The 49406-nt window shown below is 55.3% G+C and carries 46 protein-coding genes; 27 read left to right on the forward strand and 19 right to left on the reverse strand.

Translation table 11 applies throughout. From position 1 onward, the window contains the following. Nucleotides 1-99 precede the first annotated feature (99 nt). From CMO10_RS14225 to CMO10_RS14255, 7 genes are all read left to right on the forward strand, one after another. On the forward strand, nucleotides 100-678 hold the full coding sequence (locus CMO10_RS14225; RefSeq protein WP_297023428.1) for an OmpH/Skp family outer membrane protein: 579 nt from the start codon (nucleotides 100-102) through the stop codon (nucleotides 676-678). Next, on the forward strand, nucleotides 678-1697 hold the full coding sequence (gene lpxD / locus CMO10_RS14230; protein ID WP_297023433.1) for a UDP-3-O-(3-hydroxymyristoyl)glucosamine N-acyltransferase: 1020 nt from the start codon (nucleotides 678-680) through the stop codon (nucleotides 1695-1697). Before CMO10_RS14225 ends, lpxD begins: the two co-directional genes overlap by 1 nt. Before the next feature lie 11 nt (nucleotides 1698-1708). Beyond that, nucleotides 1709-2158, forward strand: a complete 450-nt coding sequence (gene fabZ / locus CMO10_RS14235) for a 3-hydroxyacyl-ACP dehydratase FabZ (RefSeq protein WP_044826764.1) — start codon at nucleotides 1709-1711, stop codon at nucleotides 2156-2158. 2 nt (nucleotides 2159-2160) lie between these two features. After that, nucleotides 2161-2964, forward strand: a complete 804-nt coding sequence (gene lpxA / locus CMO10_RS14240) for an acyl-ACP--UDP-N-acetylglucosamine O-acyltransferase (protein ID WP_297023440.1) — start codon at nucleotides 2161-2163, stop codon at nucleotides 2962-2964. Beyond that, a complete protein-coding gene (locus tag CMO10_RS14245; RefSeq protein WP_297023443.1) occupies nucleotides 2945-3808 on the forward strand; it encodes an LpxI family protein in 864 nt (287 codons plus the stop codon). Before lpxA ends, CMO10_RS14245 begins: the two co-directional genes overlap by 20 nt. After that, nucleotides 3798-4964 carry a lipid-A-disaccharide synthase gene (gene lpxB, locus CMO10_RS14250; protein ID WP_297023445.1) on the forward strand — a complete coding sequence of 389 codons (1167 nt, stop codon included), beginning with the start codon at nucleotides 3798-3800 and terminating at the stop codon, nucleotides 4962-4964. The genes CMO10_RS14245 and lpxB overlap by 11 nt, the downstream gene beginning before the upstream one ends. Before the next feature lie 75 nt (nucleotides 4965-5039). Then, entirely contained in the window at nucleotides 5040-5480 is a 441-nt protein-coding gene (locus tag CMO10_RS14255) for a VOC family protein (protein ID WP_297023448.1), read from the forward strand. Between the two features lie 103 nt (nucleotides 5481-5583). On the opposite strand, the gene CMO10_RS14260 is transcribed toward CMO10_RS14255, so the two are convergent. Beyond that, nucleotides 5584-6891, reverse strand: a complete 1308-nt coding sequence (locus tag CMO10_RS14260; RefSeq protein WP_044826757.1) for a citrate synthase — start codon at nucleotides 6889-6891, stop codon at nucleotides 5584-5586. 110 nt (nucleotides 6892-7001) lie between these two features. Continuing rightward, nucleotides 7002-8408 carry a glutamate--tRNA ligase gene (gltX, locus tag CMO10_RS14265; RefSeq protein WP_297023453.1) on the reverse strand — a complete coding sequence of 469 codons (1407 nt, stop codon included), beginning with the start codon at nucleotides 8406-8408 and terminating at the stop codon, nucleotides 7002-7004. Nucleotides 8409-8687: 279 nt separating this feature from the next. On the opposite strand from gltX, the gene CMO10_RS14270 reads away from it, so the two are divergent. Beyond that, nucleotides 8688-10688, forward strand: coding sequence for a ComEC/Rec2 family competence protein (locus CMO10_RS14270; protein ID WP_297023456.1), 2001 nt, complete (start codon nucleotides 8688-8690; stop codon nucleotides 10686-10688). Between the two features lie 84 nt (nucleotides 10689-10772). Here CMO10_RS14270 and lexA read toward each other — a convergent pair whose 3' ends face one another. The 5 genes from lexA to CMO10_RS14295 all read right to left on the reverse strand — a co-directional run bounded on the left by lexA (nucleotide 10773) and on the right by CMO10_RS14295 (nucleotide 14587). Beyond that, nucleotides 10773-11480, reverse strand: coding sequence for a transcriptional repressor LexA (lexA, locus tag CMO10_RS14275; protein ID WP_297023459.1), 708 nt, complete (start codon nucleotides 11478-11480; stop codon nucleotides 10773-10775). Nucleotides 11481-11642: 162 nt separating this feature from the next. Beyond that, complete coding sequence (moaC, locus tag CMO10_RS14280; protein ID WP_472910362.1) at nucleotides 11643-12143, reverse strand: cyclic pyranopterin monophosphate synthase MoaC; 501 nt, start codon at nucleotides 12141-12143, stop codon at nucleotides 11643-11645. Continuing rightward, on the reverse strand, nucleotides 12140-12937 hold the full coding sequence (gene trpC / locus CMO10_RS14285; protein ID WP_297023463.1) for an indole-3-glycerol phosphate synthase TrpC: 798 nt from the start codon (nucleotides 12935-12937) through the stop codon (nucleotides 12140-12142). The genes moaC and trpC overlap by 4 nt, the downstream gene beginning before the upstream one ends. Next, entirely contained in the window at nucleotides 12934-13968 is a 1035-nt protein-coding gene (gene trpD / locus CMO10_RS14290) for an anthranilate phosphoribosyltransferase (RefSeq protein WP_297023465.1), read from the reverse strand. The genes trpC and trpD overlap by 4 nt, the downstream gene beginning before the upstream one ends. A gap of 46 nt (nucleotides 13969-14014) precedes the next feature. Further along, a complete protein-coding gene (locus CMO10_RS14295; protein WP_044826751.1) occupies nucleotides 14015-14587 on the reverse strand; it encodes an anthranilate synthase component II in 573 nt (190 codons plus the stop codon). Nucleotides 14588-14859: 272 nt separating this feature from the next. Between CMO10_RS14295 and CMO10_RS14300 the strand changes: the two genes are divergently transcribed. Continuing rightward, nucleotides 14860-16092: a divergent polysaccharide deacetylase family protein gene (locus CMO10_RS14300; protein WP_297023470.1), complete on the forward strand. Its 1233-nt coding sequence runs from the start codon at nucleotides 14860-14862 to the stop codon at nucleotides 16090-16092. A 70-nt stretch (nucleotides 16093-16162) separates the two neighbouring features. Here the strand turns inward: CMO10_RS14300 and trpE are convergent, their stop codons facing one another. Further along, nucleotides 16163-17662, reverse strand: coding sequence for an anthranilate synthase component I (gene trpE, locus CMO10_RS14305; RefSeq protein ID WP_297023472.1), 1500 nt, complete (start codon nucleotides 17660-17662; stop codon nucleotides 16163-16165). An 81-nt stretch (nucleotides 17663-17743) separates the two neighbouring features. After that, a complete protein-coding gene (locus CMO10_RS14310) occupies nucleotides 17744-19636 on the reverse strand; it encodes a SurA N-terminal domain-containing protein (RefSeq protein ID WP_297023475.1) in 1893 nt (630 codons plus the stop codon). Nucleotides 19637-19977: 341 nt separating this feature from the next. On the opposite strand from CMO10_RS14310, the gene tpiA reads away from it, so the two are divergent. From tpiA to eno, 5 genes are all read left to right on the forward strand, one after another. Further along, on the forward strand, nucleotides 19978-20733 hold the full coding sequence (tpiA, locus tag CMO10_RS14315) for a triose-phosphate isomerase (RefSeq protein ID WP_297023477.1): 756 nt from the start codon (nucleotides 19978-19980) through the stop codon (nucleotides 20731-20733). Between the two features lie 134 nt (nucleotides 20734-20867). Further along, a complete protein-coding gene (secG, locus tag CMO10_RS14320; protein WP_044826746.1) occupies nucleotides 20868-21206 on the forward strand; it encodes a preprotein translocase subunit SecG in 339 nt (112 codons plus the stop codon). Between the two features lie 121 nt (nucleotides 21207-21327). After that, nucleotides 21328-22956 (forward strand): CTP synthase, encoded by a 1629-nt coding sequence (locus CMO10_RS14325; protein WP_297023484.1) that lies wholly within the window; start codon nucleotides 21328-21330, stop codon nucleotides 22954-22956. Nucleotides 22957-23014: 58 nt separating this feature from the next. Continuing rightward, nucleotides 23015-23872: a 3-deoxy-8-phosphooctulonate synthase gene (kdsA, locus tag CMO10_RS14330; RefSeq protein WP_044826744.1), complete on the forward strand. Its 858-nt coding sequence runs from the start codon at nucleotides 23015-23017 to the stop codon at nucleotides 23870-23872. A 104-nt stretch (nucleotides 23873-23976) separates the two neighbouring features. After that, complete coding sequence (gene eno, locus CMO10_RS14335; protein ID WP_044826893.1) at nucleotides 23977-25248, forward strand: phosphopyruvate hydratase; 1272 nt, start codon at nucleotides 23977-23979, stop codon at nucleotides 25246-25248. A gap of 114 nt (nucleotides 25249-25362) precedes the next feature. Here eno and CMO10_RS14340 read toward each other — a convergent pair whose 3' ends face one another. The 3 genes from CMO10_RS14340 to CMO10_RS14350 form a co-directional block, all read right to left on the reverse strand. Beyond that, the gene (locus tag CMO10_RS14340; protein WP_297023489.1) at nucleotides 25363-26919 is read right to left on the reverse strand and encodes a hypothetical protein; all 1557 of its coding nucleotides are present in this window, start codon (nucleotides 26917-26919) and stop codon (nucleotides 25363-25365) included. Nucleotides 26920-27009: 90 nt separating this feature from the next. Then, nucleotides 27010-27483, reverse strand: coding sequence for a type III secretion system chaperone (locus CMO10_RS14345; RefSeq protein ID WP_297023492.1), 474 nt, complete (start codon nucleotides 27481-27483; stop codon nucleotides 27010-27012). 178 nt (nucleotides 27484-27661) lie between these two features. Continuing rightward, nucleotides 27662-28771: a hypothetical protein gene (locus CMO10_RS14350; protein ID WP_297023495.1), complete on the reverse strand. Its 1110-nt coding sequence runs from the start codon at nucleotides 28769-28771 to the stop codon at nucleotides 27662-27664. Between the two features lie 540 nt (nucleotides 28772-29311). Here CMO10_RS14350 and CMO10_RS14355 point away from each other — a divergent pair. The 7 genes from CMO10_RS14355 (at nucleotide 29312) to CMO10_RS14385 (ending at nucleotide 37258) form a co-directional block, all read left to right on the forward strand. Continuing rightward, nucleotides 29312-29674, forward strand: a complete 363-nt coding sequence (locus tag CMO10_RS14355; protein WP_297023498.1) for an FtsB family cell division protein — start codon at nucleotides 29312-29314, stop codon at nucleotides 29672-29674. A 559-nt stretch (nucleotides 29675-30233) separates the two neighbouring features. Then, nucleotides 30234-31247, forward strand: a complete 1014-nt coding sequence (gene pdhA / locus CMO10_RS14360) for a pyruvate dehydrogenase (acetyl-transferring) E1 component subunit alpha (RefSeq protein WP_044826743.1) — start codon at nucleotides 30234-30236, stop codon at nucleotides 31245-31247. A gap of 53 nt (nucleotides 31248-31300) precedes the next feature. After that, a complete protein-coding gene (locus CMO10_RS14365) occupies nucleotides 31301-32743 on the forward strand; it encodes a pyruvate dehydrogenase complex E1 component subunit beta (RefSeq protein WP_297023501.1) in 1443 nt (480 codons plus the stop codon). 64 nt (nucleotides 32744-32807) lie between these two features. Continuing rightward, nucleotides 32808-34127, forward strand: a complete 1320-nt coding sequence (locus CMO10_RS14370) for a pyruvate dehydrogenase complex dihydrolipoamide acetyltransferase (RefSeq protein ID WP_297023503.1) — start codon at nucleotides 32808-32810, stop codon at nucleotides 34125-34127. Nucleotides 34128-34222: 95 nt separating this feature from the next. Next, nucleotides 34223-35620: a dihydrolipoyl dehydrogenase gene (gene lpdA / locus CMO10_RS14375; RefSeq protein WP_297023505.1), complete on the forward strand. Its 1398-nt coding sequence runs from the start codon at nucleotides 34223-34225 to the stop codon at nucleotides 35618-35620. A gap of 125 nt (nucleotides 35621-35745) precedes the next feature. Then, entirely contained in the window at nucleotides 35746-36744 is a 999-nt protein-coding gene (lipA, locus tag CMO10_RS14380; protein ID WP_044826739.1) for a lipoyl synthase, read from the forward strand. 49 nt (nucleotides 36745-36793) lie between these two features. Next, nucleotides 36794-37258 (forward strand): type II toxin-antitoxin system RatA family toxin, encoded by a 465-nt coding sequence (locus CMO10_RS14385; RefSeq protein ID WP_044826738.1) that lies wholly within the window; start codon nucleotides 36794-36796, stop codon nucleotides 37256-37258. Here CMO10_RS14385 and CMO10_RS14390 read toward each other — a convergent pair whose 3' ends face one another. Both CMO10_RS14390 and CMO10_RS14395 read right to left on the reverse strand, forming a co-directional pair. Continuing rightward, nucleotides 37259-37753: a CinA family protein gene (locus CMO10_RS14390; RefSeq protein WP_472910361.1), complete on the reverse strand. Its 495-nt coding sequence runs from the start codon at nucleotides 37751-37753 to the stop codon at nucleotides 37259-37261. Between the two features lie 5 nt (nucleotides 37754-37758). Further along, nucleotides 37759-38241, reverse strand: coding sequence for a phosphatidylglycerophosphatase A family protein (locus CMO10_RS14395; protein WP_297023508.1), 483 nt, complete (start codon nucleotides 38239-38241; stop codon nucleotides 37759-37761). A 222-nt stretch (nucleotides 38242-38463) separates the two neighbouring features. On the opposite strand from CMO10_RS14395, the gene CMO10_RS14400 reads away from it, so the two are divergent. Continuing rightward, nucleotides 38464-39789, forward strand: a complete 1326-nt coding sequence (locus CMO10_RS14400) for a M23 family metallopeptidase (protein WP_297023515.1) — start codon at nucleotides 38464-38466, stop codon at nucleotides 39787-39789. Beyond that, complete coding sequence (locus tag CMO10_RS14405; RefSeq protein WP_297023518.1) at nucleotides 39749-40204, forward strand: bactofilin family protein; 456 nt, start codon at nucleotides 39749-39751, stop codon at nucleotides 40202-40204. Before CMO10_RS14400 ends, CMO10_RS14405 begins: the two co-directional genes overlap by 41 nt. 124 nt (nucleotides 40205-40328) lie before the next feature. On the opposite strand, the gene CMO10_RS14410 is transcribed toward CMO10_RS14405, so the two are convergent. After that, nucleotides 40329-41027: a haloacid dehalogenase type II gene (locus CMO10_RS14410; protein WP_297023520.1), complete on the reverse strand. Its 699-nt coding sequence runs from the start codon at nucleotides 41025-41027 to the stop codon at nucleotides 40329-40331. A gap of 98 nt (nucleotides 41028-41125) precedes the next feature. After that, the gene (locus CMO10_RS14415; RefSeq protein WP_297023523.1) at nucleotides 41126-43150 is read right to left on the reverse strand and encodes a lytic transglycosylase domain-containing protein; all 2025 of its coding nucleotides are present in this window, start codon (nucleotides 43148-43150) and stop codon (nucleotides 41126-41128) included. A 208-nt stretch (nucleotides 43151-43358) separates the two neighbouring features. On the opposite strand from CMO10_RS14415, the gene dapA reads away from it, so the two are divergent. The 4 genes from dapA (at nucleotide 43359) to CMO10_RS14435 (ending at nucleotide 46113) form a co-directional block, all read left to right on the forward strand. Further along, on the forward strand, nucleotides 43359-44240 hold the full coding sequence (gene dapA, locus CMO10_RS14420) for a 4-hydroxy-tetrahydrodipicolinate synthase (protein WP_297023525.1): 882 nt from the start codon (nucleotides 43359-43361) through the stop codon (nucleotides 44238-44240). A gap of 17 nt (nucleotides 44241-44257) precedes the next feature. Beyond that, nucleotides 44258-44734, forward strand: a complete 477-nt coding sequence (gene smpB / locus CMO10_RS14425) for an SsrA-binding protein SmpB (RefSeq protein WP_044826732.1) — start codon at nucleotides 44258-44260, stop codon at nucleotides 44732-44734. 139 nt (nucleotides 44735-44873) lie between these two features. Further along, nucleotides 44874-45539, forward strand: coding sequence for a sulfite oxidase-like oxidoreductase (locus CMO10_RS14430; RefSeq protein WP_297023528.1), 666 nt, complete (start codon nucleotides 44874-44876; stop codon nucleotides 45537-45539). A gap of 82 nt (nucleotides 45540-45621) precedes the next feature. Next, the gene (locus CMO10_RS14435) at nucleotides 45622-46113 is read left to right on the forward strand and encodes a glutathione peroxidase (RefSeq protein WP_297023530.1); all 492 of its coding nucleotides are present in this window, start codon (nucleotides 45622-45624) and stop codon (nucleotides 46111-46113) included. A gap of 39 nt (nucleotides 46114-46152) precedes the next feature. Here CMO10_RS14435 and recQ read toward each other — a convergent pair whose 3' ends face one another. From recQ to CMO10_RS14450, 3 genes are all read right to left on the reverse strand, one after another. After that, nucleotides 46153-47985 (reverse strand): DNA helicase RecQ, encoded by a 1833-nt coding sequence (recQ, locus tag CMO10_RS14440; RefSeq protein WP_297023532.1) that lies wholly within the window; start codon nucleotides 47983-47985, stop codon nucleotides 46153-46155. Nucleotides 47986-48016: 31 nt separating this feature from the next. Next, nucleotides 48017-48658, reverse strand: a complete 642-nt coding sequence (locus tag CMO10_RS14445; RefSeq protein WP_044826728.1) for a uracil-DNA glycosylase — start codon at nucleotides 48656-48658, stop codon at nucleotides 48017-48019. 84 nt (nucleotides 48659-48742) lie between these two features. Continuing rightward, the gene (locus CMO10_RS14450) at nucleotides 48743-49351 is read right to left on the reverse strand and encodes a LabA-like NYN domain-containing protein (protein ID WP_044826727.1); all 609 of its coding nucleotides are present in this window, start codon (nucleotides 49349-49351) and stop codon (nucleotides 48743-48745) included. Nucleotides 49352-49406 lie beyond the last annotated feature (55 nt).

A 49406-nucleotide genomic window follows, 5' to 3' on the forward strand; every position in this document is an offset into this window, starting at 1 on the left:
GCCGTTTGGCCCGATTGGTGTTGATATCTCTCAGGCCATCACAAAAGAAGATCACGACAAAGAGGAAATGTTCCGACTTAACTTCGGAACCAGATTCTAATGAAAATGATCAAATCACTACGTAACCTGCTGGTTCTTTCTGCCCTGATCGGTTTTGCAGCTAATGTGTCTGTGGCACAGGCGCAGGAACCGAACCCGGACAATTTTGCATCCGTGATGATTGTCGATGTTGCCGGGATCATGCGCGAAGCATCTGCCATGCAGGACGCCCGCAAACAGATCCGCGAACGTCAGGTCGCCTATCAGCAGGAAATCGAAACCCGCGAACAGGGCCTGCGCGACGAGGAAAAACAGCTCGCACAGCAGCGCACGTTGCTTGCCGCAGACGTGTTTCAGGAAAAACAGCGCGCTTTCCAGCAGAAAGTGGCGGACTTCCAGAAATTCGCCCAGGCCCGCAGCCGCGTTCTTGATCAGGCACTGGCAGAAGCCCAGTCCAAGTTCACCCAAGCCCTGAACGAGATTGTCGGTCGTGTTGCCGAAGAACGCGGTGCTAACCTTGTCCTGCATCGCGGGCAGGCCGTGCTGTTTGCAACCTCGATGGATGCGACCAAGGCGGTCTTTGATCGGGTAAATGCCGAAGTGCCGACCATTACGGTTGAATTCAAGGAAGGCTCCTGATGGCGGATGCGCGTTTCTTTAGCCGCAAGGGACCACTCAGTGTCGCCGAAATCGCGGCCCTGACGGAAACAACCCCGGTCAATGCACCCGATGAAACGCGGGTCTTTCAGGATGTCTCGCCACTGCAGAATGCCGATGGCGATATCCTGAGCTTCTTTGATAACCGCAAATACCTTGATGCCTTCACCAGCAGCAAGGCAGGCGCCTGCTTCGTGCGCCCTGAATTTGTTGAGCGCGCGCCTGACGGCATGGTGTTGTTCACTACCAAGGACCCGTACCGTGCCTATGCCAAGGCCGCGACTGCGTTCTATCCATTTGAAACTGGCAATGGCGTTGTCTCCGATCACGCCGTGATCGATCCAACCGCCAAGTTGGGTAAGGGTGTTCAGATCGATGCCGGTGCTGTCATTGGCGCCAATTGCGAAATCGGCGATGGCACCATTATCGCGTCCAACGCCGTCATCGGCGAGGGCGTTGTTATTGGTGCAGGCTGCAAGGTCGGCGCAAATGCCTCGATCAGCCACAGCCTGATTGGCAATCTTTGCCTGATCTATCCCGGTGCCCGCATCGGGCAGGACGGGTTTGGCTTTGCCATGGGCCCGCAAGGCCACGTCAAGGTCCCGCAGCTGGGCCGCGTCGTCATTGGCAACGATGTCGAAGTCGGCTCAAACAGCACGATTGATCGTGGGGCTGGGCCCGATACCGTGATCGGCAATGGCTGTCGTATCGACAATCTGGTGCAAATCGGCCATAACGTTGAACTTGGCATGGGTTGTGTCATTGTCTCGCAAGTCGGGATTTCCGGCTCGACCAAGCTTGGTAATTTTGTTGTGCTTGCCGGTCAGGCAGGTATTACAGGACATCTTGAAATCGGCGATGGCGCGAAAGTCGCAGCCCAAGCCGGCGTCATGAAAAATATCGGACCGGGCGAAACCGTGGGCGGCAGCCCCGCCGTTCCGGTCATGGAATATCATAAACAGACGGTCGCCTTGTCGCGTCTGATACGAAAAAAGAAATAAGGGCTACACACATGACCGAACTGGTAAGTGTCGATATCCAGCGCATTCTGGAAATGATTCCGCATCGCTATCCGTTCCTTCTGATCGACAAGGTCATCGACATCGAAACCGATGTCTGTGCGACCGGCATCAAGAACGTCACGATGAACGAGCCGCAATTTACCGGCCACTTCCCTCAGCAGCCGATCATGCCCGGGGTCCTGATCATCGAAAGCATGGCGCAGACCGCAGCAATTCTGGTTGTCCAGACGCTGGGCGCAGACGCAGAAGGCAAGCTCGTTTACTTCATGAGCATCGATAACGCCCGCTTCCGTAAACCGGTCACTCCGGGTGATGTCATGCACATCCATGTCACCAAGAAACAAAGCCGTGGCCCGGTCTGGAAATTCGAAAGCCAGGTCAAGGTCGATGGTCAGGTCGTTGCCGAGGCCACCATCGCCGCGATGATCCGGGATAACTGATAATGTCAAAAGTGCATCCAACCGCCGTTGTCGAAGATGGCGCGCAGATTGGTCAGGATGTCGAAATCGGGCCCTATAGCGTGGTCGGCCCGAATGTTGTCTTGGGTGATGGTGTCAAACTGCACAGCCACGTCGCTGTCGCAGGTCACACCACCCTTGGCGATCAGTGCGAAGTCTATCCGTTTGCCTCTGTCGGTCATGCGCCGCAGGACCTGAAGTTCAAGGGCGAACAAAGCCGTCTGGTCGTTGGCAAGCGCACCAAAATCCGCGAGGGCGCAACCCTTAATCCAGGCACCGAAGGTGGTGGTATGGAAACCACCATTGGTGATGATTGCCTGCTGATGACGGGTGCGCATGTCGGTCACGATTGCCATGTCGGCAATCACTGCATTCTGGTCAATAACGGCACGCTTGCTGGCCACGTCTTGGTCGAAGACTTCGCCATTGTTGGCGGCCTGTCGGCGGTGCACCAGTTTGTCCGTATCGGCAAGCACGCGATGATCGGTGGCATGACCGGTGTTGAAAGCGACGTCATTCCTTATGGCTCCGTGATTGGCAACCGTGCCTATCTGTCGGGCCTGAACATTGTTGGCCTCAAGCGCCGTGGCTTTGATCGTGAAACCATCCATTCGCTACGCAAGGCCTATCGCCTGCTGTTTGCACAGGAAGGCACACTGGCAGAGCGCGTCGAAGAAGTCGCCAAGGATTTTGAGGGCGTCGGTCCGGTGATGGAAATCATCAATTTCCTCAAAGCGGAAAGCATGCGTTCCGTATGCACGCCGAAATATGACAGCTCCGCAGGATAATCCGCAGCCAAAATTGGGGATTATCGCCGGGGGCGGGGCACTTCCCGCCCGTCTGGCAGGGGCTGCGATTTCCGCTGGCCGCGATGTTTGTATCGTCAAACTCGATGGCTATGCCGATGATCCCGACCTTGATCAATATCCGACTGTAACCACGCGCCTTGGCGCTGCGGCCAAAATCCTTGATGCGATGCGCGATGCAAACTGTCAGGACGTCGTTCTGGCAGGCAAGGTCGCACGTCCAAGCTTTTCATCCATTCGTCCTGATTGGCGCGCGGCCAAACTTCTGATGAAGGTCGGTTCCAAGGCGCTTGGCGATGATGGTTTGCTTCGGCTTGTTGGTAAGGAGCTCGAACGCGAAGGTTTCCGACTGCTCGGTGCCCATGAAATTCTCGGCGATCTCGCTGTCGAGGAAGGGGTGCTTGGCAAATTAAAACCGGACGAGCAGGCAATTTCTGATGCCCGCCATGGCCTAGCCGTTGCCCGTACACTGGGACAAGCCGATGTCGGGCAGGGCTGCGTCGTCCAGCAGGGGCTGGTGCTGGCACTCGAAGCCATCGAGGGCACCGATGAAATGGTCCGCCGGTCGGCGACTTATAAGCGCGACGGCGTTGGTGGCGTGCTGGTAAAGTCCGCCAAGCCGCAGCAAGACAAACGTCTTGATCTGCCGGCCATCGGCATGACAACGATCGAAGAGGCCCACAAGGCCGGGTTACGCGGCGTTGCGTTGCTTGCGGGTGGAACCATGATCATTGACCGGGCAGCTGTAATTGCCCGTGCCGATGCGCTGGGCCTGTTTGTGATCGGTCTGGCTCTCCCGGATGAGGAAGCCCCCCATGGCGGATGAAACCGCGCCACTTGGCCCGAAAATCATGCTGGTTGCCGGTGAAGCATCCGGGGATCAACTGGGCGGTCGCCTGATGGCAGCGCTAAAGGCCAAGCAGGACCATATCCGTTTTATTGGTGTCGGTGGCCCGCGTATGGAACGTGAAGGCCTCAAAAGCTTGTTTCCAATGAATGAAATGTCGGTCATGGGCCTGACAGAGGTCGTGCCTCATATCCCGCATTTGCTTAAACGCATTTCCCAGACGGCCGATTTCGCCAAATCCGAAAAACCCGACGTCGTCATTACCATCGACGCCCCGGATTTCAGCTTTCGCGTTGGCAAGAAGCTAAAAGGCAAGGGCATTCCGCTGGTGCATTACGTCGCACCATCAGTCTGGGCATGGCGCGAAGGTCGGGCAAAGAAAATAGCCGGCTTTCTTGATCACTTGCTCGCACTGCTGCCGTTTGAGCCGCCTTACTTCGAGAAAGAAGGCCTGCCAACCACCTTTATCGGCCACTCAGCGGTCGAAGAGCGTCATGATGGGAATGGTGACAGGTTCCGCACCCAACATGGCCTGAGCCCCGATCAAAAGCTTCTGGCTGTCCTGCCCGGAAGCCGCAATTCCGAGGTTAAACGCCTGCTGCCTGTGTTTAAGCAGGTCATTGATGACATCGCGACCAAATATCCCGATGCCCGCATCGTCGTCCCGACTGTCAGCAAGGTCGCCGACACGGTTACCGCAGAAATGCAATCATGGCCGCTTGATCCGATCATCGTTACCACCGATCAGGACCGCCATGATACGTTTGCTGCCGCCAATTCGGCCTTGGCCGCATCGGGAACGGTGTCGCTTGAACTGGCCATTGCCGGTGTACCGCATGTCATTGCCTATCAGGTCAACGCGATTACCGGCTGGATCGCAAAGCGCCTGATCAAGATCGATACCGTCACCATCGTCAATCTGGTTCTGGGGCAAAAACTGATCCCCGAATTCCTTCAGGATAAATGCAAGGCAAAACGCATTACCCCGCGCCTTGAAGCCCTGATGGCAGATGGGCCGGAAAGAGCCATCCAGATCGAGGGCTTTGACAAAGCCTGTACCTTGCTCGGATTTGGCGACAGGCCGCCCAGCGAAAAGGCCGCCGAACAGATTTTGAAAATCATTGCTAAAAAATAACCTGTTACGGGTGGCGTCAAATCCGCATTGCAATTAGGTTCTTCGCAGTGATCAATTCATAACGGAGACAGTGTTATGCGCTACCTGCACACGATGGTACGTGTCGAAAATGTCGATGAGTCGATGAAGTTCTATTGCGACCTTCTGGGCATGCAAGAGACCCGCCGCATCGAAAGCGAGCAGGGCCGTTTCACCCTGATCTATCTTGCACCGCCGGCAGATGTCGAAAGTGCCAAGACCACCAAGGCGCCTGAGCTTGAACTGACCTATAACTGGGATCCGGAAAGCTATTCGGGTGGCCGCAACTTCGGGCATCTGGCCTATGAAGTCGATGATATCTATGAGACCTGCCAGAAACTGATGGATGCCGGTGTCACCATCAACCGTCCGCCGCGTGATGGCCGTATGGCGTTTGTCCGTTCCCCGGACGGCATTTCCATCGAATTCCTGCAAAAGGGTGGCAACCTTGCCCCGGCAGAACCGTGGGCCAGCATGGAAAATATTGGTAGCTGGTAAGCTTAAGATTATGCTGGGCAGGCGACCTTTGGCCCTTGCCCCGAAATACAAAAAGGCCCGGAAAATCCGGGCCTTTTCTTTTTCAGATCGTTGTCTTCGCGATTTAGCGCTTGTTGACCGGAACGAACGGACGTTCTGCAACACCGGTGAACATCTGACGCGGACGACCGATTTTCTGCGACGGATCTTCGATCATCTCTTTCCACTGGGAAATCCAGCCGACGGTACGAGCAACGGCGAACAGCACGGTGAACATGCTGACCGGGATGCCCATCGCCTTGAAGATGATGCCCGAATAGAAGTCGACGTTCGGATAGAGTTTCTTCTCGATGAAGTACTCGTCTTCACGTGCGATGCGTTCCAGTTCCTGGGCAACGTCAAGCAGCGGATCGCTGATGTTGAGTTCCTTGAGAACTTCGTGGCAGGTTTCCTGCATGACTTTGGCGCGCGGATCGTAGTTTTTGTAAACGCGGTGACCAAAGCCCATCAGACGGAACGGATCGTTCTTGTCTTTTGCTTTTGCAACGAATTCCGGGATGTTTTTCACATCGCCGATTTCGTTCAGCATGACCAGAACGGCTTCGTTTGCGCCACCATGTGCCGGACCCCAAAGGGATGCGATACCAGCCGCAATACATGCGAACGGGTTGGCGCCCGAAGAACCGGCCAGACGAACGGTCGAGGTCGATGCGTTCTGTTCGTGGTCGGCATGCAGGATCAGGATACGATCCATTGCCTTGGCCAGAACCGGATTGACTTCATAGTCTTCGCACGGGTTGCCGAACATCATCTGCAGGAAGTTTTCTGCATAGCCGAGTTTGTTGTTCGGGTAACGGAACGGCTGACCGATCGAATATTTGTATGCCATCGCAGCAATGGTCGGCATTTTCGCAATAAGGCGATAAGCCGAAATCAAGCGCTGCTGCGGGTCATTGATGTCGGTGCTGTCATGATAGAAAGCAGACATTGCACCAACAACGCCGCACATGATGGCCATCGGATGCGCGTCACGGCGGAAGCCGTTATAGAAATTGCGCATCTGTTCGTGGACCATGGTGTGCATGGTGATATCGTTTTCGAACTGGCTTTTCTCGGTGGCATTCGGCAGCTCACCATAAAGCAGCAGATGGCAGACTTCGAGGAAGTCGGCATTTTCTGCGAGTTCATCAATTGCATAACCGCGGTGACGGAGGATACCAACGTCGCCATCAATGTAGGTCAGTTCGGACTGGCAGGAGCCGGTCGAAGTGAAGCCCGGGTCATAGGTGAAATATCCGGTTTCAGCATAGAGCTTGCGAATGTCGATGACAGACGGGCCTACGCTACCCTCAAGCACCGGCATCTCGAACGACTTGCCAGTGGCATTGTCGGTCAGGGTCACGGTGTGGGAAGTCTTGGAATTAGATGCCATGACTATTTTTCCTTCCCTGTTTGAACGAACACGGTTTCAAGTTGGGTGCAGCATAATGCTGCGGCGCACCAAGCGCAAACGGGTTATTAGTTTTTCTTAATTCGCTGTTGTTATGCATCGAAATGGCGAATGCGTTTCAGCGTTTGTGTCTTTCCAAGCACAATCATTACTTCGAAGATGCCTGGTGAAGAGTTGGAGCCTGTAAGCACCGCCCGCAAGGGCTGCGCAACTTTGCCAAGCTTTAACTCGAATTTCTCGGCGATAGCGCGAACACTTGCGTCAACGTCCTCTTCAGTCCAGCTATCAAGCGCTTCAAGACTGTTGGCCAGTTCCTTGAACAGACCTTCAGGTGCACCATCAATCAGGGACTGGGCTTTCTCGTTAACGGAATTGACGCCGTCAGTAACGTAAAAGGCCGAAGAGTCGGCGAGCTCAATAAGAGTCTTGGCCCTTTCTTTAAGGCCTGCCATGCCGTTGATCAAGATTTCTTTTTGCGATGCATCAAGACCGTCCACGCCAATTTGCTTGGCAATCAGCGGTGCGATCTCGTCTACAAGGCGCTTGTCATCGGCCTGACGCAGGTAGATACCATTCAGGTTGGTCAGCTTCGCAAAGTCAAAGCGTGCTGCCCCTTTGCCGACATCGGTGATGTCAAACCACTCAATGGCCTGTTCGGCCGAAATGACTTCATCATCACCATGGCCCCAGCCAAGACGCAGCAGATAGTTGTTCAGCGCCTCGGGCAGGAAACCCATTTCATCGCGATAGGCATCAACACCCAGCGCACCATGGCGTTTCGACAGTTTCGCACCGTCCGGACCATGAATAAGCGGGATATGGGCAAAGGTCGGTACTTCCCAACCCATGGCGTCATAAATTACTTTCTGACGGAACGCGTTGGTCAGGTGATCATCACCACGGATAACGTTGGTCACACCCATGTCATGGTCATCAACCACAACAGACAGCATATAGGTCGGCGTGCCATCACCGCGCAGGATCACGTAATCATCCAGCTGCTCGTTACCGACACGAACTTCGCCCTGAACCTGATCATTGATCACCCCGTCGCCTTCCAGCGGCGCTTTGACGCGCACAACCGGCTTGACGCCTTCGGGGGCCTCTGATGCATCACGATCACGCCAGGTGCCGTCATATTTCATCGGGCGGCCTTCTGCCCGGGCTTTCTCGCGCATGGCGGTCAGCTCTTCGGGCGAGCAATAGCAATAATACGCCTTGCCGGCGTCCAGCAGCTGTTGGGCGACTTCTGCATGGCGGTCGCGACGAGCAAACTGGAAAGTCGGCTCTTCGTCTGCGGTCAGGCCAAGCCAGTTCAAACCGTCAAAAATGGCATCGACAGCCTCGGGCGTTGAACGTTCACGGTCGGTATCTTCAATCCGGAGCAGGAACTTGCCACCGGTATGTTTGGCATACAGCCAGTTATAAAGTGCGGTGCGTGCGCCGCCGATATGTAGAAACCCGGTCGGAGACGGGGCAAAACGGGTAACAACCGTCATTCACTCTATCCGTTATTTGGATGTTGTCGCTTGTCCTGGGGACTTTTGGCGTGCAGGCTATAGCACAAATGACACGCTGTTGCACCACAGCGGATGTTAGATAGAAACAATGCGGCAGGCGGGCTATTGGACATTCGTCGTAGGGCGGCAGGTAAAATTCAATTAATTCAAATATTTGCGAATGTTCTCTCGCAAATTAATTTTGTTGTTACAAGCCAAAGAAATAAGTGGTTTCTGACTTCCGTTATATTCTTTGGGTTGGTCTGTGCCGGGTATTTCTTGCTCCCTGCGCGTATTGATCCTGCCGAGATCGGTCTTGCTGTGATTCTTTTGGCCTGCGCATTCTGGGTGTCGCGGCGCATTGCTTTTCTCGCCTTTGTGTTTCAACTGCTTGCCAGCATGGCTTTCGGGGCTTTGACGAGTGCGGTTCATACCGAACTGGGCCCAACTGATATTCCGACAAAAACGCTTTATGCGACTGAAGTCACCGGCACCATCATCGGGCTGGAACCCCGTAACGGGCGGATCCGGGCAACGGTTCAACCCAGCAAAATTGATGGTATCCCCGAAGACCAACTGAACTGGAATGTCAGGCTCAGTTTTTTGGGCGACAGTCGGCTTTCGATCGGTGATCAGGTCCGCGCAAACGCGCGCCTCTTTCCGCTGCGGCCGCCATCCGTACCCGGTGATCCCGATTTTTCACGCAATCTCTATTTCAGCAATATTGGCGCATCCGGATTTGTTTTTGGACGACAGTTCGAAGTTTCTGGATTGGAAAAAACACACGATAACAATGCATTGATGGTTTATGTTGAAAGTGCGCGTCAGCATATCTCGGCTGCTATCAGCAATGAAATGACCGGACCTGAAACCGGAATTGCCAAGGCGCTGATCATTGGCGAGCGGGGCGAAGTCACTCCCGAAATTGCTGATAATCTCCGCAAGTCGGGCTTGGCCCACCTGTTGGCGATTTCGGGACTGCATATGGGTTTGCTCTGCGGGACGGTGTTTTTCCTGATCCGCTTCGGACTGGCCGCCATTCCGGCAATTGCCTTGCGCTATCCGATCAAGAAATGGGCCGCAATGGCCGCGATGCTGGCCGGACTTGTGTATCTAGGCTTGTCGGGGGCCACCATCCCGACCCAGCGTGCCTTTGTCATGTTACTGGTTGTCTGGTTGGCATTGCTGTTGGATCGACGGGCCATATCGCTGCGGTTGGTGGGTGTGGCCGCCATTGTTGTTCTGGTCCTGCGGCCTGATGCCGTGCTGGGGGCAAGCTTCCAGTTATCCTTTGCCGCCGTTGGCGCACTTGTCGCCTTTTATGATGGGCCGGGGCGTCGTTGGCTGGACCGGCAAGGCATGCTGTCCTGGTATGAGCGCGGCGGTCTTTATCTTGCCGGTTTGCTATTGACCAGCCTGATTGTCACTGCCGTGACTGCCCCGATCATTGGCTATCATTTTGGGCGCATTTCGATGCTCGGCGTGTTTGCCAATCTGATCGCCATTCCGGTCATGGCCTTCTGGGTAATGCCGTGGATTGTCGTGACACTGGCACTTGTCCCGTTCGGGCTTGCCGGGCTTTCCTTGGCGGCAGTGAAGCCCGGGCTGACTGCTTTGCTGGAAACCGCCGATCTGGTCGCCGCCCAAAACTGGGGGCTTTGGTATGTCTCGGGCCTTGATATGTGGGCGGTCGCTTTGGGTTTGCTGGCCCTGGCATGGATCGTCATCTGGCGGGACAAGGTAATGATCATCCCGGTGATCCCTGTGATCATCGCAGCCTTCATTTTTCAGCTAACCCATCAAGAACCGGAAATCCTGATCTCCGGCGACCGCGAAAGCTGGGCGATCTATGACCCCGATGCCGGCACCCTGCATACATCATCCCGACTGAATGACTTCCAGAAAGACATCTGGATGAACCGCTTTGGCATTCGCCCGGAACAGGAAAAAAGCCGCGTAAAACCCTGCCAAAACGACCCGTGTTATGTAGCTGTTAGCGCTAACAACGTACCATCACGCATCATTGTCGCAAGCCACATCACCAACCCCTTTTACGCCTGTCGCAACGCCGATATTATCGTTAGCCAACAAACAGATCTGCCAACCACCTGTCAGGCATCCGGCGCACGTACGATCATTGATGATGATGTTCTGTGGTGGCAGGGCGGTGTGGCCATCAAGCTGCCCGAAACTTCAACGGCATCACCCATCATCAACACTGTCCGCGCAGAAACCGGTAACTGGCCGTGGATCATCATCGGCGGCAGAGCAGGGCGATAGGATGCGAGCCTGCGCGACACCTCACAAAACAAAACGCCCGGGCAATAGCACCGGGCGTTTGATGTTCAGAATGCAGGCGAACGATCAGTATTGGCGCAGGAGCCCGACCAGGCGGCCCTGAATGCGCACGCGATCCGGCGACAGGGCGCGGGTTTCATAGCGCGCATTGGCAGGCTCCAAAAGGACCTCGCCACGGCCACGCTTGAGGCGTTTGAGGGTGGCTTCGCTGTCATCGACAAGGGCCACAACGATGGTGCCGTCATGGGCCTGTTCGCAGCGCTGTATCAGGACGGTGTCGCCGTCAAGAATGCCGGCCTCAACCATCGAATCACCCGATACTTCCAGAGCGTAGTGATCACCGGTGCCAAGGAGGGCGGCCGGGACCTGCACCATGGTGCTCTGATCACGAAGGGCCTCGATCGGGGTACCCGCAGCAATCCGGCCATACAGCGGCAAACCAATGGATTCCCCGGCTTCGGAGAACGCGGTTGGCACGGTCGCGGGCCGGTGCGGCGCCTTTCGCGCACTGGCGATGGATGTGACGTTGTTTGGCTTTTCGGGCGCGTCATCGTCGCTGTTTTCGGGCAGGCGCACCACTTCAAGCGCGCGTGCACGATGGGCGAGGCGGCGGATGAAACCGCGTTCCTCAAGCCCTGTGATCAGGCGATGAATGCCGGATTTGGATTTAAGGTTCAGGGCCTCTTTCATTTCGTCGAAAGAGGGCGAAATCCCGTGATCGCGAAGGTAATTGTCTATATAGACCAGCAACTCATATTGCTTGCGCGTCAGCATGATATTTCCCGAACCTGTAAAAAGAACAAAAAGGATACATAAATGTTCTACTTTAGTTCTTTTCGTGGGTCAAGCGCGTCTGTGCGATTAAACGGAAAAACCGAATAATCGCGGCAATTTTTCAAAAAATGTGAATATTGAGCCGTTTTTCAGCACAGGATGCTAGTCCGCAGTAAAGGTCCCCGACTTGCCACCTTCTTTTCGGGTGACCCGCAGATCGGTAATCCTCATACTTTTATCAACCGCCTTGCACATGTCAAAAACCGTCAGGGCCGAAACCGACGCCGCGGTGAGGGCCTCCATCTCGACACCGGTCTTGCCGGTTGTCTTGCAGGTGGCGGTGATATCGACGGCATCAGCGTCGCTGGCAAGCTCCAGATCGACCGTGACGGAGGTTAGGGGCAGGGGATGACAGAGCGGGATCAGATCGGGGGTCTTTTTCGCGCCCATGATCCCGGCAAGCTGCGCGATGCCAAGAACATCCCCCTTTTTATGGCCGCGTTCCGCAATCAGCTTGGCCGTTTCGGAAGACATCAGAACCCGTGCCTTGGCAATTGCAATGCGCGCGGTTTCCGCCTTGGCCGAGATATCGACCATCACCGCATTGCCACCGGCATCAATATGGGAAAGCTTGTCTGCCATTTTGGGTCCAGTATGGGTCAGGCCGCAAGGCCGAGCAGGTTGCGGGTGGCGGTTGCGACGTCGTCCTGACGCATCAGGCTTTCACCGATCAGGAAGCATTGCGCGCCAACCTTTGCCATGCGGGCAAGGTCATCGGGGGTAAACAGGCCGCTTTCGGCGACCAGCAAACGGTCATCACCAACCATGCTTGCCAGTTCCTCGGTCGTGGTGAGGCTGGTTTCCATGGTCTTGAGGTTACGGTTATTGATGCCAAGCAGTCGCGATTTCAGCTTCAGCGCCCGTTCGAGTTCCGGGGCATTGTGCACCTCGATCAGCACATCCATGCCAAGGCTGTGCGCGGCATCTTCAAGTTCGGCCGCCAGGCTGTCTTCAAGGGCCGCCATGATCAGAAGAATGCAATCCGCACCAAGCGCGCGGGCCTCGGTGATCTGATAGGGATCGACCATGAAATCCTTGCGAAGGGCCGGAAGGTCGACGGCGGCACGGGCAGCGACCAGATAGCTGTCATCGCCCTGGAAATAGGGGATGTCGGTCAGAACCGACAGGCAGCTTGCCCCGCCAGCCTTATAGGCCTTGGCCAGTTCCGGCGGATTGAAGTCCGGGCGGATCAGGCCCTTGGACGGGGAGGCCTTCTTGATTTCGGCAATCAGGCCATAACGGCCATCGGCAACACTGGTTTCAAGCGCCTTGATAAAGCCACGCGGTGCGGATTGTTCTTTTGCCTCGGCCTCAAGCGTGCCAATAGACGTACGCGCCTTGCAGGCTGCGACATGTTCGCGCTTGTCGTTGCAGATTTTGGTCAGTACGTCGCTCACGCCGCGTTTCCTTCGTTGGTGATGTCTACAAGGCCCTGAAGGGTTTTGGCGGCCTTGCCGCTATCAATGGCCTCTGCGGCCTTTTTGATGCCATCGGCCAGATCGCTGGCAATGCCGGTCACCACGAGGGCCGCGCCGGCATTCATCAGAACGATATCACGGTACGGGCCTTTTTTGGCGGCGAGCAGATCTGTGATCGCCTTGGCATTGACATCGGCATCGCCGCCCTTGAGGTCGTCAAGCGTTGCGGTTTCAAGGCCGAAATCGCCCGGATTGATTTCAAAGGTGGTGACGGTGCCATCCTTGACCTCGGCGACAAAGGTCGGGCCGGTGGTCGAGATTTCATCAAGGCCACTATGACCATGGACAACCCAGGCATGGACGGAGCCCAGACGGTTCAGCACATGGGCAATCGGTTCGACCCACTGTTTGCCAAAGACGCCGAGAACCTGACGTTTGGTTTTGGCCGGGTTGGCGAGTGGCCCGAGCAGGTTAAAGATCGTGCGCGTGCCCATTTCAACACGGGTCGGCATGACATGGCGCATCGCCGAATGGTGACGGGTCGCCATCATGAAGCAGAGATTGATTTCACGAAGCGCCTTCTCAAGGAGCTTCATATCGGCATCAAGATTGACACCCAGCGCCATCAGAACATCAGCCGAACCCGATTTCGACGAAGCCGCACGGTTGCCGTGCTTGGCAACGGTTGCGCCAGCGGCAGCGGCAACGATGGCCGCCCCGGTCGAAATGTTATAGGTGCCGCTGCCATCACCGCCGGTGCCGCAGGTATCAACCGCGTTTTCCGGGGCAATGATGCCGGTGGCCTTTTCGCGCATGACACGGGCCGCACCGGTAATTTCATCGATGGTTTCACCGCGCAGGCGCAGCCCCATCAGGAAAGCCCCCATCTGCGATGGCGTCGCCTGACCGGACATCAGCACGTTAAAGGCGCCTTCGGCCATGCTTTCGGTCAGTTTTTCGCCATCTGCGACTTTGGCCAGAATTGGCTTCAGATCATGATCAGTCGACATCGGGTCTTCCTTGGTTTGCGGTCCAGTGCACGCAACGCACTATCGGTCAGGCACTGGTATAGTCGATAAAATTCTTCAATAGGGCGTGGCCATGTTCCGAAGCAATGCTTTCGGGATGGAACTGAACGCCGTGAATCTGATGGGTTTTGTGACGCACGCCCATAATCAGACCATCTCCGCTTTCTGCGGTGATTTCAAGGCTGTCGGGCAAAGTTTCGCGCTCAATCACCAATGAATGATAACGGGTGGCTTCAAACGGGCTGGGAAGGCCTGCAAAGACGCTTTGTCCGGAATGGGTCATCGCATCGGTTTTGCCATGCATGCATTCAGGCGCGCGGATAACCTTGCCGCCAAAGGCCTGACCAATCGATTGATGGCCAAGACATACGCCAAGCAGCTTGACCTTGCCCGCCGCCGCCTTGATCAGATCAAGGCAGATGCCGGCACGTTCCGGGTCGCAAGGACCCGGCGAGATCACAATGCCTTCGGGGTTAAGTGCGAGCGCTTCTTGCACGCTCACCTCATCATTGCGGCGCACTTCGACCTCGGGGCCGAGTTCGCGCAGATAGTGCCACAGATTGAATGTGAAACTGTCGTAATTATCAATGAGGAGATACATAAAAAAGCAGGCTCACGCACATTAAGGTCGGCAGAGAATAAACGCCATTGTCGCTACGTCAAGCAGAAGCAGAGCAAGGCTTTTTTGGTATCAGCTGCATCTCTGATCACACGAGGTGCGATCCTTTAACTGTGCGCTAACCAGAGCCGTTTTAAAAAGATCAAAAGAACCGCCGACAGGATCGGTGTATAATCACCATATGGGAAGGGGCTGTTCAATCAACGAAACAGCCGCTACGAGCATCCCAGCAAACGAATACTGGAGACCACAGCGTGGCACGCCGGGCAACCCGGGCAACAACCGCCAAACGTAAAAAGGCGGCACCCAAGAAATCCAATCGCAAGAAGACCGCCCCGAAAAAGAAATCGGGTGGCATTGGTCGCCTGATGCTGGGCGGGGCCTTTGTTGCGGGTACACTGTCTGCGATCATCGCGGTCGGCAGCATGCTTGAACTTGATCGCGCGTCGGACGAATTTGGCCGTGCTGCGGATCAGAAGGCGCCGAATTACGCACTTGCCGATCCCGAACCGACCCCGATGTTGCGCAAGGATTACAAGCTTTCGGATAACGCATCGATTTCCGAGCGTGGACGTACCGGGTATCTCGTTGGCGAAAGTGACGGTTCCAGCGCCTCGACGGGACAAAACACGCAAGGTCAGCAGGGGCTGACGGACTATGTTCCGGCACCGGCATCGCGCAAGCCCACCCAAGGGGGCGATATCCTTCCGGGTGATAGCGGCAATGATGTGCCGAGTGCGTCGATTGCGGCCATGGATCAGCCATGGCGGAAATATGCCGCCCTGACGCAGGATACCGGCGACAAGCCGGTGATCGCGATTGTGATTGATGATGCTGGCCTTGATCAGCCGCGCACGGCGCGCACGGTGGAGCTTCCGGGGCCGATCACGATTTCCTATCTGCCCTATGCCCGCGATTTGCAGCCGCAGGTCAACGCGGCGCGCAAGGCCGGGCATGAGGTGATGTTGCATATGCCAATGGAGCCATCCTCGGCCGCTGTCGATCCGGGGCCGCATGCGTTGCTGGCAAGTTATGATCGCCAGACGATCCTGAACGAGATGGACTGGATGCTGGATCGCTTTGATGGCTATGTCGGTGTGAACAACCACATGGGCAGCAAGTTTACCGCCGATCCGGAACGCATGCGTGTCGTCATGGAAGTGATGAAGTCACGCGGTCTGATGTTCCTTGATAGCCGCACCAGCGCAGACTCGGTTGGCTATTCAACGGCCAACAATTTCGGCGTCCCGGCGATTACCCGCGATATCTTTATCGATGATGCCGATGATGCGGCCAAGATCGCCGATATGCTGGCGCGTACCGAAAATGTCGCCCGCAAGCAGGGCTTTGCCATCGCAATCGGCCATCCGCGCGATCTGACAATTGGCGCACTTAAAACATGGATCCCCGAAATTCAGGCCAAGGGCTTTGTGCTGGTGCCGATTACGGATGTTTTGCGCCGATCGATGCAAAGTGTGACTGGGTAGGTCTGACAGACGGACATGAAAAAGGGCTGCAGTTTCATTCTGCAGCCCTTTTTGTTTGCGTGATCGCCAATCAGGCGAAGCGATGGGCTTCGCGGGCGGCGGCCATGAGGGCGCCGGCCTTGTTCTGGCATTCCTTGTGTTCGAGTTCCGGTTTGCTGTCGACGACGACACCGGCACCGGCCTGAATGTGGATTTTCTCGTCCTTGATGACGGCGGTGCGCAGCGCGATGCAGGTATCCATCGAACCGTCGGCAGAGATATAGCCGATACAGCCGGCATAGATGCCGCGACGAACCGATTCCAGTTCATCGATGATTTCCATGGCGCGGACTTTGGGTGCGCCTGAAACGGTTCCGGCGGGAAAGCCGGCCTTGAGCGCATCCATGGCGTCATATTTGGTTTCGTCAATCTGACCGACGACGTTGGAAACGATATGCATGACGTGGGAATAGTATTCGATCTGTTCGCGGTCGGTGACACGCACGGTGCCCGGTTTGGAAACGCGGCCAACATCGTTGCGGCCAAGGTCGAGCAGCATCAGATGTTCCGAGCGTTCCTTGGGATCGTCAAGCAGGTCCTGGGCCATGATCTTGTCATCATCAGGCGTTTTGCCACGACGACGGGTGCCGGCAATCGGGCGAATGGTGACTTCGCCGTCGCGCAGACGGACAAGGATTTCCGGGCTGGCGCCGACGACCTGAAAGCCGCCGATATCAAGATAGAACATGAAGGGCGACGGATTGATCCGGCGAAGGGCGCGGTAAAAGGCGAAGGGGGGTAGCTGATAGGGCAGCGTGTAGCGCTGGGATAGGACCACCTGAAAGATATCGCCCGCGCGGATATAGTCCTTGGCCTTTTCGACCATGTCGTGGAAGCCGGCCTCGGTCACGCTGACCGCAGGCTCGGGCAGGGTATCGGGCACGGATTTGGAGCGACGGTCGATAAACAGGTTACGCTGGAACTGCTGGACCACGTCATTGAGACGCGCACAGGCCAGATCATAGGCCGCATCCGCCGAGATACCGTTTTCCGGGCGCACCGGGGTGACGACAGTGACGGTGTCTTCGATGGTATCGAAACTTGCCGTTACGGTCGGGCGGATGAAAATGCCATCGGGCACATCGAGTTCATCCTTGTTGCTGTCAGGCAGCTTTTCCATCAGGCGGACGGTGTCATAGCCCATATAGCCAACCAGACCGGCACTCATTGGCGGCAGGTTGTCAGGCAGTTCGATATAGCTTTCAGCAATCAGTTTCTTGAGGCTATCAAGCGGTGCGTCAGCCTCGGCCACGAAGGCGTCGGCATCGGCCATCGCGCGGCGATTGAGTTCGGCCTTGGTGCCAAAGCAGCGCCAGATCAGATCGGGCTTGAGGCCCAGAAAGGAATACCGTCCACGGACCGATCCGCCTTCAACAGATTCAAGCAAATAGGTGTTTGGCATGCCTTCGGCGATCTTGAGAAATGCCGAGACCGGCGTATCAAGATCAGCTGTCAGCGAGGTCCAGAGAACCTGCGAAATGCCGTTATCGTAGTTTTGCTTGAAACTGGTGAAATCCGGTTTGATTTCCATGATCTGTCCGATGTTTAGTCTATGGCGTTGTCGGGATAGAAAAAGGGCGACCGGATGTTTCCGGTCGCCCTTGTAAGCTTATCAGTTTGCAGCGGTCGGCTGATAGAGCTCGTTGATCACAGTATTGTTTACCGTGACCGAGATTTCCTCGTTCAGGTAGTTGAGATACTGCGCAAGGATGTCTTCGTTAAGGGCGTCCTTGAGCTCGTCATTTACCGGGGCGGCATCAGCGGTGTTGATGTCGGCGGCTTGAATGTCATCAAGCTTAACAACCACCACGTTTTCGCCGGTCTGAACAGCCTTGGCCTTGCCGTCTTCGAGGGTGAAGAGGGCTGCGGCAACGGCCGGGTTCACATCATCCGCAAGACCACGACCGGTACGGCGGGTCATGCCGGTTTCGCGAAGTTCAGCACCGTCTTCGGATGCCAGCGTTGCGATATCAGCACCGGTGTCGTTGATGTTGCCAGCCAGTTCTTCGGCCTTTGCCATCATCAGGCGCTGACGTTCTTCGGCGGTCCAGGCAGCGATAACGTCGTCAAGGACTTCGTCAAACGGACGGAGGGCCGACGGGGTTACGTTTTCGACGCGAACCACATAACGGGTGCCTGATGCGGTTTCTTCGAGGAAGCTTTCCTCGCCGTTTTCAAGCTCGAAAATCTTGGCGTTGATTTCGCCTGCGCCGTCAACGTTCTGACCAGCAAGACCTTCGCCCGCGACAACGCCGTCAAGCTTGTAGGTTTTTGCACCAACATCGCGTGCGGCGTCTTCGATCGGGGTGCCTGCGCCGAGTTCCTCGTCGAAGGTGGCGGCAAGATCATAGATCGCGTCTTCGGCTTTGAACTGCTTAAGACCATCGACAATGATGTCGCGAACTTCATCAAGGCTTTGCGTGCTGCCCGGGGTGACGGACGGGACGCGGATGATGTGCCAGCCAAGGGCGGTTTCAACCGGCTCGGAAATGCCGCCTTCTTCAAGGGAGAAGGTGGCTTCGCTCAGATCCGGAAGGATGTCATTTGCGGTGAATTCGCCAAGTTTGACCATGGCTTCGTCCATGCCGGCATCTGCGGCAACGGCCATGAAGTCAGCACCTTCCTGGAGACGGTTATAGGCGTCACGGGCGGTCTGCTCATCGTTCGGGGCAAACAGGATCTGTTCGACCGTACGTTTTTCCGGGGTCTGGAATTCCGGTTCACGCTGGGCATAGGACTCAGCGATTTCTTCCTCGGTCACGGTGATGGTCGGGATCAGGTCCGCGGCACTCAGGGTGGCCAAGGTAACATCGCGGCTTTCCGGTGCGGTGAACTGCGCGGCGTTATCTTCGTGATAGGTGCGAAGGGTCGCGTCATCAGCAGCCGGAATGTCAGCAAATTCGGCGGTGTTCAGGGTAAAGAACGAACCGCTGCGCTGTTCATTGCGATAAGCCACGATCTGCTGTGCCATGATTTCGGGCACAAGTGCTGCGCCCGTCAGGCTGCCGACAACCTGATGGCTCATCAGGTCACCACGGACACCGTTGATGAATTCGTTTTCGGTGTAACCAGCCTGATAGAGTGCCTGCATGAAGCGGTCGCGGCTGAACTGGCCGGTGGCCGGGTCCTTGAAGTTGTCAGATTCAAAAATCTGATCACGGACTTTTTCGTCGCTGATGCCGATACCGATATTCTTGGCATCTTCACGCAGGATCTTCTGGGAGACGAGCGACTGCACCGTATTGTTCAGAAGGCCCATCTGAACGGCCTGTTGCTGGTTGAAGGACGGTCCGAACATGCTCCGCATATTCTGAACGCTGCGCTGAAACGCGCGGTCCAGTTCGACGGGGGTGATTTTCTGGCTGCCGATTTCGGCAACTTCACGCGAGGTGCCCAGATTGAGCATCGATGCGTTCAGGCCCCAGATCACGAAGCTCAGTGCAATCACGCCGAAGATGATCTTGGCGAAGATTGATTTCGAAAATGTGCGAATGCCAGCAAGCATATGATAAGCCTAACAATCCGTGGTTTGACGCCAAAAACGTGCCTTGACGTCGTTTCATTATTGATCGCCCAAGCGACGCGCCAGATGACGCGAGCCGAGCAAATTTGCCGCGCATCTTAATGGCGAGTGTTATCAGCGGCAACAGGCGATTGTATAGAAGATGACTGCAATCACATCACAAATCCCGTCAGCGACGTTTTCGGGTACTTGGCCCCGGTGGCATGGCATGCTAAAACCCGCGTCGAAACAGGTCCTGTAACAAATCGTATCAGCCGCGAACTGGCTGTTATCGCCTTGATACACGGACAGAATGTGAACCAGATCAGCACGAGGTAGCTCCCATGACCCAACGCCGTCCCCTGATTGCCGGAAACTGGAAAATGAACTGTTTGCGTGCAGACGGTCTTGCGCTGGCGTCTAGCCTGGCGGCAAAGGCGAAAGAAAAAGGGGCGCTTGGCTGTGACGTTCTGGTCTGCCCGCCGGCGACACTTCTTTCCGACGTGGTTGGCGTTACCCATGGGAGTGCCGTTGCTGTTGGCGGACAGGATTGCCATGCTGCGGTATCGGGTGCGCATACCGGTGATGTTGCAGCCACGATGCTTGCCGATATTGGTACGCAATATGTTCTGGTCGGTCATTCCGAGCGCCGGGCGGATCATGGTGAAAGCTCTACCGATATTCGTAAAAAGGCGATTGCCGCCCATGATGCCGGTTTGATCGCCGTTGTCTGTGTCGGTGAAACCGAAGAAGAACGTGATCTGGGTGCGACGCTTTCGGTTGTGAACGGGCAGGTGGCAGTATCGCTTCCGGAAGGGGCAACCGCGAAAAACACCGTTGTGGCCTATGAGCCGGTCTGGGCGATTGGTACGGGCCGTACGGCAAGTGTGGCCGAAGTTGCCGAGGTTCATGCAGCAATCCGTGCCGAACTGGTCAAACGGTTCGAGGATGGCAATGAGTTCCGCATTCTGTATGGTGGTTCGGTCAAGCCGTCCAATGCCAAGGAATTGCTGGGCGTTGAAGATGTCGACGGTGCGCTTGTCGGCGGGGCGAGCCTGAAGGTTGAAGATTTCTGGCAGATTATTGAATCCTGCGCCTAACGGATAGTGCTGCAGATTTTGTTCAATATGGTCTAGCCAACAGCCATAAAACGCGTTAAATACGCATCAAATTTATGCCCGATCCGGGCCGAATTGCGTTTGGATCGGTAGATTAGGACAAGAGTTTCGACACCATGCAAACAGTCATTCTGGTAATCCACCTTCTTCTTGCGCTCGGCTTGATCGCCGTGATTCTCGTGCAGCGCAGCGAGGGCGGTGGGCTTGGTATCGGTGGTAATAGCGGCGGCGGAGGCGGCGGTGGCTTCGGTGTGATGAGCTCACGCGGCGCTGCGAACCTGCTGACCCGTACTACTGCGATTCTGGCAGGCGCATTCATGATCACCAGCATCATCCTTGCCCTTCAGTCGAATACCCATACCCAGCCGGCTTCGATCCTTGATCAGGCTCCGGAACCGGCCCCTGCGGTCACCGAGCCCGCCGAGGACACCGGGCCCGCGGCTCCGACCCGATAAACAAATTAACCGACGACCTGAGGCGGCAAACTTGCCGCCTCAATTTTTGATTGTTGAATTCCCCGGTTCGTGGTGCACTGCACTGAACCGAGGCTTTGTGCTTTGAGATGAGGCCAAGATAATGACTCGTTTTATCTTTATTACCGGTGGCGTTGTTTCTTCGCTGGGCAAAGGCCTGGCTTCCGCTGCTTTGGGTGCGTCCCTGCAGGCACGCGGCTTTACAGTTCGTCTGCGTAAACTTGATCCGTATATTAACGTCGATCCGGGCACCATGAGCCCGTACCAGCATGGCGAATGCTATGTGACCGAAGACGGGGCCGAGACCGACCTTGACCTTGGCCACTATGAACGTTTCACCGGTGTTTCTTCGCGCCGTTCCGATAACGTCACCACCGGTCGTATCTATTCCAACGTGATCGCGCGCGAACGTCGCGGTGATTATCTTGGCGGGACTGTGCAGGTCATTCCGCACATCACCGATGCGATCAAGGAATTCGTCATGTCGGATGCGACCGAGGACTTTGTCCTAGTCGAAATCGGCGGCACGGTTGGTGACATCGAAAGCCTTCCGTTCCTTGAAGCGATCCGTCAGATGGGCAACGACCTTGGCGATGGCCGGGCTTTGTTCATGCACCTGACGCTGGTGCCGTATATTTCCTCGGCCGGTGAGCTTAAGACCAAGCCGACCCAGCACTCCGTCAAGGAACTGCAGAGCGTTGGTATTCAGCCTGACATTCTTCTGTGCCGTTGCGATCGTGAAATTCCGATCAATGAACGCCGCAAGATTGCGCGTTTCTGTAACGTCCGTGAAGCGGCTGTTATTCCGGCCTATGACGTTGACAATATCTATCAGGTGCCGATCAGCTATCACCAGTATGGTCTGGATAACGAAGTGCTCTATCACTTCGGTCTGCAGGCGCAGGAACCGGACCTTCAGCCGTGGGAAGATATCTGCAACACCATCCGTAATCCGGAAGGTGAAGTTACCATCGGTATCGTTGGCAAATACATCCAGCTTCCTGATGCCTACAAGTCGCTGACCGAAGCGCTCACCCATGGCGGGATCGCCAACAAGGTGCGTGTGAAGCTTGAATGGATTGCGTCTGACGAGCTGGAAAAAGACGGCAACGTCAGTGAAATCCTGTCCAAGCTTGATGCGATCATGGTTCCGGGCGGTTTTGGCGAACGTGGTACCGAAGGCAAGATTGCCGCAGCCCGTTATGCGCGCGAAAACAAGGTTCCGTATTTCGGGATTTGCTTTGGCATGCAGATGGCGGTTCTTGAAGCAGCACGCAACCTTGCTGGGCTTAAGGATGCGTCCTCGTCCGAGTTTGGCCCGACCAAGACACCGCTTGTTGGTCTGATGACCGAATGGGCGAAAGATGGTGGTTCGGTTGAACGTCGTTCCGATGATGATGACCTTGGCGGCACCATGCGCCTGGGTAACTATGAGTGCAAACTTGTTGATGGCACCCATGCGCGCGACATTTATGGCAGCGAAACCGTTTTGGAACGTCATCGCCATCGTTATGAAGTGAACGTCAACTTCATGTCGCAGCTTGAAGAGAAGGGCCTGAAGTTCTCGGGTCTGTCGCCGGATGGTCGTTTGCCGGAAATCGTCGAATATCCGGATCATCCGTGGTTCATCGGCGTTCAGTTCCACCCGGAACTGCGTTCGCGTCCGCTCGATCCGCATCCGCTGTTTGTTTCCTACATCAAGGCTGCAAAAGAACGCAGCCGTCTGGTGTAATCGCGCCTGTCGGACTATGTGACAGCAACAGACACGTGATCGACTGAAAGTCATAGCAATGACCGAAATTAAAACCGTCAAAGTCGGCAATATCGAAATCGCCAACGACAAGCCGTTTGCCGTTCTGGCAGGCCCCTGCGCGATCGAAAGCCGTCAGCACGCGCTTGAAATGGCAACCGCCCTTAAGGAACTGTCCGAAGGGCTTGGCATCGGGCTTGTGTATAAAAGCTCGTTTGATAAGGCCAACCGCACCAGCACGACGTCCAAACGTGGCGTTGGCCTGCAGGAAGGCTTGGATATTCTGGCCGAGGTCAAGGAAACCACCGGGCTTCCGATCGTGACCGATGTGCATCTGCCTGATCAGTGTGCGGCGGTGGCCGAGGTTGCCGATATCCTGCAGATCCCGGCATTCCTGTGCCGTCAGGCGGATCTGTTGCAGGCAGCTGGCAAGACTGGCCGCGTGGTCAATGTCAAAAAGGGCCAGTTCCTGGCACCTTGGGACATGGCCAATGTTGCCAATAACCTGGCTGCGACCGGCAATGACAATATTATGCTCTGTGACCGTGGGACCAGCTTTGGCTATAACACGCTTGTCACGGACTTCCGTGGACTTCCCACCATGGCCCGTCAGGGCTATCCGGTTGTCTTCGATGCCACCCATTCGGTTCAGCAGCCGGGCGGACAGGGCACCTCATCAGGTGGCCAGCGCGAATTCGCGCCTGTCCTGGCTCGTGCGGCCGTTGCTGTTGGTATCGCAGCACTGTTTATCGAAACCCACGATAACCCGGCGACGGCCATTTCCGATGGCCCGAACCAGATCCCGTTAAACAAGCTTCCCGAAGTGCTTTCGGTTCTGATGGAACTGGATAAAGTGACGAAAGCCAATCCGGTTCGCCTGGATATGTTTGACGCGTAAATACAAAATGCCGCCAGTCAGTGATTGGCGGCATTCTTTTTTGCTGTAACCTGCATGCCTGATAAACAGGTATGGTTCCTACCAGTGAGGAGAACGTTTCTGTCATGACCGCTATTATTGATATTCGCGGCCGCGAAATCCTTGACAGCCGTGGTAACCCGACGGTCGAAGTTGATGTCACCCTGGAAAATGGCGCCTTTGGTCGTGCTGCCGTTCCTTCGGGCGCATCCACCGGTGCACACGAAGCCGTCGAGCTGCGCGACAAGGAAGACCGCTATCTGGGCAAAGGTGTGACCAAGGCGGTTGCATCCGTCAACGGTGAAATCTTTGAAGCACTGGCCGGCATGGATGCCGAAGACCAGATTGCCATCGATAACGCCATGATCGAGCTTGATGGTACCGAAAACAAAGGTCGCCTGGGGGCGAACGCCATCCTTGGCGTGTCTCTGGCAACCGCAAAGGCAGCGGCCGAAGATGCGGGCCTGCCGCTTTATCGTTATGTCGGTGGGTCGTTTGCCCGTTCGCTTCCGGTGCCGATGATGAACATCATCAATGGCGGCGAGCATGCCGACAACCCGATCGATGTTCAGGAATTCATGATCATGCCGGTATCGGCCGAGACCTGTTCGGATGCGATCCGCATGGGGGCCGAGATCTTCCACAACCTGAAAAAGGCTTTGTCGGCAGATGGTCTGAACACCAACGTTGGTGACGAGGGCGGCTTTGCGCCGAACATCGCATCGACCGAAGCGGCCATCAGCTATGTCATGAAATCGATCGAAGCTGCCGGCTATCGCCCGGAAGAAGACGTTGTGCTGGCTCTTGACGCGGCATCGACCGAGTTCTTCAAAGGCGGCAAATACGTGCTGGCCGGTGAGGGCAAGTCCCTTGATCCGAGCGAGATGGTCAAATACTGGGCCGATCTTGTTGGCAAATACCCGATCTTCTCCATCGAAGACGGCATGGCCGAAGACGATTGGGATGGCTGGGCAGAACTGACCGCCGCCATTGGTGCGAAAACCCAGCTGGTCGGTGATGACCTGTTTGTCACCAACCCGAAACGTCTGGCTGATGGCATCAAGAAGGGCGTTGCCAACTCGATCCTGGTCAAGGTTAACCAGATCGGTACGCTGTCTGAAACCCTTGAAGCAGTCGAAATGGCACACCGTGCCGGTTACACTGCGGTGATGTCGCACCGTTCGGGCGAAACCGAAGATTCGACCATTGCCGATCTGGCAGTTGCCACCAACTGCGGTCAGATCAAAACCGGCTCGCTGTCGCGTTCTGACCGTATGGCAAAATACAACCAGCTGATCCGCATCGAGGAACTTCTGGATGCCGGTGCATACTTCCCGGGTCGTTCGATCCTGAAGTAAGGGATCTGGCGGCTATTTCAGCCAGATAGCCATATCCACAGAAATGAAGACGGGCCGTCTCGGAAAAATCCGGACGGCCCGTTTTCTGTATCTGAAGATCAAATATTCCCGGCTTTAATTCGCAGCGTTGCGTTCGTCGCGAATTTGTTTGTTTACAACGTTTGTTGCTTCTGCATTCAGGGCCTTGGAGAACGTTGGGTCGTTCGCCAGATGATTTTGATAGTAGTTGTTGCTAATCACCTGGTTGACTGATTCGAGCGTGTTCAGGAAGTTGCTTGCTGCAACTCTTTTATCGTAATCGTCTCCGTTTCCTGCCGCTTCCATTTCACCGGCTCTTTGTTGAATTAGATCTCTTTCCGCGGCCGGAATTTGATCAGCCCAGGGCGCGTCGTCGTCCAGGATGCTGTTTGCCAAGTTACCCAACTCATCAAGCATATACGGCGAGGGGGAGTCGGTATCGCTGCTATAGCGCGCGATCTGATCAATGAGATCAAGCTGCTCGCCACGCGGATGGTCAACGCCTGCTGCCAGTGCTGATCTTGCGGATGTCAGTTCGATATCTATGATCGCCGAATCGACTTCCGGGTAGCTTCGTCGGTCAGCAAGGTTCGCTCTGAGGTTTTGCTCAATCGGCGCGCGCTCTGCGGCGACCAGGGTGGCTTTGTCCGCGTCAACTTCCCTTGCTGCTTCGGCGCGGGCAAGGTCCGGCAAAGCCGAGTGGGCGGCCCGTGTAAAGGTTAGCAAGGTCTCGGAGGGGGCATTATCCAGTCGATCAAAATACATGTCGCTGGCATGGGCGAAGAAATCTTGCAAGTTTCCAGTAAGGAATTCCCGAATAGCTGCGACTTTTTCACTGTCGCTGCCATTCTGCGCGACGTTAGTCAGTTCGCCAAGCGAGCCGGCCATCGCTTCTTTCATCAGGCCATCGAGTTCCTGGTCGGGCAGCGTGACTTCTTGCATCGCATCGGGCACACAATGACGTTCAGCAATACCGATCATGTCCGTGATCATGTCAGGTGTGATGTCCCTGGTCGGATCAAGTTTCAAGTATGGCAGGGCATAGTTCATCATAAAGGAGATAGATGGATCCCCGATAACCTGATTTGCTGCGTTGCTGACTGTCTGCGTTCCCTGAATTGCCTCAAAACGCGAAACAGCCGGACCTTCAATCAGTGCGTCGATGAGTTCGTCGCTTCGGTTTTCGAGAAGGTAAGGTATTCTTGCTTCGATCTTTTCGTTGCGATCCAATTGTGCTGCGTTTGCCGCTAACTCCGGTTCGGCTCTTTTTGCCGCCATTTCGCGGTGAATATCCATCTTGAACGCAGCTAAACCTGCGCCATCTTTGGCATCTTTACGCAGGCTGTTTAGCTCTGATGTCGAAAACATCTTGGTGGAATTCGGGCTATCCCATTTTTTGGCAGAAAGTTTGTCATTGAGGACTTTCAATCCGCCTTCGCCGAACTCGCGTGAAACCTGTGCCTTCAGGTTGGTGAGCTGACGGCTATGCGTTGAGCTGGCTTGACCTGTTACCTGCAGCCAGGCTTTCTGAAGCATACCAACACCGCGTGCAACAATGCCGTCGTTTTGGTCGGGCGCAGCGTTGGCACCCGCGTCATGTGCCTGAAGGGCGTTGATGTTTGCGTTTGGATTGTTATGAACTGCGCCTACCATTTTATGCTTCCTGTGTTCGTATGCCGCCAAGCATTGACTGCTCATCAAAACGCTTTTCGCGAGGGGAGTGATTGTGAAGAGGGGCGCCTGTTAGCCCCGCAGCATATGGTTCATCTCTTGAGCACTGGATGTTTTGGTCGCCTCCTGGCTATCCTGTGCGGAGATGGTTTCGCCAATTCTCTCCTCCCAGGCGCGCGCCAATGCATCAAGCCCGGAAACATGATCTTGCAGAGAGCCCGGCGCGATTGCCTCGGGACGCATTTTGTGTTCGATGATGATGGCATCGGTTTCCGGGTGGATGGCGAGGGTCGCGCCATATGAATCCTGCCAGAGGTAATTGCCTTTCAGCAGCGTTTCGAAGATCTTTGCCCGATGTTTTTCTGCAGCTGGCGGAAGTGCGGTCACCATTAACAGCAGGTCTTCTGATTCAAGATATTCAAGATGAATGTCATTGCCGTCGTCGATATTGAGAATGCAATGATTGTTGTCATCCAAAGCCAATTCGGCCATGCCGAGTTGCTTACCGAGCTCTGCAAACAGTGCATTGATTGCTACAAGTGACATTTTCTAAGTGCTCTCTTGTTTCGTGTGAGCCACAGCACACACTGTGTGTTGATCTGTACTGTGAATTAAGTCACCAAACTCGCTGATCGGTTCCGCGAAAATGGCGCAGAATCAAAAAACGGATATTCCGTGAGGAATATCCGTTGCGATGGGATGAGTTTTTTGACGGGGGGGCGCTTTAATCCAATCCCAGTGCCTGCCTGTTCTCGACAAGAATTTCCCGTTCCACAATCGTTGTTGCGATTGCTCGCAGTTCTTGTCTGGCTGCCATATTCTGGAATTTATCCTGGATAACCATGTGCTGAATGCTTGCCCTCGGACCATGGAGGGTGTCGATGAGTTTTTGAGCCGCCTGTGTTTTTTCTTCGTCGCTTCCGTTTCGCACCGCTATTAATTCGTCATACGCTTCGTTCACCGCCGCTCTTTCCGGGGTGTCTAGGTTGATCAGTGACTTAGCGTCCTCGGCAAAAGGATCGTAATCGCGATCATCAATGAAGTTCTCGACGATTGACAGCAGGTTTTCAACCTCTTGCGGGCCGGCTTTAATAGCGCCGGTGCAATAAGGAATCACAGCGTTTAAGAAGTCGAAGCCCTCTGTGGTCGCGCCATTCTTCTTTATATTGTCTATGTGTTGGGTAACTTCCGGATACTGGCTTGGTTTGGTGACGTCATCGACTAGGTCATTCAGGATCTCGTTAAATTTGTCCAAGCAGCGCTGTTCTTTTTCAGAGGCCATTTCGCGAGCTACAGATTCTTTCACCGAAGTAGCGGCAAACGATTTGAATTCTTGGAGTTTCTGTGCGATTTCCGGGAATTCCTGCAATGCCTCAGAATGATCTCCTTCGGCACCGCCAACAAAAATCTTGTCGAAAAGCTCAGTGGTTTTAAGAGCTACGCGTTGATTCAGGATTGTTTCGGTATGTTCAAGTGCGAGGCGGTCGTTTTCATTGAGTGTCGTGTGGACTTCACTGCGCAGCGTGTTCAGTTCCTTGCCCGAGAACATTTTGTTTCTGGCGGTCCAGTTGTGGTCGTCGAGTTTCTTGTTCAGAATGGTCAGGCCCCGGTCCCCGCATTCATTGCGGACCTGCTGGCTTAGTTTGCCAAGCTGGCTGTCATGCTTTTTGCCTGCCCAGCCGGTCGCACGGTTCGACAACCACAAAAATGTTTTCTGGAATCTGCCAACCCCTTTGGCCTTGATACCATTGTTGGCGTTAGTGGGATTGTTTGTTGGGGCAGTATTTGTCGCTGTGACATTGCCGTTGAGGTTCGGTGTATTTGTTATGGCCATCTTGATCTCCTGAATGCTCGCTGCCAGTTCACTAACGCTTTTATGTCGGTCGGGGTTTGAACACCTTGCATCAGCTTTTGCAGCTATGTGATGCGACTTGAAGCTGTGGTGCTAACCCATCCGGTCCCATTTTTGCGGTGTTCTCATGGTTACTAAGTGACGCGTCATAGAAGTTTGGTTCCGAAATGGTATTTTGGTCGTTCTTGCGGGGCAGGTCCCAGTCACCAGGTGGCATGTATGAGGAGCGTCGAAGGGCTCCTGACAGGATTTGAACCGACTGCCTGTGTCCAAACGAGGTGCAGTTTTTTCTAATTCAGAGCTATCTGATTGATCGTGACTGCTATGATTTGGCGTTTGAGGTTAATTCTATTTTTACCCGCTTATGCGCAAGTTTAAGCGTAATGTTGCCGGGTTTGTCGCCTTGTTTGATGGTAAGTCACTGTCAGGCAAGTGAAATAACGCATGTTGTTTTTACGTTGTGAACCCGGAATGGTGTGTTTTGTTGCCAAGTCGCGCAAGCGTGCAAGGGGCATAGGGTAAATGGCGTCCAATTCGCCGGTCTTTCGTCGCCTGAAACAGGCTGTCGCGCCGGTAATCGCATTTACAGTGATGGCGTATTTCATCTTCCACAGCGTGGAAGGGGAGCGCGGTCTGCTGACCTATTGGTCGATGCAGGACCGGGTGAGCGAGATTGCCCGCGTGCTGGAAGAAACAACCGACCAGCGCAAGTCGCTTGAGCAGCATGTGGTGTCGCTGCGTGCCAAGCACCTTGATCCTGATCTGCTTGATGAGCGCGCGCGCGCGATGCTTAATGCCGCGCACCCGGATGATGTCATCATTTTCCATCACGACGGATATAGCGACGTCACTGCTGCCACGACACTTGCCGCCGAGACAAACTGAGCATCGGGCTGGGCGCAGCCCCGCCGCAATTCCGTCCAGAAAGAATCCGCCGAAGAGTGTGTTCCGGTTTTGGCCGTGAAATTGACCTCGAACGGCCTGATCTTGCGTGTTGATCAAGAAATTCCCGGTTGTGAAATGTGTTCAGCAATGATCGCATTCAGGTAAGTTGTTGTTTAAACTGAGTTCCGGTTTACGAACCGTTTTGCGCGAAACCAGTAGAGGGCATTGATAATCAATGCATTCTTGCGGTTGTTTTCCATTGTGCGCTGCTATGCGGAATTATCCTCACGAAAGCATAGCATTTGTGACGCAGGGGAATGAACGAGTTTTAAGGCATTCTTCCAAGTCGCTGAAAACCCTACAACTCTGCAAAAACGCGTAAATGCACAAATTAACCAAAAAAAGGTTTATTTGTGATTGTGCGTTGCAAAACAACAGTTTAATCGAGGTTAGATTGCTTGCCCTTGTGGTCTGTTTTCGGTAGTCATTTCGGTGGTCCAGTACCGAATTAAGCGCTCATACATGATGCTTAAGCGATAGCCATCCACCGGGAGGAAACATGGCGACCACACCAAAACGCAAACGCGGCACTACGCGCGCTGACAATCAGGCGAGCAGTGACGATCTCCTCAAATATTACCGTGAAATGCTTCTGATCCGCCGCTTTGAAGAAAAAGCCGGTCAGCTGTATGGCATGGGGCTCATTGGTGGTTTCTGCCACCTTTATATTGGGCAGGAAGCCGTTGTTGTTGGCATGCAGGCCGCAGCATCGGACGAAGACGGTGTTATCACCAGCTATCGTGATCACGGCCACATGCTGGCAACAGGCATGGATGCAGCCGGCGTCATGGCCGAACTGACGGGCCGCGAAGGCGGTTATTCCCGCGGTAAAGGCGGCTCGATGCACATGTTCTCCAAGGAAAAGAATTTCTATGGTGGTCACGGTATCGTGGGTGCGCAGGTTCCGCTCGGAACCGGTATTGCTTTCAGCTACAAATATCGCGGTGAGAACCGGGTCTGCATGACCTATCTTGGTGACGGTGCCGTCAACCAGGGTCAGGTCTATGAGGCCTTCAACATGGCAGCGCTTTGGCAGCTGCCGGTTATTTACTGCATCGAGAACAACCAGTATGCAATGGGCACCTCGACCCAGCGTCACTCGTCCAGCCCGGACCTGTATGAACGCGGCAAGGCCTATGGCATCCCCGGTGAACAGGTTGACGGTATGGACGTTCTGGCGGTGAAGGCTGCTGGTGAACGTGCTGTGGCACATTGCCGTGAAGGCAAGGGGCCTTACATCCTGGAACTTAAAACCTATCGTTATCGCGGGCATTCCATGTCCGACCCGGCGAAATACCGGACCAAGGACGAGCTCGACAAAATGCGTAAAGAGCACGATCCGATCGATATGGTCAAAAAGCTCCTGATCGACGGCAACATCGTTGATGAAGCCGGTCTGAAAGACATCGACAAGGAAGTTAAGGCCGAAGTCGCAAAAGCGGCCGAGTTCGCGCAAAACAGCCCGGAACCGGATGTTTCCGAACTGTTTACCGACATTCTGATCGACGCGTGATCGCAAAGACTGCGAACCGCTTTTGAACGATATTTCCCGGGAGAGAGGGAACAATGCCGATTGAAGTTTTGATGCCGGCCCTGTCGCCGACCATGACCGAAGGCACACTTGCCAAATGGAACGTCAAGGAAGGCGACATTGTCGCATCCGGTGACGTGATCGCAGAAATCGAAACCGACAAAGCCACGATGGAAGTCGAGGCCGTAGACGAGGGCACCATTGGTAAGCTCGTTATTGATGCCGGTACCGAGAATGTCGCGGTCAATCAGGTGATTGCCTATATCCTCGAAGAAGATGAAGACGCGTCCGCACTCGATAACGTGTCCGCATCGTCTGCACCGAAAGCAGATGCCGCACCGGCCAAGGAAGAAGAAGCATCTTCTGACGAAGCCCCGGCTGCTGCGTCGTCAAGTGCTGCACCGGTTTCGGCCAGTGGCGCGATTGAACGTTCTGAAGCTGAGCCGCGCGCTATGAGCGTGATGAACAGCACCCAGGACGAAAAGACCTATACCAGCTTTAAAACCCAGACCGTGCGTGAAGCCCTGCGTGATGCAATGGCCGAAGAAATGCGCACCGACGAGAACGTCTTTGTCATGGGTGAAGAAGTTGCGCAGTATCAGGGTGCCTACAAGGTTACCCAGGGTCTTCTGGACGAGTTCGGTGACAAGCGTGTGATCGATACCCCGATCACCGAGCATGGCTTCACCGGCCTTGCAACCGGTTCTGCCTTTATGGGCCTGAAGCCGGTTCTGGAATTCATGACCTTTAACTTCGCAATGCAGGCGATCGACCAGATCATCAACTCTGCTGCGAAAACCCTTTATATGTCCGGTGGCCAGCTTGGTTGCCCGATCGTGTTCCGTGGCCCGAACGGTGCTGCGTCGCGCGTCGGTGCCCAGCACTCGCAGTGCTATGCATCCTGGTATGCACATTGCCCGGGCCTGAAGGTTGTTGCACCGTGGTCGGCAGCAGATGCCAAAGGCCTGCTTAAGGCAGCCATCCGCGATCCGAACCCGATTGTCTTCCTTGAAAACGAAATCATGTACGGTCAGAGCTTCGAAGTGCCTGACGACGAAGATTTCGTCCTGCCGATTGGTCAGGCCAAGATCGAGCGCGAAGGGACCGATGTCACCATCGTTGCTTTCTCGATCATGGTTGGCAAGGCGCTGAAAGCTGCTGAACAGCTGGCAGAGCAGGGCATCTCGGCAGAGGTCATCAACCTGCGCACCATCCGTCCGCTGGACGTGAACACCATCGTGCGTTCGGTCATGAAGACCAACCGTCTGGTGACTGTCGAAGAAGGCTGGCACTTCTCGGGTATTGGTGCGGAAATCGCGTCTGTTGTGATGGAACATGCATTTGATTACCTCGATGCACCGGTTGCCCGTGTAACCGGCGAAGACGTTCCGATGCCGTATGCTGCCAACCTGGAGGCGCTTGCGCTTCCGCAGGACAGCCACATCGTCGCCGCGGCCAAGGCCGTTTGCTATCGCTAAGTAAGACGGACAGGGGCAGGTCGCGGGTCAAACCGCGCCGCCCCGTTACCGGGAGAATGCGTTCATGCCTGTAAAAGTATTGATGCCGGCCCTGTCGCCGACCATGACCGAAGGCACCTTGGCGAAATGGCACGTCAAGGAAGGCGACACCGTTGAGTCGGGTGACGTCATCGCCGAAATCGAAACCGATAAAGCCACCATGGAAGTCGAAGCTGTCGACGAAGGCAAAATCGGTAAAATCCTTGTTTCTGAAGGCAGCGAAAATGTTGCGGTGAACGAAGTCATCGCATTGCTTTTGGAAGAAGACGAAGACGAAAGCGCGCTTGAAGGTGCGGATACCTCGGCAGCAAGCACGGGTGGTGGCGACAGCGCCCCGGCCGCAAGCGATGCCAAAGAGGAAAAAGCCCCGGCAGCATCGGGTGGCGACAAGCCGGCCCCGGCTGCACCGGTTTCCGGTGGTGAGCGTATCAAGGCAAGCCCGCTTGCACGTCGTATTGCTGCGAATGAAGGTGTTGAGCTTTCCGGCGTTTCCGGTTCCGGCCCGCGTGGTCGTATCGTCAAACGAGACGTGGAAGCCGCAATGTCATCCAAACCGGCAGAGAAATCTGCAGGTGCCGAGGACAAGAAATCCGATGCCGCACCGGCAGCAGCTTCTGCACCGGCCGCATCTGGCTGGAACCCGGATCTTACCGGTCTTCCGGAATACGAAGAAATTCCGAACAGCGGCATGCGCAAAACGATCGCGCGTCGCCTGACCGAGTCCAAACAGCAGGTTCCGCATTTCTATCTGACGGTGGATTGCGAGCTCGACAATCTGTTGGCAACCCGCAAGCAGCTGAATGAAAAGGCGGGCGAGGGTGTCAAGATTTCGGTCAATGACTTCATCATCCGTGCGGTTTCGCTGGCGCTGAAAAAGGTTCCGGCTGCGAACTCCATCTGGACCGACAAAGCGACCCTTCAGTGCAAGAAGCAGGATATCTCGGTGGCAGTTGCCATCGAAGGTGGCCTGATCACGCCTGTGGTTCGTGATGCCGGATCCAAAGGCCTTGCGGAAATCTCGACCGAGATGAAGACGCTGGCTGGTAAGGCACGCGACGGCAAACTGATGCCGGAAGATTATCAGGGTGGGACGTTCTCCGTATCCAACCTTGGCATGTTCGGTATCAAGGAATTCTCCGCGATCATCAACCCGCCGCAGGGCTGCATCCTGGCCGTTGGTGCGGGTGAACAGCGTCCGGTTGTCAAGGACGGTGCGCTGGCAATCGCCACTGTCATGAGCTGCACCCTTTCTGTTGACCACCGTGCGGTCGACGGCGCGGTCGGTGCAGAGTTCATGGCCGAATTCAAAAAGCTTATTGAAGATCCGCTGAGCATGCTGCTCTGAGGGTCCAAAGTTGCGCGGGGACTTTAACAAGTCCCCGCAAGCATTTGAATTTAAAGACCTGTGACCATTAGTGGGCAGGCAAAGGAGATCCTACGATGGCGGATAGCAATTTCGACGTAATCGTGATTGGTGCAGGCCCGGGTGGTTATGTAACCGCAATCCGTGCGGCCCAGCTTGGCCTGAAAACGGCTGTTGTCGAGCGTGAACATGTTGGTGGTATTTGCCTGAACTGGGGCTGTATCCCGACCAAGGCGCTGCTGCGTTCGGCGGAAGTTTATCGCAACATGCATCATGCAAAGGATTATGGTCTTTCGTGCGAAAAGCCGGCCTTTGACCTTGATGCCGTGATCCAGCGTTCGCGTGGTGTGTCCAAGCAGCTGGCGGGTGGTGTTGGTCATTTGCTCAAAAAGAACAAGGTCACCGTGATCACTGGTGAAGCCAAGTTCGACGGCCCGAAAAAGATCCTGGTCGAAGGCAAGGACAAGGGCACCTATACCGCCAAGAATTATATCATTGCGACTGGCGCGCGTGCGCGCTCGCTTCCGGGCCTTGAGGCCGACGGCAAGGTGGTTTGGGATTACAAGAAGGCGATGACGCCGGATAAAATGCCCAAAAGCCTTGTTGTGGTTGGTTCCGGTGCCATCGGCATCGAATTTGCCAGCTTCTATCACACCATGGGTGCGGATGTGACCGTGGTCGAGATCATGCCGCAGATCATGCCGGTCGAAGACAAGGAAGTTGCAGCGCTGGCGCAGAAGATGATGACCAAGGACGGGATGAAGATCCTGACCGAAGCCAAGGTCGCCAACCTTAAGCGCAATGCCGACAACGTTGTTGTCACGGTTGAAACCAAGGACGGCAAGAAGCAGGAACTCACCGTTGATCGCGTGATTTCGGCCGTTGGCGTCATTGGCAATACCGAGGGTCTTGGTCTTGAAACCACCAAGGTCAAGGTTGATCGCAACGTCATTGGCACCGATGAATATTCGGCAACCGCAGAGCCGGGCATTTATGCCATTGGTGACGTTGCAGGCCCGCCGATGCTGGCCCACAAGGCAGAGCATGAAGGCGTGATCTGCATTGAAAAAATTGCCGGTGTCAAAGGCGTTCATCCGCTTGATCCGCGCAAGATCCCGGGTTGCACCTATTGCCATCCGCAGGTCGCAAGTGTTGGCCTGACCGAAGCGAAGGCGAAAGATGCCGGCTATGAAGTCAAGGTTGGCAAGTTCCCGTTCATCGGCAATGGCAAGGCGGTTGCCCTTGGCGAGGCAGAAGGTCTGGTGAAAACCGTGTTTGATGCCAAGACCGGTGAGTTGCTTGGTGCGCACATGGTTGGTGCGGAAGTGACCGAGCTGATCCAGGGCTTTGTGGTTGCGATGGGTCTCGAAACGACCGAGGAAGATCTGATGCATACGGTCTTCCCGCATCCGACGCTTTCGGAAATGATGCATGAGTCGGTCCTTGACGCCTATGGCCGTGCGATCCACTTCTAAAGCTTGAGACATTGTGTCGTGCCGGGCAGACATGCCCGGTATGATCACATTTGACGAATGTCGGTTTGACAAATGCGCGGCGTGGCGGCAAATTGCCGCCCGTCCAATCCTTCGGAGGTAACTCTATGTCGACGGCGCCCAGCGAACAGAAAACAGTTCGTCACCCGGAAAAACAGAAACGGCCAGATCGCCCATCGGGGCGCAAACCGTCCTGGATCAGGGTCAAGGCTCCGACCTCCAAGGGCTATCAGGAAACCCGCGACCTTGCGCGTGGCCTGAACCTTCATACCGTGTGTGAAGAAGCCGCATGCCCGAATATCGGCGAATGCTGGCAGAAAAAACACGCATCCTTCATGATCATGGGCGACACCTGCACGCGTGCCTGTTCGTTCTGCAACGTCAAAACCGGTATGCCGAACGCGCTTGATCCGTTCGAGCCGGAAAACCTGGCGATGGCAGTTGCCGACATGCAGCTCAAGCATGTTGTGATCACCTCGGTTGACCGTGATGATCTTGCCGATGGCGGGGCAGCGCATTTTGCCCGAGTGATTGAAGCGATCCGTCACAAATCGCCGGAAACAACGATTGAAATCCTGACCCCGGACTTCCGTGACAAGCCCGGTGCGGTCGAAATCGTTGCCAAGGCCCGTCCGGACGTGTTCAACCACAACCTTGAAACCGTTCCGCGGCTTTATACCAACATCCGTCCGGGCGCGCGTTATTACCAGTCGCTGCGCATTCTGGACCGGGTCAAACAGATTGATCCGACGATCTTCACCAAATCCGGCCTGATGGTTGGTCTGGGCGAAGAGCGCAAGGAACTGGCACAGGTGATGGATGATCTGCGTGTGGCAGATGTCGACTTCCTGACGATTGGCCAGTATCTGCAGCCGACCCTTAAGCACGAGCCGGTGCACAAGTTCGTCACGCCTGACGAATTTAACGATTATGCATCGATGGCACGTGGCAAGGGCTTCCTGATGGTATCGGCAACGCCGCTGACGCGGTCGAGCTATCACGCGGACCGCGACTTTGAACAGCTTCGTGAAGCCCGCGAGAAGAAGCTGGCAGCCGCCGAAGCCGCCAAAGCCAAGGCAGAGCAGGCCGTCACCGCGGCACAGTAATCCGCTTAGCAGTTTCACCGCAGACCACGACGATCAGGGGAGATATCGAGTGCCGACGCATGCAGAGCGCAGGAAACTGCCCTATACGCCGGAACAACTCTTTGATCTCGTCGCGGATATCGATTCCTACTCGGAATTTCTGCCGTGGTGTGTCGCATCACGCGTGCGCAAGCGTGATGGAAATGTGCTTCAGGCTGATCTGGTGATCGGCTTCAAGATGTTTCGCGAGAAATACACATCCAAGGTCACCCTGCAGCGCCCGGATCGGGTTGATGTCGAATATCTGCAGGGGCCGTTCAAGTACCTCAATAACCATTGGGTGTTTGAAGAGGATGAAGACGGCGGCACCTGGCTTGATTTCTTTGTCGATTTCGAGTTCCGCTCGGCCTTGCTGCAGAAGATGATCGGTGTTGTGTTTAACGAGGCCGTCAAGCTGATGGTGGGTGCGTTTGAAACCCGCGCACGCGAGGTTTACGGCACGCCGACATTGCCGGATCCGAAAAATCAGGGCTGATCAGCCGAGAATTTCCTCAATCAAAGCGAATGCTTTCAGGACGGTGGCCTTGCGCACAGCATGGCGATCACCGGGAAACACGACATGGGTCGTGATGGTGTCCCGTCCCTTGGCTGCACAGCCGAAATGAACAAGGCCAACCGGTTTGGTCTCAGATCCGCCGCCGGGGCCGGCGATACCGGTGACAGAGACGGCGATGGTGGCGTTGGGGGCACGATCGAGTGCACCTTCGCACATGGCGCGCGCCACCGGTTCCGAGACAGCGCCGAATTCGGCCAGCAGGTCATTGCCGACACCGATCAGGCTGTGCTTGGCCTCGTTCGAATAGGTGACAAAGCCGCAATCGACGACCGATGAACTGCCATCAACGCCGGTCAGCGTGCCGGTGATCAGGCCACCGGTGCAAGATTCGGCTGTTGCGATCATTTCGCCCTTGGCCTTGCATTTGGCGATCAGGGCGCTTGCAGCGTTTAGAAGGTCGGTATCATTCATCATCAGGCTCATCCCACGGTCAGGTGAACAATGATAACCAGCGAAATCATGGCAAAGACGCCGGCCAGCACATCATCAAACATGATGCCAAATCCGCCGCCAACCCGCCGGTCGACCCAGCGTATCGGCCAGGGCTTGATCACGTCAAATATCCGGAATGCGATAAAGGCGATCAGGAGCCATGCGACATCCATCCAGACACCGGCGAGCGGTACAACAAGCAGGCACATCCATTGACCGACGACCTCGTCAATGACGATTTCACCGGCGTCATGAATGCCGAGCATGTGACTATAAAGATGGGCGACCCAGATCCCGATGGCAAAAACCGCGATGCTGGCAAGAATCAGCGCAGTGTTGCCGCCATACGCCCAGATCAGCCAACCAAAGGGCAGGGCGGCAAATGATCCGGCTGTGCCGGGGGCTTTCGGGCTTTTGCCGCTATAGCACCAGGTGGCAGCGAATGTGATCAGAAATCGGGAAAAGGCCATTTGCAGCAAACGCATATGATGTGAAAGATGGTGATACCTATCACAGGGTCGGGCTGCTATGTGAAAATTTTGCAATTAAGGATGTGTTAACATGCTTGCTTGGAGGCCGAGTTAAAGGTAGCGTAAAGAAAAGACAAAAAAGTCTCTGGTGGGGTCAAAGAAACTCTTCACAACCGGGCAAACCGGACGTGCATACGGGCAACTAGGGGTTAGACACTGAATATGTCGGCGTTTGAACGCATTCGTCGGTTGGTGGATAAATGGTTTCCGGATCGGCAATTGCTTATCCGGTCAAATGATTCTGTTTACCAGCTTCGGCTTGGAAAATACGCGCAGGTCGCGTTGGCCTCTTTCGGGGCCGCAGTTATTACCTGGACGGTCGGCGTTACAGGTTATAGCTGGTACCTTGATCAGCGTCTTGCAATGCGTGAAGAGCAGCTTTTCAGAAGCGAGCTTTCCTATAACCGTCTGATTGCCCGTGTAACCGAAAGCCAGCGCCGGTTTGGCGAGATTACCGCCCAGATGGAAGATACCCATCGCAATCTGTTGTCGATGGCTGAGAAGAACCTGCAGCTTCAGGCGCGGGTCCAGGATTATACCTCCAAACTTGCGACCAGCGAGAAGGAAAAAGTCCAGATTTCAGCCATTCGCACATCGATGGATAACCAGATGAATGCGCTGCAGGGGCAGATTGACGGGATTACCAACCGCAATCTTGCACTGCGCGATGAGCTTGAAACTGTTGAGACCGTGATGTCGCGGGTCATGCGCGAGCGCGATCAGGCGTTGCAGCGTTCCAAAAAGCTTCAGGGTGAGCTAAGCGAAGCGCGCCAGCGTATTGCTGATCTGCATTCGATCCAGCAGCAGGCGATGCAGCGCGTTGCCCAGACGGCAGATAGCACCATTCTTGAACTTGAGAATGTGCTTGAGATGACCGGCCTGCAGCCGGAAGCTTTCATCCTGCCGCCGATGAAGCCGCAGCAGCCGGGCGTTGGTGGCCCGTTCGTGGCCTTTGAGCCCGAACACCCGCAGGACGAAGAATTTGTCAATACGGCAGTGGCGCTTAATGATCGCATGGATCACCTGGCCAATCTGCATGACAGGATAAAGAAGACGCCAATCGGGGAACCGGCGGCGAAATACTATCTATCGAGCTCGTTCGGTAAACGGAAAGACCCGATCAATGGTCGCTGGGCTTTTCATTCCGGTGTTGATCTTGCCGGGCCGATCAAGACACCAATTCTTGCAACAGCACCGGGCAAAGTGGTGCATGCGGGATGGAGTGGCAAATACGGGAAGATGGTCGAAATCGATCATGGAAACGGCGTTCGAACCCGTTATGGCCACCTATACAAGGTCCTCGTAAAGAAGGGCGACGAAGTGCAGTACCAGGATCACATAGCCTTGATGGGCAGCACGGGTCGCAGTACCGGCAGCCATGTGCACTATGAAGTTCTGGTCAATGATAAGCCGGTCAATCCTGTAAAATTTATTGAGGCGGGACGTTATGTTTTCAAAAGCGAGCAAGACGACACAACCAACGAATAAAAACAGCGGCAACACGACTGCTGAGAAAAAGGGTGGCCTGTCGGTCATCAATGCTGATCTCCGTGTTACCGGTGATCTGATTTCGGAATCCGATGTTCAGGTTGATGGTTCGGTCAATGGCGATATTCGCACCCGGACCCTGACGATCGGTCAAAGCGGCGAAGTCCGCGGCGAAATCGTTGCCGAGAAAATCCGCATTTGCGGTACCGTTATCGGTCAGGTCCGTGCAAAGGATGTATCTCTTTCCGATACCGCACGCATGATCGGTGACATTCTTCACGAAAGCCTGTCGATCGAGCCGGGCGCCCATATCGAAGGCCATTGCCGCCGCATCGAAGGTGTGGAAGAAGGCGGCCTGACGGTTATTCAGGCGGGTCAGGTGGTTGCCGCCAACGTGAAGAAAGAAAACAAATAATCGCTTAAGTGATTTCCTCCGGTTGTGAATGGCGGGTCCGGCCATTTCATCAATCGGATACAGAAACAAAAAAGGCAGGTTCCAGACCCGGAACCTGCCTTTTTCTTTGTGGGCTATGTGCCGACTAAGCCTTTTGTGGCTCGCCAACCAGTGGCAGCAATTCATCCAGGCCGTTCAGAACCACGTCGGCACTGTGTGACAGCCGTTCGGCCGGATTGTGCGCGCGGTTGATCCAGGCGGTGCGGAAACCGAAATGACCCGCGCCGGCAATGTCCCAGCCGTTTGAGGACTGGAAGGAAATCTCGGCCGGTTCGACTTCAAGCTTGTCGACAGCCAGCTGATAGACATCCGGATGCGGCTTGTAGGTTTTGAGATCATCAACACAGATGATGTGATCAAACAGCGTCAGAATACCTGATGTCTTCGCCGCCGAGATCAGCATGTGCTTGGCACCGTTGGACAGGATGGCAAGCTTGTGTCCCTGATCTTTCAGCGATTTCAGGGTTTCGACCACTTCCGGGAAGGTATCAAGCGACAGATAGGTTTCCATCAGCTTGGCGCGCAGGACCGGGTCCTTTTTGCCAATCTGATCGAGCGCGTAATCAAGCGCATCCCCGGTCACAGTCCAGAAATCGGCAAAATCGCCCATCAGGCTGCGCAGCCAGGTATATTCCAGCTGTTTTTGGCGCCAGAGTGATGACAGGCGGTCTGCCTCGTCACCGACACTGTCGCGCAGCTTGGCGACAGCCGATCCAACGTCAAACAGGGTGCCATAGGCATCGAAAACAAAAGCACGGCAGGAAGACAGTGCGTTATCGGACATATTGCTGACCTCTTCTGACAAGCAGTGTTGATCAAATATGGGGTGATTGCGCGCAAGCGCAAATCAGGGTGCCCGAAACAGAACACCCTGAAGCCACGTTATTCGGCGTCGCCTTGACCCATTGCGATCTCGTCCCGGGCAAAACGCCGGCGATAGACATAAGTTCCTTCCATTACGCGCTGAACGTAATTTCGGGTTTCGCTATAGGGGATCATTTCGATCCAGTCGACCAGATCAACCTCGGGATCACGCGGATCGCCATATTCGTTGATCCATTGGCGCACCCGGGTCGGACCGGCGTTGTAGCTGGCGATTGTCAGGACTTCCTGACCATCCCAGCGATCCAGCAACCGGCGGATATAGGCACGACCAACCGCGATGTTAAAGGACGGGTCCTCGGTCAAACGGTCGGTGTCGTAATCGAGTTTGAGTGACTGCGCCATGCGTTTGGCCGTGGCGGGCATCAACTGCATCAGGCCACGCGCGCCAGCCGATGAAATCGCCTGCGGGTTAAACAGACTTTCCTGACGCATGATGGCATGCACCAGTGCCGGATCTGGCGCACGGCCAAGCGGAACCTGTTCATGGATCGGGTAGGCGGCATCAAGATAGCCACTGCCAGTACGGATGCTGCGTTTGGCGGCAAGGATACCAAGGTCGGTGCGGCCATATTCACGCGCCAGATCTGTCGCCATGGCAAGGTATTCCGGTTCATCATGCTCATACACCAAAGCCATGATGAACGGACGGATGATGTTGCCAAGGCCCATTTCGCCAAGTTTACGCACGACCTGGGTCAGTTCCTGTGCCTCGAATTCAGCACGCTGTTCAGGTGTCGGAACCGGTTGTTCGACGGAATAGGATGGCTTGGTGCCAAGACGATCGATGGCAAGTTGGCCATAGAAGGTGTGGGCGTGGTCGGCGGCAATCGTGTACCATTCCTTGGCGCGTTTTTCATCGCCAAGCTTCTCATTGGCGCGTCCGGCCCAATAGGCGCCACGCGCCAGACTGATCGGGTATTGCACCACGTCATAGAGGTTCTGGAAGTGGGTCAGCGCGATGTCGGCGTCACCCAGAAATTCCAGCGCGATCCAGCCTGCATACCATTCGGCTTCGGCGATATCGCCAGCATCAACCTGACCATGGTTGGCAACAAGACGATAGGCGTCGGTGATGTGGCCCTTTTGCAGGGCGCGGCGTGCCAGAATGGCCTTTTCCAGCCACCAGTATTGCGGACGGATCGAGATATAGGCGAGATCATTGGCCTGCGAGAGCAGAAGATCGCGGGCATCCTGATCGCGGTCCTTTTTACGGCGCCAGCGCACGCGTTCATAAATCAGGCCGGGATCATCAACGTATTTTGCAGGCACGCGATTGATCGCACCGTCAACACCACCACGCATGGCGCGCAGGTCCGCGCGGGCCTCGGCGAGACGACGGTAATCGTCGCTGACATATTTCATCATGCGCGCAGCGGTCGTCAGGCGACCTTCCCACAACAGGCGATCAAGACGCTGTTCGTGGGTTTCTTCATCAATATATTCGCCGTACCGATCCAGGAAGCGACGTTCCTGACCGCGACCGAAATTCTCGTTAATCCAGCTGTGACGAACCAGCGCGATGGCCGCAGACTCCTGACCAGCACCGAGCAACGCCTTGATCTGGCGGGTTGCGCCATCGGCGGTGACGGGGGCGGAGCGTTTGAACCATGCGAGGATTTCTTCATCGGGCACGGCATCGGTCATGGCTTCTTCGGCGCGCTGACGGAGCAGCGCCTGACTGGGCCATTTCGGATGGGCGTCAATGAAGGCGGTGATTTCTTCGAAGCTGTGACCGGAATTGGGCGCGGTCAACAGCATCCATTCCGCTGCCTTTTGCAGCAGGGGATCATCAAAGTTGGTCAGGAGCTGCTTGAATGTATCGGTCTTGCCGTCTTCAACAGCGTCCAGAAACGCGTTCAGACGGGCACGACTGACAGCAGAGTAAAGCGGTGAGGGCGGCTGCGTCTGAAGAACGCTGTCTTCATTCGTTGCGGCCTGCACCTGATAACTACCTGGTATCAGTATCGATAAGCCCAGTGCCAATGCGCAGACCGAGATCTTGCGGAAAGACGCTTGCGCCATGTGATGTTCCCCTTGTGCCTTACGGCAACGAATGCTCTCTCGAGCCGGGCATTATGGCAGTGAAATCGATAAAAGCCAAACAGTCCTGACGGGAATTTTTGCCCATCGTCCCGGATCGCCCGGATTATCGTATACAGTGCTTGCGGGAAACCCCAACAGCGGCTATTTTCGCGACCGCTTTCAATATATCCCGAATTTGGAGATCTCTATGTTTAAGGGTTCAATCACAGCTTTGATCACGCCATTCACGAAAGATGGTGCGATTGATGAAAAGGCGTTCCAGTCTTTTGTGGATTGGCAGCTTAAACAGGGCACGACTGGTGTTGTGCCAGTCGGAACCACCGGTGAATCTCCGACCCTTAGCCATGCCGAGCATCATCGCGTTGTCGAACTGGCACTTGAAGTTGCCAAGGGCCGTGGTCCGGTGATTGCCGGTACCGGTTCGAATTCGACCGCAGAAGCCGTGTCGCTGACCCGTCATGCACAGAATGCCGGTGCGGATGCCGCACTTGTTGTGACACCGTATTACAACAAGCCGACCCAAAAAGGTCTGTATGCGCATTTCAAGGCGGTTCATGACGCGACCGATATCCCGATTGTGATTTACAACATCCCAGGTCGTTCGATCGTGGACATGAATGTCGACACCATGGCGGAACTGGCGAAATTGCCGCGCATTGTTGGTGTGAAAGATGCCACCAGTGATCTGGAACGTCCGGCATTGACCCGTTTGGCAGCAGGTGCAGATTTTTGCCAGCTGTCGGGTGAAGACGGCACGATCGTTCCGTTCCTGGCACAGGGTGGTCACGGCTGCATTTCGGTCACGTCGAACATTGCACCGAAACTTTGCGCTGATCTGCATGCGGCTTGGGCTGCGGGGAACATTTCCAAGGCTCAGGAGTTGAATTATCGACTGATGCCGGTTCACAAGGCGATGTTCTGTGAATCCAGCCCCGGACCGGTAAAATACGCCGCCGAGCTTCTTAGCCTGTGCGGCAGCCACATGCGTCTGCCGATGGTCGAGATTGCCGAAGAATCAAAACGCAAGGTCGAAACCGCGCTTAAAAATGCCGGTATTCTCGGCCATTAAGCGATAACAAGCGTCTTATGGCACCCAAGAAAGAAACAAGTACCAACAAGGTTGTCGCGCAGAACCGGCGGGCCCGCTTTGACTTTTTCCTGACGGAAACGTTTGAAGCGGGTATCGCCCTGCGCGGTACTGAAGTCAAATCGCTGCGCGACGGCAAGGGCAACATTCAGGAGTCCTACGCCGAAGCGAAGAACGGCGAAGTGTGGCTGATCAACGCCTATATCCCTGAATATCAAAGCAAAATGCCGTTCGGCCATGAAGAACGCCGTCCGCGCAAATTGCTTTTGCACAAGCGCGAAATCAGCAAGATGCACGATGCCCTGAACAAGAAGGGGTTCACCCTTGTTCCGGTCAAACTGTATTTCAATGAACGCGGTATTGCGAAACTTGAACTCGCCATTGCCGAGGGCAAGAAGAAGGCCGACAAGCGCGAAACCGTCAAGGAACGCGATTGGCAGCGCGACAAGGCACGCATCCTGCGCGATCATGGCTGATCAGGATATCGGTCGCAGCGATGTGATTTGCTGAGGCCTTGGGAAAAGAGATTAAATGGCGCGGACATGGTGAACATGTTGGCGCCATTTTTCGTATCAAGACTGGTAAAGCCAAGATTTGGCAATAAAGGATACCCCCGTGACAGAGAGCTTTTCAGGCAAGATCAAGGACAAGCTGATTGCAGCCAAGCGCAAATGGGCCGAAGACGGGCGCCTGATGACAGGTGTGCCGGACGTTGCGCGCGAAAACCGTTTGCCGCCGGGGCAGCGTCTTGTCACGGACTGGCCGGTGCTTGATCTGGGCATCACGCCGCATGTCACAGCCGATGACTATCAGCTTGAAATCAACGGGCAGGTCAAAAAGCCCATGACATTGAGCTTTTCCGATCTGCTTGATCTGCCGCATGTCACGGCGAAGAACGATATTCACTGTGTGACCAGCTGGTCGCGCTATGACAATCACTGGCAGGGCGTTTTGGCGACGACATTGGCAGAAATGGTCGGTCCGTTACCGGCTGCGCGCCATGTGTTGTTTACCGCCCATGATGGTTACACGACCAATGTGCGGATTGAGCAGTTTCTTGATGATGATGTGTTGTTGGCCCATCATTGGGAGGGTGAGCCGCTAAGTGAAGAGCATGGCGGGCCGCTGCGCGTTGTGATCCCGAAGCTTTATTTCTGGAAGAGTGCAAAGTGGGTGCGCAAAATCACTTTTGCGCGGGATGACCGCCCGGGTTTCTGGGAAGAGCGCGGATATCACAACAATGCCGACCCATGGACGGAGGAGCGATATGACACAGATTAATCGATGGAATGGAAAATGCCTTCAATTCGTTGTATTCTCTGTCTTTACTGTTCTTGTCGCGAGTTTGTCCTGGAGGGAGACAATGGCATCGGATGATGCACCATCGGCATATGATTTTTCTTTCCCGGCGATTGATGCCGGTGAAATCCATCTTTCAGAGTATAACGACAAGGTCGTTCTGCTGGTAAATACCGCCTCAATGTGCGGGTTTACGCCCCAATATACGGGCCTGCAAAAACTGTGGGAAGATTACCGCGACGAAGGGCTTGTCGTCCTTGGCGTGCCGTCGGCTGATTTTGGCGGGCAGGAATATAGCGAGGATGCCGATATCCTTGATTTCTGCGAGGTCAATTTTGATGTCGACTTCCCGCTGACATCGAAAACCACGGTCAAAGGCCCCGATGCGCATCCGTTTTACAAGTGGGCGGAGCAGGAACTGGGCGCGGACAATGCCCCGCAATGGAATTTCCACAAATATCTGATTGGCCGTGATGGCAAGCTTATTCAAAGTTTTGACAGCCGGACCAAGCCGGAAGACGAGGAAATCGTCAGCGCCATTCGCGCAAGCCTGTAAGCCAGGCAGAACTGCAGGAAAATTTGACGGGGCGGCGGTTTACCGCCGTCCGTCCATGACATCGAGAAATGCCAATCCGTACTGATCAAGCTTTTTGACGCCGACACCGTTGATGGACGCCATGTCTTCAAGGGTGCGGGGCTTGAAACGCACCATTTCCCAAAGTGTCCGGTCGCTAAAGATCACATAGGGTGGGACGTTCTGGCTGGTGGCCAGTTCGCGGCGCAAGGTGCGCAGGCGTTCCCAAAGATCGCGGTCTTCCTCGTTTTCGAATTCGGTATCGAAATCGCGCAGGCGCTTGGTCATCGCGCGCTTGCTTTCACCGGGGTCCTTGCGCATTTCGACGACTTTTTCACCGCGCAGAACCGGTCGGGATTCCTCGGTCAGGTAAACGCCGCCATGGCCTTCGACATCGACCTGAAGATAGCCCATGGCAAGCAGCTGGCGAAAGACCGATCGCCATTGTGGCTGGGCGATATCCTTGCCAATTGCATAGACCGACAGCTTGTCATGTCCGTTCTGGCGGATCTTTTCGGTTTTACGGCCCATCAGGACTTCGATCACATGTGCCGGGCCAAAGCGTTGACCGGTGCGATAGACCGCCGAGAGCGCCTTGCGCGATGCCTGTGTTGCATCCCAAGTGTCGACCGGCTCAAGACAGGTGTCGCAATTGCCGCAAGGTTGATGCTGATCTTCGCCAAAATAGGACAGGATCACCTGACGGCGGCATTTGGTGGTCTCGGCAAGGCCGACTAGGGCGTCAAGTTTACGCGATTCAATGCGTTTTTGGGCCTCTGGCGCCTCGGAGCTTGCGACCATGCTGCGGATGGAAACGATGTCAGACAGATCGTAATTCATCCAGGCATTGGCAGGCAGGCCGTCACGCCCGGCACGGCCGGTTTCCTGATAATAGGCTTCCATGCTTTTGGGCAGGTTGAGATGGGCGACAAAACGCACATTAGGTTTGTCGATCCCCATGCCAAAGGCGACGGTTGCGCAAATGATCAGGCCGTCTTCGCGCAGGAAGCGGTCCTGATGCAGTTGGCGCGTTTCCTGCGTTAACCCCGCGTGATAGGGGAGTGCTGGACGACCATTGTCGGAAAGCCATTGCGCGACATCTTCGGTTTTGCGTCGTGACAGGCAGTAAACGATACCGGCATCTTCGGCGTGTTCGCGGTTCAAGAACGACAGAAGGCGTTGCTTGGCGTTGCCCTTGGTCTCGATGCGATAGGTGATGTTCGGGCGATCAAAACCGGTAATGAAGCATTGCGCATCGGTCAGATGCAGGTTTTCTGCGATGTCCTTACGCGTCGGGGTATCGGCCGTTGCGGTCAGTGCGATACGCGGCACATGTGAAAAGCGCGTCGGCAGCAGATCAAGACGGCGATATTCCGGGCGGAAATCATGGCCCCATTGCGATACGCAGTGGGCTTCATCAATGGCAAACAGTGAAATGCTGATCCGATCCAACAAGTTCAGGAACCGGTCAGAGGCAAAGCGTTCCGGCGCGACATAAAGCAGATCAATATCGCCATCAACGGCACGCGTTTCGATTTCGCGCGCGGCATCGGGGGCGAGGGTCGAATTGATAAAGGCGGCCTTTACGCCCAGCTGGTTCAGTGCATCGACCTGATCCTTCATCAGGGCGATCAGTGGCGATACGACAACCGCCGTTCCCGGACGGCAAAGGGCAGGAACCTGATAGCATAGCGACTTGCCGCCTCCGGTCGGCATCAGGACAAGTGCGTCGTTGCCTGCAATGACATGATCAATGATTTCAGCCTGTTGGCCGCGAAAGCTGTCATAGCCAAAGACTTCTTGCAGGACGTCAATTGGCTGATGTTGTGCAGGTCGGTCGAGCAAGTCAGACATGGGCTCGGGCATAGGCGATGTATCAGGCAAATTAACCGTCCAGATGTGCGCGAATTCCGGCAAAGACGTTTTCAAACATCTCTGGCGTCAGGCGATAGGTCTGGGTGTTGTAGCGCGAACAGTGATAGCTATCAAACAAAGTGATGCCATTTTCCATCTTGTGTGATGCGCCGTGGCCAAATTTCAGCGATGACAGCTTAAGCCCGAAGGTGCGCAGCATGGCCTGATGGGCGACCTGCCCAAGGCACAGGATGGCCGACAGGTTCTTCATCGCATCAAATTCGCTGATCAGGAATGGGCGGCAGGTATTGGCTTCCGGCCCGGTTGGCTTGTTTTCCGGCGGCACGCATTTGACTGCGTTGGTGATGCGACAATCAACCAGTTCCAGCCCGTCATCGGGGCGTTTGGCATAGGTGCCGGTGGCAAAGCCGAACTTTTTCAGCGTGTCATAAAGAAGGTCGCCAGCATAGTCGCCGGTAAACGGGCGGCCGGTGGCGTTTGCCCCCTTAAGCCCCGGTGCCAGACCGACAATCAGAAGGCGCGCATCAAGCGGGCCAAACGGACGCACGGGGCCGTTATAGAAGTCGGGAAACTTTTCCTGATTTTTGCGCCGGAATTCGACAAGGCGCGGGCAAAGCTGGCAATCGATATCGGGTTGCTGATAGGCGGTCATGGCATGTCTGACTTTTTGCCGGTCACAGTGCGGGCTGTGACCGGTGGTGATCAGGGCAGGGTGATGGGCGACGCGGTCAGTCGATCAATCGTAATCGAATTCGTCGAGGTCCGGATGTTCCGGGTGATCGTCGAGTTCGGGATGATCGTCATCGCGGCGTTGCTGAACCTTGCGCGCGATGGTGCCTTCAAGTTCGGTCAGCTCGATAAAGTTATCGGCCTGACGGCGCAGTTCATCGGCCACCATCGGCGGGTTGGATTTTACCGTCGAGACGACCGTGACGCGGACGCCCTTGCGCTGGATGGCATCGACCAGACGGCGGAAATCGCCATCGCCCGAGAAAATAACAACATGATCAAGGTGTTGCGCCATTTCCATGACGTCAATTGCCAACTCGATATCCATGTTGCCCTTGATCTTGCGGCGACCGGCGGCATCGGTGAATTCCTTGGTCGGTTTGGTGACCATGGTGTAGCCGTTATAGTCCAGCCAGTCGACAAGCGGGCGGATGGGGGAATATTCCTGATCCTCGATGAGGGCCGTGTAATAGAAGGCGCGGATCAGCTGACCTTTTTGGGAAAACAGTTCCAGAAGGCGTTTGTAATCAATGTCAAAACCAAGGGCGCGGGCGGCGGCATAAAGGTTCGAGCCGTCAATAAACAACCCGATGCGTTCCTGCGGGTAAAAAATCATCGTTAAATTCCTCAAACATCAAATTTAATTATGCAGTTCCCAAAAAAACGGAACA

The organism is Thalassospira sp., from assembly GCF_002709775.1.
Taxonomy (GTDB): Bacteria; Pseudomonadota; Alphaproteobacteria; order Rhodospirillales; family Thalassospiraceae; genus Thalassospira.

Coding starts and splice junctions, on each gene's coding strand:
- CMO10_RS14225 (WP_297023428.1), top strand. CDS start 100: ATGAAAATGATCAAATCACTACGTAACCTGCTGGTTCTTTCTGCCCTG.
- lpxD (WP_297023433.1), top strand. CDS start 678: ATGGCGGATGCGCGTTTCTTTAGCCGCAAGGGACCACTCAGTGTCGCC.
- fabZ (WP_044826764.1), top strand. CDS start 1,709: ATGACCGAACTGGTAAGTGTCGATATCCAGCGCATTCTGGAAATGATT.
- lpxA (WP_297023440.1), top strand. CDS start 2,161: ATGTCAAAAGTGCATCCAACCGCCGTTGTCGAAGATGGCGCGCAGATT.
- CMO10_RS14245 (WP_297023443.1), top strand. CDS start 2,945: ATGACAGCTCCGCAGGATAATCCGCAGCCAAAATTGGGGATTATCGCC.
- lpxB (WP_297023445.1), top strand. CDS start 3,798: ATGGCGGATGAAACCGCGCCACTTGGCCCGAAAATCATGCTGGTTGCC.
- CMO10_RS14255 (WP_297023448.1), top strand. CDS start 5,040: ATGCGCTACCTGCACACGATGGTACGTGTCGAAAATGTCGATGAGTCG.
- CMO10_RS14260 (WP_044826757.1), bottom strand. CDS start 6,891: ATGGCATCTAATTCCAAGACTTCCCACACCGTGACCCTGACCGACAAT.
- gltX (WP_297023453.1), bottom strand. CDS start 8,408: ATGACGGTTGTTACCCGTTTTGCCCCGTCTCCGACCGGGTTTCTACAT.
- lexA (WP_297023459.1), bottom strand. CDS start 11,480: ATGCTGACGCGCAAGCAATATGAGTTGCTGGTCTATATAGACAATTAC.
- trpD (WP_297023465.1), bottom strand. CDS start 13,968: ATGTCGACTGATCATGATCTGAAGCCAATTCTGGCCAAAGTCGCAGAT.
- CMO10_RS14295 (WP_044826751.1), bottom strand. CDS start 14,587: ATGTATCTCCTCATTGATAATTACGACAGTTTCACATTCAATCTGTGG.
- trpE (WP_297023472.1), bottom strand. CDS start 17,662: ATGGAAATCAAACCGGATTTCACCAGTTTCAAGCAAAACTACGATAAC.
- CMO10_RS14310 (WP_297023475.1), bottom strand. CDS start 19,636: ATGCTTGCTGGCATTCGCACATTTTCGAAATCAATCTTCGCCAAGATC.
- tpiA (WP_297023477.1), top strand. CDS start 19,978: ATGACCCAACGCCGTCCCCTGATTGCCGGAAACTGGAAAATGAACTGT.
- secG (WP_044826746.1), top strand. CDS start 20,868: ATGCAAACAGTCATTCTGGTAATCCACCTTCTTCTTGCGCTCGGCTTG.
- CMO10_RS14325 (WP_297023484.1), top strand. CDS start 21,328: ATGACTCGTTTTATCTTTATTACCGGTGGCGTTGTTTCTTCGCTGGGC.
- kdsA (WP_044826744.1), top strand. CDS start 23,015: ATGACCGAAATTAAAACCGTCAAAGTCGGCAATATCGAAATCGCCAAC.
- eno (WP_044826893.1), top strand. CDS start 23,977: ATGACCGCTATTATTGATATTCGCGGCCGCGAAATCCTTGACAGCCGT.
- CMO10_RS14340 (WP_297023489.1), bottom strand. CDS start 26,919: ATGGTAGGCGCAGTTCATAACAATCCAAACGCAAACATCAACGCCCTT.
- CMO10_RS14345 (WP_297023492.1), bottom strand. CDS start 27,483: ATGTCACTTGTAGCAATCAATGCACTGTTTGCAGAGCTCGGTAAGCAA.
- CMO10_RS14350 (WP_297023495.1), bottom strand. CDS start 28,771: ATGGCCATAACAAATACACCGAACCTCAACGGCAATGTCACAGCGACA.
- CMO10_RS14355 (WP_297023498.1), top strand. CDS start 29,312: ATGGCGTCCAATTCGCCGGTCTTTCGTCGCCTGAAACAGGCTGTCGCG.
- pdhA (WP_044826743.1), top strand. CDS start 30,234: ATGGCGACCACACCAAAACGCAAACGCGGCACTACGCGCGCTGACAAT.
- CMO10_RS14365 (WP_297023501.1), top strand. CDS start 31,301: ATGCCGATTGAAGTTTTGATGCCGGCCCTGTCGCCGACCATGACCGAA.
- CMO10_RS14370 (WP_297023503.1), top strand. CDS start 32,808: ATGCCTGTAAAAGTATTGATGCCGGCCCTGTCGCCGACCATGACCGAA.
- lpdA (WP_297023505.1), top strand. CDS start 34,223: ATGGCGGATAGCAATTTCGACGTAATCGTGATTGGTGCAGGCCCGGGT.
- lipA (WP_044826739.1), top strand. CDS start 35,746: ATGTCGACGGCGCCCAGCGAACAGAAAACAGTTCGTCACCCGGAAAAA.
- CMO10_RS14390 (WP_472910361.1), bottom strand. CDS start 37,753: ATGATGAATGATACCGACCTTCTAAACGCTGCAAGCGCCCTGATCGCC.
- CMO10_RS14395 (WP_297023508.1), bottom strand. CDS start 38,241: ATGGCCTTTTCCCGATTTCTGATCACATTCGCTGCCACCTGGTGCTAT.
- CMO10_RS14400 (WP_297023515.1), top strand. CDS start 38,464: ATGTCGGCGTTTGAACGCATTCGTCGGTTGGTGGATAAATGGTTTCCG.
- CMO10_RS14405 (WP_297023518.1), top strand. CDS start 39,749: ATGTTTTCAAAAGCGAGCAAGACGACACAACCAACGAATAAAAACAGC.
- CMO10_RS14410 (WP_297023520.1), bottom strand. CDS start 41,027: ATGTCCGATAACGCACTGTCTTCCTGCCGTGCTTTTGTTTTCGATGCC.
- CMO10_RS14415 (WP_297023523.1), bottom strand. CDS start 43,150: ATGGCGCAAGCGTCTTTCCGCAAGATCTCGGTCTGCGCATTGGCACTG.
- dapA (WP_297023525.1), top strand. CDS start 43,359: ATGTTTAAGGGTTCAATCACAGCTTTGATCACGCCATTCACGAAAGAT.
- smpB (WP_044826732.1), top strand. CDS start 44,258: ATGGCACCCAAGAAAGAAACAAGTACCAACAAGGTTGTCGCGCAGAAC.
- CMO10_RS14435 (WP_297023530.1), top strand. CDS start 45,622: ATGGCATCGGATGATGCACCATCGGCATATGATTTTTCTTTCCCGGCG.
- recQ (WP_297023532.1), bottom strand. CDS start 47,985: ATGTCTGACTTGCTCGACCGACCTGCACAACATCAGCCAATTGACGTC.
- CMO10_RS14445 (WP_044826728.1), bottom strand. CDS start 48,658: ATGACCGCCTATCAGCAACCCGATATCGATTGCCAGCTTTGCCCGCGC.
- CMO10_RS14450 (WP_044826727.1), bottom strand. CDS start 49,351: ATGATTTTTTACCCGCAGGAACGCATCGGGTTGTTTATTGACGGCTCG.